Source organism: Nocardia jejuensis NBRC 103114 (assembly GCF_001613145.1).
Lineage (GTDB): Bacteria > Actinomycetota > Actinomycetes > Mycobacteriales > Mycobacteriaceae > Nocardia > Nocardia jejuensis.
In genome coordinates this window covers 1-47139 of the sequence record NZ_BDBU01000026.1, presented here as the reverse complement: position 1 = coordinate 47139, position 47139 = coordinate 1, and the positions used below count along the sequence as shown (strand labels likewise).

Here is a 47139-nt window from a genome sequence, read left to right as displayed (position 1 = left end):
GGTGGCGGAGGCCACGGCGGCGGTGGCGGCGGTGGCGGTGGCGGTGGCGGCGGCCACCGCTGACCCACTCGGCCCGCCCGAGAACGACGACGCGGACGGCTGGTGGAGGGTCCACCACCACCGCCCCGACGTCGAATCGACCAGCCCACCCACGCGTGATCGAGTGCCCGGCGCGGGGGTGGGCTCGGTCGCGTCCGGACCGGTCGGCACGAGTTCGAGGCAGCGGCTGTCCCGAGCAGGGTCTGTCGAAACCCCGGGAATCCCGTGGGAGTCGGACCCGGGCATCACAGCACTCGCCTACTCTCGGAGGGCATGAGCTCAACCGCCGATACGACCGCCGTGCTGAACCTGATCGCGAGGTACGCCGAACTCGTCGACGACGGAGATTTCGCCGGAGTGGGCGCATTGTTCGCGGACGGCGTGTTCACGAGCGGCGGCGCCTCCGTCGAGGGCGCCGAGGGGGTCGAGAAGATGTTGCGCGCCATGGTGATCCGCTACGAGGACGGCACTCCTCGCACACACCACGTCACGACCAACACCGCCGTCGAATTCGATGGAACCACCGCCACCGCGCGTTCCTATTTCACCGTCCTGCAAGCGCTTCCGGACCTACCCCTGCAGCCCATCGTGACCGGGCGCTATCGCGATCGTTTCCACCGGCAGGGCGACCGATGGCAATTCGCCGAGCGCGAAGTCCACATCCGGTTGACCGGCGACCTGTCCGGCCACCTGCGCACGAAGCTGCCCCGGACACCCTGAGCGGAACACCTCCGGTCGATGGCGGTACACCGGTCGTGATCGACACGGTGACGTCGAGCGTCGGCGTGGTCGTTGACGATGGGCTTCGTGGCGAATTAGGTTCGGTTGATGCCGGTCGACGAGGACAGTAGTGAGTACCGCTGGAGTGACGTGTCCGCTGACCAGCTACGACGCGAGATCGCCGAAGCCCTGGAGGTGTTCCCGCGACGAGTCGTCGACCTGGATGGTCGCAAAGCCGCCGCCGTCCTGATAGCGGTAGCCGATCACCATGGGGAACAGGGCATCTGGCTTACCGAGCGCTCCTCGAGCCTGCGAGCCCACGCCGGCCAATTCGCCCTGCCGGGCGGCAAGCTGGACCCGGGTGAGGACGCGCAGACCGCCGCACTACGAGAACTGCACGAGGAGTTGGGAATCGCCGCCCCCCGCTCGGCGATCCTCGGTCTGCTCGATGACTACCCGACCCGCTCCGGGTACGTCATGACTCCCGTCGTGGCCTGGCTGCAAGACTCTCCACTCCCTACCCCCAACCCCGCCGAAGTGGCTGTGGTGCACTGGATCCCACTCTCGGACCTGGACGTCGACCCGCACTTCATCACCCTTCCGGGCGCCGATCACGAGGCCATCCAACTCCCGCTCTTGGGCAGCTTTCTGCACGCCCCCACCGCCGCGATCCTGCACCAGTTCCGCGAGGTGGCGCTGCGTCACCGCCCCACCCGGGTAGCCCACATAGACCAACCCCGCTTCGCCTGGGAATGAGCTACCCGGCCTCGCGCATCGGTCCGTCGCGACGATCTCAGCGGTACCCCGGATGATCGTAAGCCGCGTCGATTCCGCGCGTCGCGATCTCGATCGTCACGTCCAGTCCGATCTCGTAGACGATCACGCCGATCACGATGGCCCACAGGAAATTTCGCCCACGCGCCACCGCACGGCCGCCGAGGATCATGCAGGTCATCCCCGCGATGAACCACGACATCCACAAACACGCCTGTGCCGGTATCGATTTCGACGCACCCGTGCTGATCCGATGCCAGTCGCCGCCGCCGAAGATGTAGTTCGAGTAGCTCGCCAACACGATCCACGAGATCAGCGCGGTGAAGAGGGTCACCAGCAGGCCGACCATCACCGAGACGACCACGAAGGTGTTGGCCTGAGGACGGTTGTACGCGCGGGTGAGATCGAGGCTCATACTCCACAACCCCCGACCCGCACCAGCACGAGAAGCATCCCGGCGCTCTGCGCCGAGGCCAGGCTCGCCCGTACTTTCTGCTTGCCCGAGGTGTACGTCCACGGGCTGGGGTTGAGATACACCGAGGCATGGCAATAGTCAGGGCGCGACCCGCGTGCGGTCAGGATGTCCTGTGTCGCGCCGGGCTCGAGTCGGTCCACGGGCCTCAGCGGAATCGAAGGCACCGATATGCCGGAGGCGGGATCCGGATAGGGTTGTGGCCCAGCGAAATACGCCAACGCGTCAGGCAGATCATCACCCGGTGAAGAAACAATGAGCGCAACTCGCTCGAACCCGGCCACGGTCACCTCCTCGGCGATCCGAACCGATTCGACGGGGCGATTCAGCCACTCCTGGTACCGATGTATCCCGAACATCGGAACCCCCACCACGGCCACCACCGCAACCGCGATGCGCCCCAGTCGAACCGCTCGCCCGCGACGTCCCCGAATATCCGTATCCGCCATCGATTCCCTCCCGCCCACACTATCGGACGTCACATTCCCCGCCGAGTGCCGGTGGCACCACTTTTCGGGGCTGTTTCGTTCCGGCGCATCCGAATACGTTCGGCCTCGCGGTGGGATTCGGCCCGTCGCTCGAAAGGACTTCCGTATGCGAACTCGTCTCGGCGCCGTGATGCTCATCGGCTCAATTGTTCTCGCTCCCGCACTCGCGACCGTACCGGCGTCGGCCGCGCCGGAGAGCCCGGCCGCCGACAGCGGTCAGATCGCCGACAGCGGCAGCGCGAGCGCGCCCGTGCAGTTTCTGTGTTTCCTGAAGGATCTGTCGGAGACGTTCTCGGCGAAGGCAGGCAGCAACTGCCTGCCGCTTCACCCATAGGCGACGCGTCCGACGCGCGGCTGAACATCTCGCCGCGCGAACGCGTTCCGGCTGATTTCTCGGTCCGGTCGCGCCGAGTCGGCGAGCCGGGGCTATGTGTCACCGAGCGACATGGACTCCACCGTGCGCGTCGCGCGAACCCTCATGCCCGGCGGTAGCGACGGCAGGAATCCGGAGAGCGGGCCGCCATCGAGGGTCCGGAGGTGGGGCCGATGGGTGCGGTCCAGTTTCTGGAACTGTCACCGGACGCGGGGCATCGTGCGACCGGGACCGCGCGGTGTGACCGGGATCGCACGGGATGAATTCGAGATCGGCGATTCAGTCGCGTCTGGGCGGGCATGTCGTAGTTGTCCGTGTGACGCAACATATTTCGGAGGTTAGCGATGTCGGAGCACAAGAGCGGTCCCCTCGAAGGTGTTGAAGGGGTCGTCGAGGGAGTCAAGGGCAAGGCCAAAGAGGTCATCGGCGCGGTCGTGGGGAACGACGAACTGCGCCGCGAAGGCAGCGCTCAGCAGGACAAGGCCGAGTCGCAGCGCGAGGTGGCCGTGAAGGAAGCTGAGGCGGAGAAGGCACGCGCCGAGGCCGAGGTCGACGAGCAGCGCCAGCGCGCGTATCAGCAGGGTCAGTAACTCACTGCAGGATAAATCCGCTGCAGAACAAACCCACTGCATGACCGAAGGACCGGGTGCCCGCCTCGCGGGCACCCGGTCCTTTCTCGCTATACCTCGACCTGTGCGCCCATGATCACCGTCCGCTGACCCGGCAGCCCGAAATAGGCGGCGGCGTCGGTGGTGATGTACGACGTCGCGATGAACAGGCTCTTGCGCCAGCGGGCCATCGTGCGCGCCTTGCCCTTCCGCAGTTCGATCTTCGACAGGAAGTAGGAGGCGCCGTCGATATCGAGACGACCTTCGGTGCGGGCCGGATCGAGCAGGCGCAGCGCGTGCGGAACCTTCGGCCGCTCCATGTACCCGTAGTGCGCGACCACGTGGATGATCCCGTCGTCGGCATAGCCGAGCGCGTCGATCTCGGTGCGATGCTCGTCCGGCACCCGCGGAACCGGCAGTGTATCGATCGACAGCACCACCACGTGCTGGTGCAGCACCTGGTTGTGCTCGACGTTGGCGCGCATGGCCAGCGGCGTGGTCTCGCTGCCGCGATTGAGGAACACCGCGGTGCCGGGCACCCGCACCAGCGGCGGCTCCCGCTGCTGCAATTCGTCGACGAACGCGCGCAGCGATCCCTCGACCTCTTCCCGTGCGGCGGTGACGATCACGCGCCCGCGCGCCCAGGTGATCATGACGGTGAACGCGGTGAGACCGATCAGCAACGGCAGCCACGCCCCGTGGACCAGTTTGGTGAGATTCGCCGCCACGAACAGCGCGTCGATCCCCAGCAGCGGAACCGCGCCGAGCAGGACCAGCCACAGCGGTGTGTGCCACTTGACCCGGGTGACGTAGAAGAACAGCAGCGTCGTGATCGAAATCGTCGCTGTCACAGCCATACCGAACGCGAACGCCAGCGCCGCCGAACTCTGGAAGGTCACCACCAGCGTGAGCACCGCGACCATCAGGATCCGGTTGATCAGCGGAACGTAGATCTGCCCGATCGTCGATTCGGAGGTGTGCTCCACCCGCAGGCGCGGCAGGTAGCCCAATTGTGCGGCCTGGGACGCGACCGAGAACGCCCCGGTGATCACCGCTTGTGAGGCGATCACGGTTGCGGCGGTCGCCAGCAGGACCAGCGGCAGCCGAGCCCAACCGGGTGCGAGCAGGAAGAACGGGCTGCCCACCGTGGTCTCGTCACCGAGAATCAGCGCACCCTGCCCGAGGTAGCTCAGGGCACACGCCGGCAGCACCAAGCCGAGCCAGCCGCGGGTGATCGCCTTGCGGCCGAAGTGGCCCATATCGGCATACAGCGCCTCGGCGCCGGTGACCGCGAGCACGATCGCCGCCAGCGCGAAGAACGCGATACCGAAGTGCCCGAACATGAAACCCAGCGCATAGGTCGGCGAGAGCGCCTTCAGAATCTCCGGATGCCGGGCGATGCCGGACACCCCCAGCACCCCGATCGTGGTGAACCAGGCGATCATCACCGGCCCGAACAGCCGCCCGACCGCCGCGGTGCCCCGATGCTGCACCGAGAACAGCCCGAGGATGATCACCACCGTGATCGGAATGACCAGATCGTCGAAGCCCGGTGACACGATCTTCAGGCCCTCGACCGCGGACAGCACCGAGATCGCGGGGGTGATCATGCCGTCACCGAAGAACAGTGCGGCGCCGAAGATCCCGACCGCGGCGAGCACGCCCGCCGCTCGCAGATCCGTTTTGCCGGCCAGCCGCCGCAGCAGCGTGATCAGGGCCATGATCCCGCCCTCACCGTCATTGTCGGTGCGCATCACCAGCGTGATGTAGGTCAGCGTGACGATGATCATCACCGACCAGAAGATAAGCGACACAACGCCGTACACATTGTCGGCGCTGATCGGGACCGGGTGCGGGTCGCTCGGATTGAACACCGTCTGAATGGTGTAGATCGGGCTGGTCCCGATATCGCCGAACACCACCCCGAGCGCACCGACCACAACCGCGGCCCGGACGGGCCCGGCGGCGGGACGTCCCGCGTGGATCGGCGGGCTGACTTCGGGTACTGCGGACATGGACGGTCTCCTCGTGTGCGGATGCGCACCCTATCGCGCGTCGATGACCACAATGCCCGATGCGGGTGGCCCGGCAGCACCGGCAGCTCCCGACCGTCGTCAAGGTTGTCGCAGTGAGTGATTCGCTCGATCATCCACTCGGCCACTGAGCAGTTCGGGTGGTACGAGCTTCCCGGGACCTGGGTGCCGGGTCGGTAATGTCTGTTCGGTGACCGACGCCAGTGACCTGATGCGGATGTATCTGGTCGATCCAGATCAGCCGTTCCCACCCGTCGAGAGCGCGGATCCGTCCGGACTGGTCGCCCTCGGCGGGGATCTGTCGCCGGAGCGGCTGCTGAACGCCTACTCCGCGGGCATCTTTCCCTGGTACAACCCCGGCGAAACGATCCACTGGTACTGCCCTGATCCGCGCAGCATTCTGGTGCCGACGGACCTGCGGGTGAGCAGGTCCTACCGCCGATCCGTTGCCGCCGCTGATTACGCGGTCACCATGGATCGCGCCTTCGCCGCGGTGATGACACAGTGCGCCGGACCGCGGGCGAAGGAGGACGGAACCTGGATCGGCTCCGACATGCTGGCGGCCTACCTGCGCCTGCACCACCTCGGTCACGCGCATTCGGTCGAGGTGTGGCGTGAGGGTGAGCTCGTCGGCGGCCTCTACGGCGTCGCCCGCGGTCGCTCCTTCGCCGGTGAGTCGATGTTCTCCCGTGCCCGCGACACCTCCAAGGTGGCGCTGTATTGGCTCTGCGCCCAACTGGTCGCCTGGGATTTCGCCCTGATCGACTGTCAGGTCACGTCCAGTCACCTCGCGTCTCTCGGCGCCGTCGATCTGCCTCGTGCGGAGTACCTGCACCGGCACAGCGAGGCCGCCGCTCTCCCCGCTGTCCCCGGTCCCTGGGAATTCGAGATTCCGATTCCGAATTCCCTCGATCACCTACCGGCGTGAACGAGCACCGATGCGGGCGGTCGGCGGCCGTGGGTTATCCAGCGACGCAGGGGACCGGGCGTGGGTGTCGGGGATCGAGCGCGTTGAGCATGTAGGCGGCCGCGCGAGGATCGGCGATGATGCCCAGGTGATCGGGTGTGTCCTGCGGACAGCCGTCTTGCAGAAGGATATTCGTGACGCCGTCGCCGGGCAGCAGTCCGGAGGTGTAGGGCAGCACGACCTGGTCGTGGGTGGTGGCGATATTGGTGTAGGTGATGCTGGGGACGTACATGCCGTCCGACTGCAGGTCGACCATCATCGGTGAACCGGTCTGCGCTTCCTTGCCGGTCGGCTGGGCCTCCAGCAGCGCCTCGAGGGTGGAACTCACCCCCAACTGGGCGGCGTATGCACGGGCCGTGGCCAGCTGATCACCGAAGGTGCCGAGCCACAGCGGGGCGAATGAGACGTAGCGGTCGATGCGGGATGCTCCGCCGAGTCGTTTCGCGTAATAGTTCGGCAGCAGCGTGCCCAGGGAGTGGCCGACGATGTCGACCTGCCGGGCGCCGGTCGCGGCCAGGACCCGTTCGATGAATGCGCCGACGACGGCCGCGTTCTGCTGGGAGGTGCCGGTCATCCCGCCCAGGGCCGAGATCGGCCAGGGCAGATCGAGGGCGCCGTAGGTCAGGGCGAAGACGCAGTAGCCCTCATTGGCCAGCAGTGGAACGATTGTGCCCCAATTGGTTTGAGCACCGGCTCCGGCCCCGCCGTGCACCAGCACCACGGGATTCGGGTGTGCCGCGCTGGGTGCGCAGTCCCAGTTGTTGCTACCCGGCAGTGATCCGCCGGGATTGGTCAGCTCGGCGCGTATTCCGCTGAACGTGCTGTATTCCACCGGCAGTTCCGCCTGCGCGGGCCCGGCACCCGCGCCGACCGCCACCGCGGCCGCGCACAGCAATGATCCGATTCGCCATTTCGGCATGATGAAGCCCCTCCCATTGGAACGTGTTCCAGTTCCCTCCGGGTGCCGACTGTAATGTAGAAGCGACTGTCCTGGAAGAGCTTTCGGTATACCGCACTCGGCTTCGTCTGCTCACTCTCCCTGCCTCAACAGTCCGGTCGAAGTAGCTGATCGCAGTGCGCGACGGTGAATCCATCGCCCGCCCGAGTCCTGGCGATGTGATCGGCACCGCCGATCTTCACCGGCGGCACTCGACCGGGGGTGGGCAGATGCCGCCGTAGCGGCGCGAGCTTGGGATTTCGACATCGAAAGACGTTGCGGATAAAGGTATTACGACGCTGCGCGACTCAACTGCTCCACGATGATGCGGGCGAAGTTCGTCTCGCCCAGACCGGTCGGATGCAGCGGGACCACGCCGTCCTGGGGGCGGCGGGCGACGATGCCGTTGACCCAGTTGTCGGCGGTGTCGCAGCCGTCGTGCCCCGCACCCGGGCCGATGAGATCGACGAACTCGGCGTGGTTCTCGGCGGCCGCCGTGCGGGTGAGGGCGGCCAAACGGTCGACGAGACCCTGGAGGTAGGTGGCGTCCCGGGGCCAGACCGGTTGGGACGGGCAGCCGCCGTCACGGGTGTAGAGGCCGTAGCTGGTGATCAGAACGCGGGCGTGTGGCGCTTCGCGATGAATTGCGTTCAGCACGTCGGCGATCGGCGGCCCGACCGCATCGACCGCTTGCGCACCGCGATCGATACCGTTCGCGGTCAACCGGTCTCGGCAGGACTCGCCGTCCGGCTCGGGTCGCTGATTGACGCACTGGTTCGCGATGGTGAGCAGGCCGGCGTCGTTCCCGCCGATGGTGAGGGTGACCAGACTCGTGTCCGCGGTGAGGGCGTCGAGCTGGATCGGCACCGTCGCCTCGGCGGTCCTGCCGGTCTGCGGCGTGGTCAGAATGTTCTCGGTCCGGGCGCCGCTGCACGTCACATCGCGAAATGTCTTGACGCCCAAGTTCTTCGCTACCAGGTGCGGATAGTTGACGGCGGCGCGGAAGCATGGATCGCCCATACTCGCCGGAGCGATCCCCGGCCCGGCCGCGAACGAATCACCGAGTGCCACATACTCGGCAAGGAGTGCGCTGTTCGTTTCCGGTTCCTCGCCCGCGGGTGACCCCGAGGAACACCCGCCCAGGACCGTCAGCGCCGCGATTGCGGCGAACGTCCGGGTCCACGAGAAAATCGGCAGCCGCATGCCGACCACACTAAGCGCGATGGCGCCTGTTCTCCTGGACCGTCTGGTCCGTGGACCGACGGTGAGCTACCTACCGAGTCTCCGTGGTGCGGTTCCGTGGTCGGCACGGATGTGACCTGCGCGCGCCCTCCATATCGTTATGGGCATGGAAAACAACACGATGACCAGCACCGACATCAACGTTCAGCTCGAGGTGGCCGATATCGAGGCCGCCGCCGCGATCTACGAGGCCGCGTTCGGCCTCGGCGACCGGATCGGGTTCCGGGCCTCGCAGACCCCCTCGACCGGCTTCCGCGGATTCCTGCTCTCCCTCGTGGTATCGCAGCCCTCCACCGTCGACAGCCTGATCGGCACCGCGGTCGAGGCCGGGTTCACGATCATCAAGCCCGCCAAGAAGAGCCTGTGGGGCTACGGCGCGGTGCTGCAGGCGCCGGAGGGCACGATCTGGAAGGTCGACACCTCGAAGAAGAAGGATGTCGGCCCGTTCACCCGCGAGATCGACGACCTGGTGTTGCTGCTGGGTGTGGCGGATGTGAAGGCCAGCAAGCAGTTCTACGCCGATCGCGGCTTGACGGTCGCGAAGAGCTTCGGTGGCAAGTACGCCGAGTTCGAGGGCAAGGGCTCGCCGGTGACCCTGGCGATGTACCCGCACAAGTCCGCCGCCAAGGACGCCGGGATGTCGCCGGAGGGCAGCGGTTCGCATCGCATCGTCATGGACAGCGGCATCGGTTCGTTCGTCGACCCGGACGGCTTCGTGTGGGAGGCGACGGCCTGAGCCGGATGAGCGGGCCCTGCCCTCGGAGAGGGGGCAGACTGCGGGTGTAGCGACGGTGGGCACATTCGAATTCCGCCACGAGGCGGGCGACAACAGGAGGAAGACCATGAAGTTCAGGGCCCACGTCGAGCCACCCGAGCCCATGCGGGGCCTGGAGGTTCCGCCCGAGGTGGTGGCGGCGCTCGGCGAGGGCGCACGGCCGCCGGTGACGATCACGATCAACGGGCATTCCTGGAAGAGCCGGATCGCCCTCATGCGCGGCCGCAATCTGATCGGCCTCAGTCACGCCAACCGCGAGGCCGCGCAGGTCGAGATCGGTGAAGAGGTCGAGGTCGAGGTGGAACTCGACACCGAGCCGCGCGTCGTCGTCGAGCCTGCGGACTTCACGCAAGCCTTGGACGCGGACCCCGTCGCCCGCGCCGCCTACGACAAGCTCGCGTACAGCCGCAAGCGTGAGCACGTGCACGCCATCGAGAGTGCGAAGAAGGCCGACACGCGCCAACGGCGCATCGAGAAGGCCATCGCCACCCTGCGGGGTTGAACGCGAGACCGCGCCGGGTGCGAAGGTCGCCGCGCGGTCGGGCGGTGGGTGTAACGGTCAGGAGGGGCAGCCCGGGGAGACGTACCAGATGCCGGTGGCGAGGCTCAGGATCAACGCGACCGTGCTGGCGAGGATGGAGTTCTGGTGGGGGTTGTCGAAGTCCAGGCAGGGCTTGAAGTCCAGGGCCTTCAGGATGGCGGGTGCGACCGCGGCACTGCCCGCCCCGGATCCGGTGCTGCTGCCGCTGTTCGAACCGCTGCCGCCTCCGGTGGTGCCGTCTTCCCGGTGGGCGCTTCCGGTCTCGGGGCTCGAGCCGCCGCCTCCGGCGTTCGAATCGGCGATCGTGGTCGAGGTGGTGGGCGAGTCGAGGGGGATGTCGGCGTAGGCGGGAGCGGCGACGGTGAGGGCGGCGGCGAGCGTCAGAGCGGCGAGTCCGGTTCGGACCGAACGGTTTTCGAGGGTCATGCCCGCAGACAGTATGCGAAATCAATCTATTTCAGAATTGAATCGATGCCCCCGATTTCAGGGGCGTCACGCGCGGCCCGCGGTCATGCCGCCGTCCACGACGAATTCCGCACCGTTGCAGTAGCTCGATTCCTCACTGGCGAGGAAGACGACCATCGGGGTCACCTCCGCGGGTGAGCCGAGGCGGGCAAGGGGATTCGCGGCGCGGTCGACGATGGCGTCCTGTGGCGCGCCGAGCATGGGGGTGAGGATGCCGCCGGGGTGGACGGAATTGACCCGGACGCCGTGTGGGGCCAGTTCCAGGGCGGCGGATTTACTGAGGCCGCGCAGGCCGAACTTCGAGGCGGTGTAGCCGTGGACACCGGGGACGCCCTGGATGCCGGCGGCCGAGGAAATGTTCACGATCGATGCGGGACGGGCGGCGACGAGCGCGTCGCGAGCGGCGGTCATGCCGAGGAACGGGCCGGTGAGATTGATGGAAATAATGGTGTCCCACTGCTTTTCGGTGTACGTGCCGAGCGGGCCGCCGTCGAGGATGCCCGCATTGTTGACCAGCACGTTGAGGGCTCCGAAGCGCGCGACGGTCGCGGCGACCGCCGCCTCCCACTCCTCGAGCCGGGTGACGTCCAGGCGGACGGAGGCGGCCTGGGTGCCGAGTTCGGCGGCCACGCGCGCGGCGGCGTCCTCGGCGATATCGCCGATCATCACCGATGCCCCCTCCTCGATGAAGGCCCGGGCATGGGATGCGCCCATGCCCGATGCCGCACCGCTGATCAGGGCCACGCGTCCGGTCAATCGTCCGGTCATAGTCGGTTCTCCTTCGGGTCGAGATGCCCACGGTGGCTTCGGGACCGGACAGAAGTAGAACATGTTTCAATCGACAGTTCAATCAGTGATTGAAAGTATCGAGTGGGCGTTCAGTCGGTGGCCGTGTCCGTGCGCGGGCAGGATCTCGTTCGCACCGATGAATTTTCCGTGGAGGCGTCGTCCATACGTCTGAATACACCGGCGGCGGTGTGCCCGGGCCGGGATCTTCGGTGCGGGACGAGACATAGGGAGTCATGCGATGAGCGGTACGAGAGTGTTGATAGCCGGGGCCAGCATCGCGGGTCCCGCGCTGGCTCACTGGCTGACTCGGCGGGGCGCCGAGGTGACCGTGGTGGAGCGGGCTCCGGAGTTGCGGCCCGGCGGGCAGGCGGTGGATGCGCGCGGGGTGACCAAGGAGGTCATCCGGCGGATGGGTTTGGACTCGGCGGTGCGCGCGGCGCGCACCGAGACCGCCGGCGCGTACACCGTGGACGCGGACGGGAAGGTGCTCGAGACCTTCAGTGCCGAGGACGACGGCGGCGACGGCTACATCTCGGAGATCGAGATTCTGCGCGGGGACCTGTCCCGGGTGCTCTACGACGACACCCGGAACGACGTCGAGTACATCTTCGGTGATCGGATCGCCGAGCTCACCCAGGACGCCGACGGGGTCGACGTGGTCCTGCAGGGCGGCGAGCGGCGACGCTTCGACCTGGTGATCGGCGCCGACGGGCTGCACTCGTCGCTGCGGGCGATGGTCTTCGGGCCGCACGAGCGGTTCGTCCGCCACCTCGGGCTCGCGCTGGCCTTCTACACCGTGCCCAACGAATTCGGCCTGGGCCGTTGGCTGATGGACTTCCAGGAGCCCGAGACCGGGCGCACCGCGGGGCTGCGGCCCATCCCGGATGCCACCCGGGCGATGGCCATGTTCTCCTTCCCCGCCGCCGATCTCGACGTCGACTACCGCGACGTCGAGGCCCAGAAGCGCCTGCTGCGCGAGCGGATGACCGGCATGGGCTGGTCGGCCGCGCAGATCCTCACGCACCTGGACGACACCCCGGACTTCTACCTCGACCAGGTCGCCCAGGTGGTGATGGACCGCTGGTCGAGCGGGCGCGTCGGGCTGCTCGGGGACGCGGCGTTCAGCTCGTCTCCGATGTCCGGTCAGGGCACCGGGCTCGCGCTGGTCGGCGCGTACCTCCTGGCCGGCGAACTGGCCGCCGCGGACTGGGATCCGGAGGCCGGGTTCGCCGCCTACGAGAAGCGCATGCGTTCGTTCGTCGAGGCCAATCAGGAGATCGGCCGGATGCACGCGAGCATGCTCATCCCCGGATCCGATTCCGAGCCACCGGATTACGCCGGTGAATGGTTCACCGGCCTGATCGATCGCGCGATCAACGGCGCCGAACTGCCCGACTACGCCGGGGTTCCCGACTCCGGGGCCCAGGGCTGACCCCCGAACGTCGTCTCCTGCGTGGGTGATTCGGAGGCGACGTCCGAGGCGGTGGGTCAGCGGGCGGTGAAGCCACCGTCGACGGCCAGGGCCGCGCCGGTGATGAAGGAGGCTTCCTCGCTGAGGAGGAAGGCGCAGAAGGCCGCGATCTCCTCGGGGCGCGAGATGCGTCCGATGGGGTGCAGGGCGGCGATGGCGGCCTCGCCTTCGGGGGTGGCGCCCATGGAGTTTCGGAAGGCCGGGGTGTCCACCGCTCCGGAGGCGATGGCATTGACCCGGATGGACCGATCGGCGTTTTCCAGGGCCACGGCGCGGGTCAGGCCGACGACGGCGTGCTTGGCCGCGGTGTAGGGAGCCACCTGCGCCATGCCGACCACGCCGAGGTTGGAGGCGTTGTTGAGGATCGCGCCGCCTCCGCACGCGAGCAGTGCCGGAACCTGATGGCGCAGGCCGTAGTACACCGAGTCGAGGTTGAGGGCGAGTTCGGTGCGCCACGCCGCGGCATCGAGGGAGTGCACCGGGCCGTACGCGGTGACCGCGCCCGCATTGTTGAAAGCCCCGTCCAGGCGGCCGAATTCGGTGACGGCCACCGCGGTCAAGCGCTCCACATCGGCCTCGACCGTGACGTCGGTGGGCACGAATACCGCGCGCCCTCCCGCCTGGCGAATCTCCTCGGCCAGCCGGTCGCCCGCCTCCTTGCCGCGTGCTCCGAGCACGACCGCGCCGCCCTCCGCGGCGATCCTGCGCGCCACCGCCTCACCGATGCCCGAGGTGGCGCCCGTGATCAGAACAACCTTCGAATCGAACCGAGATCCCATGGCCGACTTCCCCTTACGCGAGAACGTGTTTTCGTTGACATGTCATATTCAACGCGGTGCGGAAGGGTGCGGCTGGCGGGAAATCGCCGTCGAGATTGACGTGTCATGTATTGGGGGCGGTGTGCTCCGGTCGGAACGTTCGCGTCGCGTCATGACCCGTGCTCGTCCGGCGGTGCACCCGCGAAGGCCGCACCACGGGTCGAGGCCGAATGTCTTGTCGCCGAACGGAACCGCGCCGACCGCGCCGACCCCTCAGGCCGAGAGCTCCAAGGGGAGGGTTGCTGCCGCGGCATAGCGGGCCAGGACCACCTCGGCCAGCAGGGGGTGCGCGCCGATGGTGTCGGCGTGGACGACGTCCGGGGCCGCGGTGAGGAGCCGGTCGGTGAGGAGGCCGGGGGCCAGGAACCAGGGGGCCAGCAGGATTCGGTCCGCGCCGCGCGCGTGCAACCGGGCGATGGCCTCGGTCACCGTCGGTTCGGTGGTGGCGAAGCAGATTTCGGTGGGCCGGCCGGTGAGCGTGCCCAGGCGGTCGGCGATCCGGGCGGTCTGTTCGTTCGCCGCGGCGGAGGAGGAACCGACGGCCGCGACGGCGATGCCGATCCGCTCGGGCAGTGCGTGCGGGTCGTTCGAACCCGCCGATCGAGTTGCGAGGGCCGCAGGCCGATTCATCGCTCCGGCAGGGTATTCGGCGGGTTCGGGACGCAGGGCGGAAGCTTGCGCACCGGAGCCGATGCGCGGCCGATCGACCGGCGCGTCGGTGAGCTGCTCGATCACGCGATCACGCAACGCCAGCAGCAGGCGTGGATCGGGGCCGAGGACGTCGGACTGGGTGAGCGTCAGGCGCGGGTGCCGCTGACGGGCGGCCGCGAGCAGGCCGGGTAGATCCCTGCGGGCGTGGAATGCGCTGCCCAGCAGCAGCGGAACCACTATCGCGTGCGAATGCCCCTCGGCGGCAACCGCATCCACGACCAAATCCACCGAGGGTGTGCTCAGGTCCAGGAACGCCAGCCGCACATCCAGATCCGGACGGGCCGCGGCGATCCGCTCGACGACGCTGTACATGGTCGCCGCCGAACGCGGATCCCGGCTGCCGTGCGCCACCGCGATCAGCACCGGGCGGTGGCCTGTGAAACCGGGGACGCGCCGACCACCCGGCCGGGCGGCCGGAACCGCTCCCGTGCCGGGTGATCGCATGTCAGGCCCCGACCTCGACGGCGGTCAGCGGGTCGCCGACCAGGCCCGCGGCCAGGGTATTGCCGCCGGCCGGGTCGATCAGCAGGAAGCTGCCGGTGTGCCGGTTGACGCTGTAGTCGTCGGCCACGATCGGGTCGGCCACGCGCACCGAGACCCGGCCGATGTCGTTGAGCGCCAGCGACTCCGGGTTGGGGTCCGCCGCCAGGTTCTGCTCGTCGAACCGCTCGATGAGCGCGCCGACGATGGCCTGCGTGGTGCGGGTGCCGTGCTTGAGCAGCAGGCGCGCGCCAGGCTTGAGCGGTTTGTCGCCCAGCCAGCACAGGGTCGCGTCGAACGAGTCGATCGGCTCGGGCGCGTCCACGGCGGCGGTGATGGTGTCCCCGCGCGAGACGTCCACATCATCGGCCAGGATCAGCGTGACGCTGCGGCCCGGCTGCGCGGAGAGCAGTTCACCGTTCGGAGTGTCGATGCGCTCGACGGTGGTGCGGGTGCCAGACGGCAGCACCACGACCTCGTCGCCCTTCTTGACCACACCGGCCGCGACCTGACCCGCGTACCCGCGGTAGTCCGGGTATTCGGCGGTGCGGGGGCGGATCACGTACTGCACCGGGAAGCGCAGACCGACCTCGTGACGGCGCGCGTCCGCGTCCGCGGGCACGGACTCCAGGTGCTCGATCAGCGACGGGCCGGTGTAGTACGGCGTGTTCGCCGAGCGCGAGGCGACATTGTCACCGTGCAGCGCCGACACCGGAATCTCCACGACGTCCTCGGCAGCCCAGCCGAGTTTCGTTGCCAGCTCCCCGAATTCGGTGCGAATGCGCTCGAACACCCCGGCCGGATCATCGACCAGGTCGATCTTGTTCACGGCCAGCACCAGCTTCGGCACGCCGAGCAGCGCCATCACCGCGGCGTGGCGGCGGGTCTGCTCGATGACGCCCTTGCGCGCGTCCACCAGCAGGATCACCAGCTGCGCGGTGGACGCACCGGACACCGTGTTGCGGGTGTACTGCACGTGTCCCGGGGTGTCGGCGAGCACGAAGGACCGCTGCGGCGTGGCGAAGTAGCGGTACGCCACGTCGATCGTGATGCCCTGCTCGCGCTCGGCGCGCAGGCCGTCCACCAGCAGCGACAGATCCGGAGTGGCCAGACCCTTGTCGACCGAGGCGCGGGTGACCGCGTCGATCTGGTCCGCCAGAACGGATTTCGTGTCGTACAGCAGGCGTCCCACCAGGGTGGACTTACCGTCGTCGACCGATCCGGCAGTGGCTAGTCGGAGTAGGTCGGACATCAGAAGTAGCCCTCTCGCTTACGGTCTTCCATGGCCGCCTCGGAGACGCGGTCGTCTCCGCGGGTCGCGCCACGCTCGGTCAGTCGCGACGCCGCCACCTCGGCGAGAATCGCCTCGTTGTCGGCCGCGTCGGAAAGGATTGCGCCGGTGGTGGATCCGTCGCCGACGGTGCGGTAGCGCACCGACTTGGTCAGCAGTTCTTCGCCATCGGCGGGACCGCCCCAGGAACCGGGCGTCATCCACATGCCGTCACGCTGGTACACCGGGCGCTGGTGGGAGTAGTAGATGCTCGCCAGCTCGATGTCCTCGCGGGCGATGTAGCGCCAGATATCCAGCTCGGTCCAGTTGGAGATCGGGAACACCCGCACGTGCTCGCCCGGAGCGTGCTTGCCGTTGTACAGGTTCCACAGCTCGGGGCGCTGCCGCTTGGGATCCCAGCGGCCGAACGCGTCACGCAACGAGAAGATGCGCTCCTTGGCGCGCGAACGCTCCTCGTCGCGGCGACCGCCACCGAAGACCGCGTCGAAACGGTTGTCGTTGATGGAGTCCAGCAGCGGCACGGTCTGCAGCGGATTGCGGATCCCGTCCGGGCGCTCGGTCAGGCGGCCGTCGGCCAGGTACTCCTCGACCGAGGCGACATGCAGTCGCAGACCGTACTTTTCGACGATCTTGTCGCGGAACTCGAGCACCTCGGAGAGGTTGTGCCCGGTGTCCACGTGCAGCAGCGTGAACGGCAGCGGCGCGGGCCAGAAGGCCTTGAGCGCCAGGTGCAGCAGCACCGTGGAGTCCTTGCCGCCGGAGAACAGGATCACCGGCCGCTCGAACTCGCCCGCCACCTCGCGGAAGATGTGGATCGATTCGCTCTCCAGCGCGGAGAGCGTGTCGAATTCGTCGAGTGAGGCGAGCGCATCGAGCTCGGCACCGGTTTCGAATGTCGTCATGATGCGTGCAACCCGCATTCGGTCTTGGCGAGGCCGGCCCAGCGGCCGCTTCGCGGATCGGATCCCGGTTCCGGCTTCCGTGTGCACGGAGCGCAACCGATGGACGGATATCCCTCCTCCACAAGGGGATTGACGAGGATGCCATTGGCCTCGATGTACTCGGCCATCTCCTCGTCGGACCAGGCGGCGATCGGATTGATCTTCACCAGGCCGAAGCCCTCGTCGAACGAGATGAGGGGAGCGTTGGCGCGCGTCGGCGATTCGACGCGGCGGATGCCGGTCACCCAGGCGTTGTAGCCCGCGAGCGACTTCTGCAGCGGAACCACCTTGCGCAGCCGGCAGCATTCGGCGGCGTCACGGGCGAACAGATCCTTGCCCAGCAGCTGATCCTGTTCGGCCACACTGGCTTCCGGCTGCACGTTCACGACGTTCACGCCGTACACCAGCTCGACCGCGTCACGCGTGCCGATGGTCTCGGCGAAGTGGTAGCCGGTATCGAGGAACAGCACGTCGACCCCGGCGTGCACCTGCGCGGCCAGCTGCACCAGCACCGCGTCCTGCATGTTCGAGGCGACGATGTAGTTGGTCCCGAAGTTGTCCTCGGTCCACTGCAGCAGTTCCTGCGCGGTGGCGTTCGGGCCCAAGTCGGCGGCGCCCTTCTCGGCCAGCGCGCGTAGGTCGGTTTCAGCGAGTTTCGTCGTGGTCATTGCTATCTCCCAACTACCGCAGGTCTGCCTCGTCGGCGCGGACCGCCCACTGCGCGAACCGCTCGCCCTCATCGCGGCTCTTCACGAAATTGCGAGTCACACGCTCGATGTAGTCGCCGAGCTCGACACTGGTCACCTTGTGCTGACGCAGCTTGCGACCGAAGCCGCTGTCCAGCCCGAGACTGCCTCCGAGATGAACCTGGAAGCCCTCGATCTGATTCCCCTCGCCGTCGTCGACGAGCATGCCCTTGAAGCCGATATCCGCGATCTGCGAGCGACCGCAGGAGTTCGGGCAACCGTTGATGTTCACGGTGATGGGCACGTCTATATCGGTGGCGATATCCGCCATCCGCTCGTCCAGCTCGGGGGCGAGCACCTGCGAGCGCTTGCGCGTCTCGGTGAACGAGAGCTTGCAGAACTCGATACCGCTGCACGCCAGCAGATTTCGCCGCCACTGGGTGGGACGCCCGTGCAGGCCGAGCGGCTGCAGCTCGTCGATCAGCCAGTCGACCTTGTCGTCGGGCACGTCGAGCACGATCAGCTTCTGGTACGGGGTGAAACGGATCCGGTCCGACCCGACGGCCTCGACGGCGTCGGCGACCTTGGTCAGGATGGTGCCCGAGACGCGACCGGCGATGGGGGAGAATCCGATGGCATTGAGGCCGTTGCGCAGCTTCTGCACGCCGATGTGGTCGATCGGGCGGTCCGGCTTGGCCGGGGCGGGTCCGTCGATCAGCTTGCGCTTCAGGTACTCGGTCTCGAGCACCTCGCGGAACTTCTCGACGCCCCAGTCCTTGACCAGGAACTTGATGCGGGCCTTGGTGCGCAGGCGGCGGTAGCCGTAATCGCGGTACAGCGAGACCACGGCCTCCCACACGTCCGGGACCTCGTCCAGCGGCACCCATGCGCCGAGTCGCTGGGCGAGCATCGGATTGGTGGAGAGCCCGCCGCCGACCCACAGGTCCAGGCCGGGTCCGTGCTCGGGATGCTCGACGCCGACGAACGCGACGTCGTTGATCTCGTGCACCACGTCCTGCTGACCGGAGATGGCGGTCTTGAACTTGCGCGGCAGGTTGGAGTATTCCTTCTTGCCGATGTAGCGCTTGACGATCTCGTCGATGGCCGGGGTCGGGTCGAGCACCTCGCCGAACGATTCGCCCGCGAGCGGGGAACCGAGCACCACGCGCGGGCAGTCGCCGCACGCCTCGGTGGTGTGCAGGCCGACCGATTCGAGCCGCCGCCAGATCTCCGGCACGTCCTCGATCCGGATCCAGTGGTACTGCACGTTCTCGCGGTCCGAGAGGTCCGCGGTGTCGCGGCCGAACTCGGTGGAGATGCCGCCCAGGACTCGCAGCTGGTTCAGGTTCAGGGCGCCCGCGTCGCAGCGCACCCGCATCATGAAGTACTCGGCCTCGAGCAGGTCGATGTTCTCGTCGCCGGTGAAGGTGCCGTCGTAGCCCTGCTCACGCTGGGTGTACAGACCCCACCAGCGCATGCGGCCACGCAGATCGCTCTTGTCGATCGAGGCGAAACCCTGCTTGGAGTAGATGTTCTCGATGCGCGCGCGGACGTTGAGCGGGTTGTCGTCCTTCTTGCTCTGCTCGTTCGCGTTGAGCGGCTCGCGGTAGCCGAGCGCCCACTGGCCCTCGGACTTGCGGCGTACCGGCTTGCCGGTGCGTTCGCGCGGAGCGACGGGCGCTTCCGAACGCGGACGGTCCGAACGCACACGACGTTCCACGGCAGGCCGGACAGGCTTTGCGGGAGTGGCGGATTCGGAACTATTGGCGTCGGTGCTCGACGTCATAGGGGTCGCTCCTGAAGGTCTTGCGGGCAGGCGGGAGGGGCTGACTCACGCCTCCGATAACAGCGAAATCGGCTCGTACAGCGTCAGAAAGGACGCGGAACCCGGTACGGGGGAGGCCGATCTACCGGAGGCTTTCCGGCAGACAGCTCGCGCTGCAGACACGCTTGAAGTCGACGTGGCGGCGTGCCACGAGTCGTACTCCGAGTGCAGTCATGGAGCTTATTGTGCCACGTCAACGGGGTCGTTCCGACCGCCGGACGATATTTTCCGGACTTTCGAGGGAAATCCCCTGGATAGAAGACCCCATTTGTGACAGGTGTCATAGATCGGGCGAAGTTGATCTCTGGACGCTTGACCTGAACGCCTGTCGAGGTTCCACGATTGTGTCATGACAACAGCAGACATCGACACCGGCGCCGAACTCGACGCCATTCACGCCGTCGTCGCGGCGGTGGCGAAGGCGCAGCGCGCCGAGGACGCCGACGCCTTCCTCGCGCTCTTCCATCCCGACGCCATCTGGACCACCGGCGGCGGTCGATTCCTCGACGGGCTCGACGAGATCTCGGAGTTCACCCGCAAGGTGATCGTCGGCGCGACCGAGGACGGGTACGCCACCTACGAACCGTTCTTCGTCCGCTTCATTCGGCCCGACGTCGCCGTGGTGAAGGTCCGGCAGCGGTACTTCGGCCACGACGGGGACCTCCGGGCCGAGGGTTCGCCGCTCTACGGCATGACCAAGGAGGGCGGACGCTGGTTGCTCACCTTCTGCCAGAACACCCCTGTCGTGGATCACTGATCGGGCTCGCGGCGGTTCGCCGACCGGGTTCGCTCGCCTCGGTCAATCGTGGTGCGCGGGCGGGCTCGGCGGGGTGGTGTTCGCGGTGACGCGCTGCACCTCCGCCAGCTCGGGGGAGTGCAGCCAATCCGGCCGGTACACGAATCCCAAAGGCAGATACTCGGATTCGACATCGATCGACATGCCCAGGTCGTGAGCCCAGCAGGCCAGGCCGAGCAGTGGCAGCGACATCGTCGCCTCCGGGTCGTGCCGCCAGGTGTCGGTGTCGAAGAACGTCCGATGGGCGCGCAGCCCGTTCGCCAGTTCCCAGGAGAACCCGTTCTGATCGCGCGCGGCCAATCGGGCGAACACCTCGATCGACGGCCGCAGCAACTGGCTCACCGGGGATTGTGCGCCCAGCCGGCTGGTCGTGTCGATGCCCCACGCCTGCTCGGTCACCGCGTCCGGGCCGTAGCGCCACGCGTCCTGCAGGATCCGGGCCCATTCGTAATGGCACTCGTCGAAGGCTGTGCCGCCGTATTCGCGGAGGCGTTCGATCGGATAGGACGCCAGTTCGCGCAGGGCGTCCTCGTCCCGGGCGATGACGGCCCACCAGAACGCGGCTCGCCAGCCCGCGACGCGGTCGTGCCGGTCGAAGCCGGATTCGATGCCGGCGGCGCGGAAGCGATCGGTCACGGTGCGGGACGCCATCTCCGCGTAGAACCACGACTGCGGATTGACCGCGTGCGCATCCCAGATGAGCGCTCGTGCCAGCAGTTCCCCGCCGAAGGACCGGGCGAAGTTGGGGCCGTCGGCTCGCACCGGGGGCATCGGGATCCGATAGACGGTCGGGGCCACCGATCCCGCCTCCACCGCCTCGATCGCGAACGCGTCCATGTCGTGCCGGGGAACGGTCTCGACCACCCGATCGTCGTCATCCCACATGGCCTGCCCCCGTTGTCGCTCCCCGAATGAACTCGCTGGGAATGTTGCCGGATTCGGCTCCGGTCCGCATGCCTGGAATATCCGGGCTTGTCGCGGCGGAGCGAACTCGCTACTGTCGGCGACGGACAAGTCGTTACATTCTGTAACTGCTTTCGAGGAGGATCCATGTCCGCTGATCGAACCGATCGGGAGTCGACCGCGGCACGATTCGCCGAGGCGAACCAGCGGGAGTTCGACCGCTGCCAGGACGCCGTGGATGCCGGGGAATACCCGCGAGCGCGGGCGCGGCTCGCCGATCTGCACTGGTTCGCGCACGACGACCCGCGTATCCACACGCTGATCCATCGGCTCGAACGCGACGTGGCCCGGCGCACCGGCGACGCCCGAACCGCTCGAAATCGAATCCTGCCTGTGCTTTTCGCGAGTGTGGTCGCCCGGCTCGAACGCCTGGCTCCCCGCTATCACGCCGAGGCGCTCATCGACGCGCCGCCGTCCGTGGCGTACGCCGTCCTGACCGATTTCGCCCGCTACCCGGAGTGGAATCCATGGCTGACCTCGGTCACCGGTTCGCCGAGTCCGGGCTCCGAGGTCTCGGCCGAGGTCCGGCTCGGCGGCAAGCTCGAGCGGGTCGCCCACGAGGTCACCGTCGCCCTGCCCGATCACCGATTCGCTTGGCGCGACAGGGGATTGATCACCCTGCTCGCCGGCGGCAACCGCCTGCGCATCCTGCTCCCCGAGGGCGAGGGCACCCGCCTGATCGTCCGCCTCGCGCTCACCGGGCCACTCTCCTTCCTCGCCCACACGCTGTACGGCGCCTCCCTCGCCCGTGACTTGACCGCGGAAACCCGAGCCCTCGCCGACCGCGCCCGGGCGATCCACGCGGGCGCGGTGTCCGTCTGAACCCTGTCGGGCCAGGGTGGGTGGGGTGTGATGGGGGCGACTCGTCACACTGGGGGGATGACGAAGATCGCCGATCCGGCCACCGTGGATCAGCCTGAGCTGGTGCTGCGCGATTTCGGTGGCGGGCCGTTCGGGATCTACATTCACGTGCCGTTCTGCGCGACTCGGTGCGGATACTGCGATTTCAACACCTATACGGCGGGGGAGTTGGGGACCTCGGCGTCGCCGCAGTCCTGGTTCGAGGCGCTGCGGGGGGAATTGGCCACGGCCGCTGCGCGATTCGAGGAGTTTCCGAGCGCGGTGCCGCCGGTACACACGGTGTTCGTCGGGGGCGGGACGCCGTCGCTGCTGGGCGGTGACGGGCTCGCGGACGTGCTCACCGCGATTCGCGACAACTTCACGCTGGCTCCCGGAGCCGAGGTGACCACCGAATCGAATCCGGAGTCGACCTCACCCGCGTTCTTCGAGCGGCTGCTCGAGGGTGGATTCACCCGGGTGTCGCTGGGAATGCAGTCCGCGGCGCCGCACGTGCTGAAGGTGCTCGATCGCACGCACACGCCGGGGCGGGCGGTCGCGGCGGCGCGGGAGGCGCGAGCCGCCGGATTCGGGCACGTCAATCTGGACCTGATCTACGGGACGCCGGGGGAGCGGGACGCGGACCTCGACGCCAGCCTGGACGCGGTGCTCGCGGCGGGAGTCGATCATGTGTCGGCGTATTCACTGATCGTCGAGGACGGGACGGCGCTGGCGCGCCGGGTACGCCGCGGTGAACTGCCCGCGCCCGACGACGATGTGCTCGCCGCGCGATACGAGCGCATCGACTCCCGGCTCGAGGCGGCGGGCCTGCGCTGGTACGAGGTCTCGAACTGGGCCGCCGACGAGGACGCGCGGTGCCGCCACAACCTCGGATACTGGGACGGAGGGGACTGGCTCGGAGCCGGCCCCGGCGCGCACAGCCATGTGGGTGGGGTGCGCTGGTGGAACGTGAAACACCCTGCGCGGTACGCGGATCGGGTCGCGCTCGGCGGATTGCCCGCGGCCGGATGGGAGACGCTCACCGAGCAGGAGCAGTACACCGAGCGTGTGATGCTCAAGGTGCGGCTGCGGACGGGGCTGCTCGTGCAGGAGCTGGACGCGTCGGGTCGTGCCGCGGCGGAAGGCGTCATCGCCGACGGGTTGGCCGAACGGATCCAGGGTCGGCTGCATCTCACCGATCGGGGACGGTTGCTGGCGGATGGGGTCGTGCGGACACTGCTCACCTAGGCGAATCCGGCCTCCTGCTCCACGAACGGCACGGAATCGACGGTTTTCCGCCGGATTTCGCCGCCCGGCGGAGCTACAGGCCGACGAACCGATCGCCCCCATCCGCCGCACCGGGTAGCTACGCTCGGTACGACACCCACCCCCAGCGTTGGCGAGGAAGTCGTCATGTTCGACGATGACATAGTTCCCTTCACCATCGAGGTCCCCGCCTCGCAACTGCGGGATCTGCGCCGCCGCCTCGACGAGACCCGCTGGCCGGAACAGATTTCGGGCGTGGGATGGAGTCGCGGCGCGCCGGTGGACCAGCTGCGGGAACTGGCGACGTATTGGGCGGAACGATTCGACTGGCGGCGCTGGGAGAAGCGGCTCAATGCCTATCCGCAGTACACGACGGTCATCGACGGTGCGCGGATTCACTTCCTGCACATCAGATCCCGCGCCGAGTCCACCCCACTGCTGCTGTTGCACGGCTGGCCGGGATCGGTGGTGGAATTCCTCGAGGTCATCGAACCGCTCACCGATCCGGAGGACGGCGGTCCCGCCTTCCACCTGATCATCCCGTCCCACCCCAACTTCGGATTCTCCGGTCCGGCACCGGATTCGGGCTGGGACAGCATCCGCACCGCGCGCGCGTACGCCGAACTCATGCACCGCCTGGGCTATCCCCGCTACGGGGTGCAGGGCGGCGATTACGGTGCGTATATCGGGCCGGACGTGGGACGCATCGACCCGGACCGGGTGATCGGCGTGCACGTGAACGCGGCTACCGGCGGTTTCATCCCCTACGGCCCGGTCCCCGAGGACGTCGTGGCCACTCTCACCGAGGCCGAGCAGCAGCGCCTCGCGATCCTGGCCGGATTCCTCGCCGACGGCAGCGGTTATTTCCGCATCCAGGGCACCCGCCCGCACACGCTCGGCTTCGGACTCGCCGATTCCCCTGCCGGACAGCTGGCGTGGATCGTGGAGAAGTTCCACGCGTGGAGCGGGCTCACCGGCACACTCGAGGAGCGGGTCGACCGGGATCAGATGCTCGCCAACATCGCCGTCTACTGGTTCACCAACACCGGCGGTTCCTCCGCCCAGATGTACTACGAGACACTGCATTCCGGAATTCGACCGACCTTCTCCCGAACCCCGACGGCGGTAGCGAATTTCGCGGGCGATCCGGCCATCCGCCGCTTCGCCGAACAGCTCAACACGATCGTGCGCTGGACCGACTTCGACTCCGGCGGGCATTTCGCCGCCATGCAGTCCCCGGAACTGTTGGTCGCGGACATTCGGTCCTTCTTCACGGGCCTGGCGTGACCGCCGAGCGACTGCCCGCCTCGCGCTGAGCCGGGTCGGCTCAGGTTCGCAGGCAGTCGCGCGGGCAATGTCCGGGCGGGCCACTAAACTGGATTTCGGATATCCCGGGAATCAGCGTGGTAAGTCATGCCGATGCGGCTGTGCGAGCAGCCGGACATTCGGTGATGCGCACGCGATCCGAAGGCGAAGCGAGGAGGTGGGGATGTCGAGCACCGAGCAGCGACGGCTGGAAGTCCTGCGGGCGATCGTCGCGGACTACATTTCGACCAAGGAGCCGATCGGCTCCAAGACGCTGGTGGAACGCCACAATCTGGGCGTCTCGAGCGCGACCGTCCGCAACGATATGGCGGTGCTCGAGGCGGAGGGCTACATCGCCCAGCCGCACACCAGCTCGGGACGTATCCCCACCGACAAGGGGTACCGGCAGTTCGTCGATCACATCTCCGAGGTGAAACCGCTCTCCAACGCCGAGCGCCGGGCCATCACCGACTTCCTGGAGAGCGGCGTCGATCTCGACGACGTGCTGCGCCGCGGCGTGCGCCTGCTCGCTCAGCTGACCCGGCAGGTCGCCATGGTGCAGTACCCGACCGTGTCGGCCTCGACCGTGCGGCACATCGAGGTGGTGGCGCTCAATCCCGCGCGACTGCTGCTGGTCGTGATCACCGACACCGGGCGCGTGGAACAGCGGCTGGTGGATCTGGGCAATGTGATCAAGGAAGAGGATCTGACCGCACTGCGCGCCATGCTCGGCAAGGCCATGGACGGCAAGCGCCTGGCCATCGCCTCCGCGGCGGTCGCGGAACTGCCCGAACATTCGCCCGCGCGACTACGGGACGTGCTCGTGCGGGTCTCGACCACTCTCGTGGAGACGCTCGTCGAACACCCGGAGGAGCGATTGGTGCTCGGCGGCACCGCCAACCTCACCCGCAATGCGGGCGATTTCGCGGGCAACGGTTTTCCCGGTTCGCTCCGCAATGTCCTCGAAGCGCTGGAAGAGCAGGTCATCGTGCTCAAGCTGCTGGCCGCGGCCCAGTATCCGGGTACCGTGACCGTGCAGATCGGGGAGGAAACCAAGGTCGAACAGATGCGTGGGACGGCCGTGGTGTCCACCGGTTACGGCATGCCCGGTACGGTGCTGGGAGGTATGGGGGTGCTTGGGCCGACCCGCATGGACTACCCGGGCACCATTGCCTCGGTGGCCGCGGTGGCCCGATACATCGGTGAGGTGCTCGCCGAACGGTGAGCAAGCGGCGAGACGAAACAGGACTAGAGAGCGCAAGTGGCACGGGACTATTACGGACTGCTCGGCGTCGCACAGAACGCGACCGACCAGGAGATCAAGCGCGCCTATCGCAAGCTGGCACGCGAACTTCATCCCGACGTCAACCCGGAAACGGAGGCGCAGGAGAAGTTCCGCGAGGTGTCCGCGGCGTACGAGGTCCTGTCGGACCCCGAGAAGCGTCGCGTCGTCGACCTCGGCGGTGACCCGCTCGAATCCGGCGGTGGTGGCCAAGGCTTCTCCGGAGCCGGCTTCGGCGGACTCGGCGACGTGTTCGAGGCCTTCTTCGGCGGTATGAACTCCTCCGGCGGCGCGCGCAAGCCGCGCGGTCGGGTGCAGCCCGGCGCGGATTCGCTGCTGCGAACCCGACTCTCGCTGCAGGAGTGCGCGGTCGGCGTCACCAAGCATCTGACCGTCGACACCGCGATCATCTGCGACCTGTGCACGGGCTCGGGCACCAACGGCAACTCCAAGCCGGTGCGCTGCGAAACCTGTGGCGGTGCAGGCGAAGTGCAGACCATCCAGCGTTCCTTCCTGGGCCAGGTCATGACCTCGCGGCCCTGCCCCACCTGCCGTGGCGCGGGCGAGACCATCCCCGATCCCTGCCGCAAGTGCGGCGGCGACGGACGAGTGCGCTCGCGTCGCGAGATCGCCGCGCCGATTCCGGCCGGTGTGGCCAGCGGCATGCGGGTGCGGCTCGCGGCTCAGGGCGAGGTCGGCCCCGGCGGCGGTCCCGCCGGTGATCTGTACGTCGAGATCGTGGAGCAGCCGCACGACACCTACGTGCGCGACGGCGACGACCTGCACTGCACCATCCGGGTGCCGATCGTGGACGCCGCCCTCGGCACCACCGTCGTCGTGGACACCATCCTGGACGGGCCGGTCGAACTCACCATCCCCGCGGGCACCCAGCCCGGCGAGGTCTCGGTGCTGCGCGGGCACGGCATGCCGAAGTTGCGCGCCAACTCGCGTGGTGACCTCATCGCGCACCTGGACATCGTGATCCCGACGAAGCTCGACTCCAAGCAGACGGACCTGCTGCGCAAGTACAAGGAAATGCGCGGCACCGAACGCACCGAAGTTCTCTCGGCCCAGTCCGAGCACAACAGCGGCCTGTTCGCTCGTCTGCGCGCGTCGTTCAGCGGTCGCTGATCCGTTGGCCGCCACCGTCTTCTACCTCGACGAGATTCCCGAACCGGGTGCGACCGCGGTCCTGGACGGCCCCGAGGGCCGCCATGCCGCGACGGTGCGTCGCATCCGGGTGGGAGAACCCATCACCCTGTCCGACGGACACGGTGTGCTCGCCGACTCGGAAGTGATTGGGGCCCAGAAGGACCGGCTGGAGCTGAAGGTCCTCTCCCGCCGGATCGCCGAACCGGTGACCCCGCAGGTCACCGTGGTGCAGGCGCTGCCCAAGTCCGACCGCTCCGAACTCGCGGTCGAGCTCATGACCGAGGCCGGCGCGGACGCGATCGTGCCCTGGCAGGCCGCGCGCTGCGTCGCCAACTGGGAAGGCAAGGCCCGCAAGGGCGTCGAGAAGTGGACGGCCGCCGCCCGCCAGGCCGCGCGCCAATCCCGGCGCCCCTACATTCCGGACGTCTCCGATCTGCACTCCACCCGCGAGGTGCTGACGCTGATCGACACCGCCAAGGCCGGCGGTGCGGTCATCGCGGCGCTGCACGAATCCGGCGCCTCGCGCTTCACCGAACTCCCGCTGGCCCAGGCCCCCGAGGTGATCCTCATCGTCGGACCCGAAGGCGGCCTGGACGATTCGGAACTCACGGCCCTCGCCGCGGCCGGCGCCGACATAGTCCTGCTCGGCCCCACCGTCCTGCGTACCTCCACCGCCGCGGCGGTGGCCCTCGGCGCGCTGGGAGCATTGACCTCCCGCTGGTGAGCATGCCGCGCCGAGCAAGCCCCGCGGCCGAGCAAGCACCGCGGCGCCCCGAGTCCTGGTGGCGTGGTTCAGGGCTGGTCTGTGATGGTGTACCAGAGCGGCGCGAGGGTGCGCGAGCGTCGAGGCCGCTGCCGAGTCGGCTGCAGCGCGGTTCGATGCATCCGGCAGCGCCGAGTGGTAGTAGCACCGACTGCCTGCCCTCGAGTACCACGACGCCCTGCCCCACGCGCACCGCCCGGTCGTCGACGGACCCGGCGGTCCCGATCACCGGCCTACGCGAACAAACATCTCTACGGTCGGGTCCTGGGCGATGTGTGTCGTAGGCGGGCGGTCAAGGTCGCTGCCAGCAGTATGAGGGCGGCGACGTAGACGCTGAGACCGGCCCAGCCGTGTGCGGTGTAGGCCAGGCCCGCCGCCGCGCCGATGACCGAGCTGCCGAGGTAGTAGGCGAACAGGTAGAGGGACGAGGCGGCGGCTCGGTTCCCGGTGGCGGCCGCGCCGACCCAGGAGCTGGCTACGGAATGAGCGGCGAAAAAGCCTGCGGTCCAGAGGAAGACGCCGAACAGCAGGGTGGGCAGGCGGTCCGGGAGGGTGCAGGCCAGGCCGAGAGCCATGGTGAGAATGGCGACGGTGAGGATGCGGGGGCGTCCGAGGCGGTCGGCCAGGCGGCCCGCGATCGTCGAGGACGCGGTGCCCGCCAGATACAGGACGAAGACCGAACCGGCTGCGGCGGCGGACAATCCGAAGGGCGAGGCGATCAGGCGGTACCCCAGGAAGTTGTAGACCGAGACGAAGCCGCCCATCAGGACGAAGGCCAGGGCGAAGAGGGGGAGCAGGGTGCGGTTGCGGAGATGACCCGCCAGATCGGCCGCGACCGAGCGGATGTCGACCGGAACGGGGGTGAATCGTCTGGACGGCGGAAGGGCGCGCACGAACCAGACGGTGCAGAGCGCGGCGGCGGTCGCGACCACGGCCTCGCCCCAGCGCCACGAGCCCAGCTCGAGGGTGAAGGCCGGAAGCAGCCGTCCCGCAAGACCTCCGATGCTGGTGCCCGACACATAGACGCCCATCGCCGCGCCCAGATTCGCCGCACCGATCTCCTCGGCCAGATACGCCATGGCCACGGCCGGTACGCCCGCCAGCGCGATCCCCTGCACCGCGCGACCGAGCAGCAGCACGTCGAGGGTGGGGCTGAACGGCAGCAGCAGTCCGATCACGGCCGCGGTCACCGCCGAGGTGAACATGACCCTGGTACGCCCGAATCGTCCCGAGAGCACGCTCACGGGCACGATCGCCAGCGCCAGCAGGCCGGTGGTCAGTGAAACAGCCAGTGCCGCATGGGCGGGCGTCGCCCCGAACGCTGTCGACAAACTCGGCAGCAGCGCCTGAGCGCTGTACATCGACGTGAAGGTGGTGAGCCCCGCCGCGAACAACGCGATCCTGATCCGCCGCTCATGGCCGGACCGATTGCCCTGCGCCGCGGCGGAATCGCCGTGTCGCCGAATCTCGTGTCGACGTCCTGCGCGGGCCGCGGAAGCCGCTGTGCGTGCGGCGGCGGTGTGTCCGGTGGTGTGTGCGGCGGCAGTGCGTCCGTCGGTGCTCGTTGTGTGCGCGGTGACGATCGCGTGTCCCGGGGCGGCCGCTGTGCGCGCGGCGGCCGTGTCTCCCGTGGCAATGGCGATGGGTGCGGTGGCTGCCGCATCCGCGACGGCAGCCCTGCGTCCGTTGGCGGCCGGTGTATGTGTGGCGGCGAGTGCGTGTCCGGCGCCTACCGGTTGGCGTGCGGGGATGGGGCCGACCCCCCGATCCTGCCGGTCACGGGCGATGTCACCGCCGAACTCGGTACGGGTGGCGGTCGCGGAGTCGGCGGGAGTCTCGGTCACCGGCTCAGAATGTGCTCATGATCCTTCCGAAAGGAAATGCATAATGAACGGGATGCTTATTCCGCAGGCGCATTAGCGGTGGTCAGGTAGGGGAGGCCGATGGTGGCGAGTGACGACTTGCACTGGTTCACGATGCTCGCGGAGTTGGAGCGGGTGGGGGCCGCGGCCGAACGGTTGCACCTGACCCAGCCGACCCTGTCGCGGATGCTGGCCCGGCTGGAGCGGCAGCTCGGGGTGCGATTGTTCGACCGGCACGGGAAACGGTTGGCTCTCAACGATTTCGGGCGGGTCTACTACGAGCACGCGCGTCGCGCGCAGGCCGAGCTCGATGCCGCCGCCCGGGAACTGGCGGATCTGGCCAATCCCGCGCAGGGCGTCGTGCGGCTCTCGTTCCTGCACTCGTTCGGGGCGCGGCTGGTTCCAGAGTTGATCTCTGGTTTTCGCCGGGGCTCGGCCCGGATCACCTTCACCCTCAACCAGGACGCGGTCGAATCGGTGACCGAGCGCGTGCTGGACGGCACCGCCGACCTGGGCCTGGTGTCTCCGAGGCCCGGGGTTCCCGGCCTGGGCTGGCGCACTCTGCAACATCAGCTGCTGGCGCTCGCGGTCCCGGCCGATCATCGGCTGGCCGCACGCCGCCAGGTCCGCCTGGCCGAGGCCGCCGACGCCGACTTCATCACCATGCACCTCGGTTTCGGTATGCGCCGTATCCTCGACGACCTCTGTGCCGCAGCCGATTTCCGCCCGCGCATCACCTTCGAGTCCAGCGATCTGGTGACGGTGTCGGGTCTGGTGGCGGCGGGCCTGGGGGTCTCGATACTTCCGCTCGAGGAACCTCCCGTGCGAGGACCGCTGCCCGCCCCGGTATTGATTCCGCTGACAGATCCGGGCGCGAGCAGGGCCGTCGGACTCATCTGGTCCGCCTCGGCGGTACCGTCGGAGGCCGTTCGCCGCTTCCGCGAGTTCGTCCTGGCGCGGTCGCAATCAGCCCCCTGAGCGTGCGATCGGCAAGTAACGCCCCGGCCGCGAGGACGCGGCGGTCTCGCGTCGCCCCTGCTGGTAGCGGTCTATTCACTGGGCGCTGTCGGTCCTCAGCGCTAAACTTTCATCAGGAAGTGCGGCTCGAGACCGGAAAGCAGGCTATAGCCACTTTTGAGAACACCAGGCGAGATCGGTGACCAGAACACACCCATTGCCAGCATCGGGGCTGGTGGCGACGGGTCCGGACCGGCGGGGCGAACAGTTCGCTCCAGCATCGAATTGGCCCCCGAGTCGGTGTTCGGATTCCTGGGTTCGGCTGATGAGAACCTGCGTGAACTCGAGCGTCTGCTCGACGCCGACATTCACGTGCGCGGCAACTCCATCACCCTTACCGGCAAGCCCGGCGACGTGGCCCTCGCGGAACGCGTCATCGCCCAGCTGGTGGCCTTGACCGCCCGCAACCGGGTCGTCACCGCGGAGGCCGTGCGGCACACCTACTCCATGCTCACCGAGGGTTCTTCGGACTCGCCGGCCGAGGTGCTGAGTCTGGACATCCTGTCCCGGCGCGGCAAGACCATCCGGCCCAAGACCCTCAACCAGAAGCGCTATGTCGACGCCATCGACTCGAACACCATCGTGTTCGGCGTCGGCCCGGCCGGTACCGGCAAGACGTATCTGGCCATGGCCAAGGCCGTGCAGGCGTTGCAGAGCAAGCAGGTCACCCGCATCATCCTGACTCGGCCGGCGGTCGAGGCGGGTGAGCGGCTGGGCTTCCTGCCGGGCACGCTCAACGAGAAGATCGATCCGTATCTGCGCCCGCTCTACGACGCCCTGCACGACATGATGGACCCGGAAGCCATTCCCAAGCTCATGGCGGCCGGTGTCATCGAGGTCGCGCCGCTGGCGTACATGCGCGGTCGCTCGCTGAACGATTCGTTCATCATTCTCGACGAGGCGCAGAACACCACGGCCGAGCAGATGAAGATGTTCCTCACCCGTCTGGGCTTCGGCTCGAAGATGGTGGTGACCGGCGACACCAGCCAGGTCGACCTCCCGCACGGCGCGCGCTCCGGCCTGCGCACGGCGACGGAGGTGCTGGCGGATGTCGACGATATCCATATCGCCACGCTCACCAGCAGCGATGTGGTTCGTCACCGGCTCGTCGGCGAGATCGTCGACGCGTACGACCGCTACGAGGCCGACACACGCGCGCCGGTCGCGGCGCACTACCCGGGCAACCGCGCCGAACGGCGTGCCGCGAGCCGATCGGAGCGACGCTGACCTCGGCCATTAGGCTGAGCCGGTGAGTATCGAGATCGCCAACGAATCGGGTATCGAGGTATCCGAAGAAGAACTGGTCAGCGTCGCGCGCTTCGCGATCGGTCAGATGGATGTGCATCCGGCCGCGGAGCTGTCGATGGTGTTGGTCGATCTCGACACCATGGCGGACCTGCACGTGCGCTGGATGGACCTACCGGGTCCGACCGACGTCATGTCGTTCCCCATGGACGAGTTGGAGCCGGGCGGGCGGCCCGATGCCGCCGAGCCCGGCCCCTCCATGCTCGGCGACATCGTGCTGTGCCCCGAATTCGCGGCGCAGCAGGCCGAGAAGGCCGGTCACTCCATGGACCACGAGCTGGCCCTGCTGACCGTGCACGGCGTTCTGCACCTCCTCGGCTACGACCATGCCGAGCCGGAGGAGGAGAAGGAGATGTTCGCCCTGCAGGCGTCGCTGCTGGAGGGCTGGTACGAGAGCCTGCGCGAGGCGCAGCACCGTGCCGAGTTGGCCGAACGGGATCGGCGACTGCTGGGCAAGACGGGTTTCACCGCACCCGGTGATCCCCTGGATCCGGCGTGAATTCGATAGTTCTCCTGGTTCTTGCGATCGTTCTGGTGCCCGCGGGCGGTATGTTCGCGGCGCTGGATTCGGCTTTGAACACCATTTCCCCGGCCCGCGTGGACGATATGGTGCGCGCGGATCGCACCGGTGCGGCGCGCCTGGCGCGCATCATCGCCGATCGGCCCCGCTACGTGAATCTCATGGTGCTGCTGCGCCTTACGTGCGAGATCACCGCGACGGTCCTGCTCGCCGCGGTGCTGATGGACTGGCTCAGCGAGTTCCAGGCCCTGGTCATCACGGCAGCGGTCATGGTGCTGGTGGACTATCTGGTGATCGGTGTCGGCCCGCGTACGCTCGGCCGCCAGCACGCCTATTCGCTGGCGCTGGGCGCCTCGCTGCCCCTGCAGGCGATCGGTTCGCTGCTGGGCCCGATCAGCCGGCTGCTGATCCTGGTCGGTAACGCGATCACACCCGGTAAGGGATTTCGCAACGGCCCCTTCGCTTCCGAGATCGAACTGCGCGAGGTCGTCGACCTGGCCGGTGAGCGCGGCGTGGTGGACGACGAGGAACGCCGGATGATCCAGTCGGTCTTCGAGCTCGGTGAGACCGCCGCCCGCGCGGTGATGGTGCCGCGCACCGAGATGGTGTGGATCGAGGCCGAGAAGACCGCGGCGCAGGCGATGTCGCTCGCGGTGCGGTCGGGGCATTCCCGAATTCCGGTGGTGGGCGAGAACGTCGATGACATCGTCGGCGTCGTCTACCTGAAAGACCTTGTGCCGTACGCGGACCGGAGCAGGAAGGTGCATGTGCGCGACGCCATGCGCCCGGCCATGTTCATGCCCGACTCCAAACCGCTGGACGCGCTGCTGGACGAGATGCAGCGGCGCCGCAATCACATGGCCATCCTGGTCGACGAGTACGGCGGCATCGCCGGGCTGGTGACCATCGAGGATGTGCTGGAGGAGATCGTCGGTGAGATCGCCGACGAGTACGACACCGACGAGACCGCGCCCGTCGAGGACATCGGGCACGGCAAATACCGTGTCTCGGCGCGACTTCCGGTCCAGGACCTGCTCGATCTGTTCGGCATGGAGGTCGAGGAAGAGGACGTCGACACCGTCGGCGGCTTGCTCGCCCATGCGCTCGGCCGCGTGCCGCTGCCGGGTTCCAAGGCGGTCGTGCACGGCCTGCAGTTGAAGGGTGAGGGCGGCTCGGACGCTCGCGGCCGGGTGCGGGTGCACACGGTGGTGGTGCGCAGGGCGTCCGACAAGACCAAAACCGAACCGGCGGAACTCGAGTCGGCCGACGGTGCACACGAGGATGGAGAATCCGATGACTGAACTGGACGCCGAGGACGGCAAGCTGCTGGTCCTGGCCCGGGGGGCGATGGGCCGCACGGGCGGCAACGGCGGTGCGGCGGTGCGCGATACGGACGGGCGTACCTACGCCGCCGGTGAGGTGGGGCTCGCCGCGCTGGAGCTGACCGCGTTGCAGGCGGCGGTCGCGGCCGCGATCTCCAGTGGGGCAGAGGGTTTCGAGGCCGCCGTGGTGGTCGCGGGCCGGTTCTCCGACCCCGGCGTGTCGGCGGTGCGGGAGGTATCGCATTCGGCGCGAATCGTTTTCGCCGACGCGAAGGGTGCGGTGTTCGAGGTGCTGGATCCGCGGCTGGAGGTGGAGGCCGGGGCGGCCTCGCACATCGAGGGCGATCCGGCGCGGCGGTCCGGGATTCCCGAAGGGTTCGATCTGGAGACCGAGTCGGAGGTATTCGAGTGAGCAAGAACAAGGACGAATTCCGTTCGGGCTTCGTATGTTTCGTGGGCCGCCCGAACACCGGCAAGTCCACTCTCACCAATGCCCTGGTGGGGCAGAAGATCGCGATCACGTCCTCGCGTCCGCAAACCACGCGGCACACCATTCGCGGCATCGTGCATCGAGATCACGCGCAGCTGATCCTGGTGGACACCCCCGGCCTGCACCGGCCCCGCACGCTGCTGGGCCAGCGGCTCAACGATCTGGTGCGCGATACCTATTCCGAGGTCGACGTCATCGCGATCTGCATTCCGGCGGACGAGAAGATCGGTCCCGGCGATCGGTGGATCGTGCAGCAGATTCGGCAGATGGCGCCCAAGACCACGCTGCTGGGCGTGGTCACCAAGATCGACAAGGTGAGCCGGGACGCCATCGCGCATCAGCTGATGGCGGTGTCGGAGCTGCTGGGCCCGGACGCGGACATCGTGCCGGTGTCGGCGGTCAAGGGCGAGCAGGTCGAGGTCCTGATCGACGTCATCGCCTCGAAGATGCCCGAGGGTCCGGCGCTCTACCCCGACGGTGAGCTGACCGACGAGCCCGAGGAAACCCTCATGGCCGAGCTCATTCGCGAGGCCGCGCTGGAGGGTGTGCGTGATGAGCTCCCGCATTCGCTCGCGGTGGTCATCGAGGAGGTGCTCGAGCGGGACGAGGACGAGGAGCTCGAGGAAGGGCTCAACAATCCGAAGGCCGCGCGCGACATGCTCGACGTGCACGCGCTGCTGTATGTCGAGCGGCCGAGTCAGAAGGCCATCATCATCGGTAAGGGCGGCGCGCGCCTGAAGGAAGTCGGCACCAATGCGCGCAAGCAGATCGAGAGCATCCTGGGTGTACGGATCTATCTGCACCTGCACGTGAAGGTTGCCAAGGATTGGCAGCGCGATCCGAAGCAGCTCGGCAAGCTCGGGTTCTGATAGTCGGCCAAGAAAAGTACAAACCGGACACTTCTTCTCGTTCCAGCACGTTGAGATCGGTGAGACGGCCATGGCGGCCGCTACGAAGGAGTTGGACATGAGCCTGATCGGAACATTGCTCGGGTATGCCCTGACGGTATTGATCGTGGTGCTGCTCGCCCGCATGGTGCTGGACTGGATCGCGACACTGAGCACCGATCCGGCGCCCTGGGTGGGACGCGGCCGCGCGCTCACCTACAAGTGGACCGAGCCGATCCTGGCGCCGGTCCGCAAGGTGCTGCCGCCGATCCGCGCGGGCGGGCTCTCGATCGACCTCGCGTTCACGATCGTGTTCATCCTCGCCCTGGTCCTGCGCGGCATCGCCTTCAGCCTGTAGCGAGCACTTCAGGCGGGCTGATTCCACCATTCGGCCGGCCGGTGTTCGTACCACTTCAGTTCGGATTCGAGTTGGGCGGCGACCGAGACCAGGAGGGGTTCGGTGCTCTCCGGGCCCATGAGCTGAGCGCCGACCGGGAGGCCGGTGGCGGTGAAGCCTGCGGGGACGTTGACCGCGGGCCAGCCCAGCACATTCCAGGGCCAGGTGTACGGGCAACTGGCGGTGATCAATTCGTCCGTCGCCCAGGAGCCGATGCCGTCGATCTCGTGCACGCCGGGCGGGGGAGTGGCGGTGGTGGGGGCGAGCACCAGGTCGAACTCGTCGAAGATCTGGCCGGTTCGCTTGCGCAGCAACGGTTCCGCCTTGCGCGCGGCGAACAGGGCGGGCGCGAGGATGCGGCCGACGAGGGCGTTGTGATCGGTACGCGGATCCACGGTGGGGTCGGGCAGTCGCTTCAGCGCCTCGTTGATGCCGACCATCGAGCGGGGCAGGAAGGACGCGCCCATCAGCACGCCGTAGTGCACGTCGGCGATGGTCACCTCGTGACCGAGGCGGCGCAGCGTCCCGGCCACGGCGTGCACGCGCGCCTCCACCTCGCGATCGAGCGCGGTCTTGGTGGCGGTGAACGGGATTCGCAGTGACAGCGCGATCCGCAACCGGCCGGGATCCCGGCCGACCGCGTCCGAGACGCGCAGCGCGGGCGGGGTGTGCAGATCACCGGCATGCGGTCCGGACGCCGCGTCCAGCAGCAGCGCCGCATCTGCGACGGTGCGCGCGAGCGGGCCGTTCACGGTGAGACCGTAGAAGGCCTCCGGCAGTGGCCAGGTGGAGATCCGGCCGCGCTGGGGTTTGATGCCCACCAGGTTGTTCCAGGCCGAGGGGATGCGCACCGACCCGGCGCCGTCCGAACCCAGTGCGGCGGGGACCAATCCGGCCGCGACCGCGGCGGCGGACCCGCCCGAGGAACCACCCGGCGTGCGGTCCGCGTTCCACGGATTTCTGGTGTGCCCGAACGCGTCTCCGCTGGTGAACGGCAGCTGCCCGAGCTCGCAGGTATTGGTCTTGCCGACGATCACCGCACCGGCCGCGCGCAGTCGCCGCACCGATTCGGCATCCTCGGTCTTCGCGGGAAAGTCGCCACCGCAGCCGAAAGCCGTCGGCGCGCCGACGATATCGGTGTCGTCCTTGATGGCAAGCGGTACGCCGAGCAGGGGTGTGCGCTCACCGGCGGCGAGTTTGCGGTCGGCCTCGGCCGCCTCGGCCAGGGCTTGCGCGCGCCGCACGATCCGAAACGCGTTGAGTCCGGCCTGACTGGCCTCGATCCGATCGAGCACCGCCCCCGTGGCCTCCGTCGAGGTCACCGTGCCCGCGGCCAGTGCCGCCGCCAGCTCCGCCAGCCCGAGTTCGTTTACCGACGCCATCGTCATTGTGGTTCCCGTCTCTCCGCCATCCGGAGAAAAAGTATCGCGATTCTGGTCACACGTCCAGCAAGCATGGTGCGGCCGACCCGGTATCCCGGCCACTGCTGTGGCACGGCACAGACGGCCAGGTCGGTTGCCCGAGCACCGCGAGCGCCCGGAAACCGCGCCCGTGAGACGCCGGACGGTCATACGTGAGGGCACGGCACGCGGTTCGGTTCGGATGCCCGGCACGGCATCTCCGATCCCGGGGGGTGATCGCGCGGGATTCCGCTCCCGATCAGGGTGGTAGCTCGAGCTCTGGGCCGGTGAGGCTCGGGAGCGGTCGCCGGGCGTCGCACAGCAGACGCCACACATAAGCAACTCAGGCGCCGCACAGCAGCACAGCAGGCACGGCACAGCAGGCGCGGCGTCGGGTGCCGACCTGTTCCGCACACGCCCGGCGACTCGTCGCCGCGGGGTCGGTCGCGCATGCGAGACTGTTGCGGTGCGGTTGTATCGGGATCATGCGGTGGTGCTGCGCCAGCACAAGCTGGGTGAGGCCGACCGCATCGTCACCCTGCTGACTCGTCAGCACGGATTGGTGCGCGCGGTCGCCAGGGGAGTGCGGCGTACCCGCTCCAAGTTCGGTGCGCGGCTCGAGCCGTTCGCGTACATCGACGTGCAGCTGCATCCCGGCCGCAACCTCGACACCGTCACCCAGGTGCACACCGTCGAGACCTTCGCCGCCGATATCGTCGCCGACTACGGCCGCTACACCACCGCCTGCGCCGTGCTGGAAACCGCCGAGCGCCTGGCCGGTGAGGAGCGCGCCCCCGCGCCCCGCCTGCACACCCTCACCGCCGGAGCCCTGCGCGCCATCGCCCTCGGGCAGCGCCCGCACGAACTCATCCTCGACGCATTCCTGCTGCGCGCCATGGGCTTCGCGGGGTGGGCCCCGGCCCTGGACGACTGCGCCCGCTGCGCCACCCCCGGCCCGCACCGCGCCTTCCACGTGGCCGCCGGCGGCGCGGTCTGCGTCCACTGCCGTCCGCCGGGCGCGGCCACCCCGGTCCTGGGCGTCCTGGAACACATGAGCGCCCTGCACCGCGGCGACTGGTCCGGCATGCACGCCGTCCCCGATTCCATGCGCCGCCAGGGCAGCGGCCTCATCGCCGCCCACCTGCAGTGGCACCTCGAGCGCCAACTCCGCACCCTCCCGCTCATCGAACGCTCCCGCCCCCACGAGTCGATCCCGCACACCGCCACCGTCGGCTGAGCCGAACGCTCGCCGTAGGAGCGCACGCCCGGCGCTGCCGGTCGGCTCGATCGCCCGGCTTCGGTGCTTCGGCCCGAGCCGACCTTCGCTCGTCCATCGGGCGTACGCCGAGCATCCGTTGCCGCCGTACGGTTCGACTGCCCGGCTTGCGCGACGTACCGGAACTCCAGCCCACTCCGAGCCGGCTCGGGTGGGCTGGATGGTCGTGGTGTGGCCGCGTCGAGCGGCGGCAGGCTCGGATGGATCGCACCCGCGAGGGGGTGTCCCCACGGACGGCGCTCTAAGTCCGGCTGCACTCCGACCGCCGACTCGACTGTCAGGGATCGGCGGTCGGCCGGAAAGTGCCCGAGTTCGCTGGTCGGAATGTGTTGGCGCTGCTCGTTTTCCGGGGCTCGAGCATTCACAGGAAGTACGTCTATAGTCCCCCGGGTGTCCGATTCGTCTGTTCGCCGCCGTACCTCGGGTGGCCGGTTTCCTGTGTCGCTGGCCGTTGCCTCCGTGGTCGTGATCGCCGGTGCGGGACCGGCGGGCGCGAGTCCGTTCGTGCCCAATTCGCTGTACGGCGGGCCGTCGTACGAGGTCAATGTGGAGCGTTCGGAGGAGAGCGCGGGGTATCTCTTCTACACGAGCGGCGTGAGCGCGGCGGCGCTGGTGCCCGAACTCGGGGATGTGCTCGAGGCGCTGCCGGGCGGGCGGCCCGCGAACATCGTGGCGGACCGTTCCGGCCACGAATTGCGCAGGTACACACCGCCGGCGGGGCAGGGCGTGGCCAACTTCCGCAGTCAGACCTATCGCGGGAACAAGGTGCTGACCTGGTGGCAGGGCAGCACGGAGGCCGGGCACGGGACCGGCGTCGGGTACATCGCCGACGAGGACTTCCACGTGATCGCCACCGTCGATCCGGGTGCGGCGGGCGCGGATGTGCACGAATTCCGGCTCACCCCGGACGGGCACGCCCTGCTGACCTCCTACCCGCAGGTCCCGGCCGACCTCAGCGCGATCGGCGGACCCGAGAACGGCAAGGTCTTCGACTCCGTCGCCATCGTGATGGATGTGGAGTCGGGCCGCGAGCTGTTCCGTTGGAGCGCACTGGATCACATCCTGCTGACCGACACCGAAGCGCCGGGCCTACTACCCGGCGGCAAGGTCTACGACCCGTTCCACATGAACTCGGTGAGCCTGGATCCCGCGGGCAATCTGGTGCTGTCGCTGCGCAATACCTCGGCCGTCTACAACGTCGACCCGCGCACCGGCGCGATCAACTGGCAGCTCGGCGGCAAGCATCCGACGCTGACCGCCGGCCCGGGCGTGCGGTTCGCCTTCCAGCACGATGCCGAATTCACCGACGACACCACGCTGCGCCTGTTCAACAACAACTCCAGTGGCACCGAGACCCGCGGTCGTTCCAGCGTGCAGTGGATCAGCATCGACCCGGTCGCCGGGCAGGCCACCCTGGTGCGCAATCAGGAGCATCCGGACGGCCTGGTCGCCGCCGCCATGGGCAGCGCGCAATCCCTGCCGAACGGCAACACCCTGGTCGGCTGGGGCATCGTTCCGCGCATCTCGGAATTCACGCCGACGGGCGAGCTGGTCTACGACGCGACCCTGCCGTTCGGCACCTACCGCGCGTACCTGGACGCCTGGCCACTCGGCTCCTGACCGGGCGGATGTGCCGGATTCGTGGAGAGGATGCGCGAATCCCGTGGGCGCGTTCGACGCCTCGCGGGCGTCGGGCAGGATGGTGTGCGTGATCGGTAACCGCAAGCCCTCCGCAGCCCAGCGCACGGTGCGTCCCCCGTCGCCGCACCCGTCCGGGGCGACCCCGCCCGCCATCCCCGCCGAGTTCGTGCCCCGGCACGTCGCGCTGGTGATGGACGGCAACGGCCGGTGGGCGCAGGAGCAGGGTTTGCCGCGCACCGCCGGGCACGAGCGCGGCGAGGCGGTGCTCATGGACACCGTCGAGGGCTGCATCGAGATGGGCGTGAAGTGGCTCTCGGCGTACGCGTTCTCCACCGAGAACTGGCGGCGCAGCCCCGACGAGGTGCGCTTCCTGATGGGCTTCAATCGCGATGTGATCCGCCGCCGCCGCGACGAGATGCACGAAATGGGTGTGCGGGTGCGCTGGGCCGGTCGGCGACCGCGCCTGTGGCGCAGCGTGATCAAGGAGCTCGAGGTCGCGCAGGAGCTCACCCAGGACAACGACGTGATGACGCTGACCATGTGCGTCAACTACGGCGGTCGTGCCGAAATCGCCGATGCCGCAAGAGAAATCGCCCGCAGAGTGGCGACCGGCGAGATCGATCCGGAGAAGGTCACCGAGGACACCCTCGCTCAGTTCATGGACGAGCCCGATATGCCGGACGTGGATCTGTTCCTGCGTCCGTCCGGTGAGTTCCGCTCCTCCAACTTCCTGATCTGGCAGTCCGCGTACGCCGAGTACGTCTTCCAGGAAACGCTCTTTCCCGATTTCGACCGGCGCAACCTGTGGGCCGCCTGCCTCGAATACGCCCAGCGCGACCGCCGATTCGGAGGCGTCAAATGACCGAGGTTCCCGCGTCCGCTCAGGAACTGCAGGCGCGCGCGGGTGCGTGCCTGCTCAACTACGACGTGAACGTCCGCGTCGAGGACACCGGTCTGGGTTTCGAATTCGACGGAGCGCTGTGCTCGCTGCGCGGGGTCAATCTCGCTCCCGGTCTGGACGTGCTCACCCTCACCGCGGTCCTGGCCTGGGATCGCCCGCTGAAACCGCAGCTGCACAAGCGCGTCGCCGAACGCAATGCCGCCCTGCAGTTCGGTTCCATCACGGTGATCAACCAGACCAAACTGGCCGACATCCTGCTGCGCTACACCTTCCCGGCCGCCGGGCTCGACGACGAGGCGCTCACCACCATGCTGCTGCTGGTGCTCTCGGGTGTCGGGCGTTCCCGCGAGGGCCTGCTGCTGCCCTAGCGCCGAGGGGTTCGCTGCCGAAATCGCAAGGGGCCGACCGTGAGCGGCGGTGTTCACGCGTTGTGTCCACCTGGCCGCACGACTACGGCTGCACCGGCTACCGGATCGGGCGGTCGCTGTTCGGCTCGGCGACGAGCGGTCCGGCCCGCACCGGGCCGGGTAGTGGTCGGCCCTCGCGGGCAGGGAGTTCCTGCCCGGCGTGCCCGCCGAATCGCGCCCGACCTCGAATCACGTTCGAACAGGCGCGATTTCGGGTAGCGCCGCGTGCCGGTACTCCGGGAGCAGTAGTTCCACCCCGCGGGCGAAGGTGTCCGGATCGGTGTCGCCGAGGATGAGGTGCTGCAGGATGAAGCCCGGTAGCAGACCCAGTAGCGCCTTGGCGACCGCGTCGGTGTCGGCATCGGCCGGGAGCCAGCCGATCTCGCGCATGCGTTCGGCGTAGTCGAGCCAGAGTCGGCGGATGCCACCGATATTGGTGCGGACGTAATCGGCGATATTGGCGTCGGTCAGCGCCAGCGCCCACGCCTGGGGGATGAGTGGCACCGGCCCGCCGGGTTTGCTGAGCCGCACGATGGTCTCGGCGATGACGCGGACCAGTTCCGGGGGAGTGGGGAGCGGGTCGCTGTAGACGGCCTCGCTCAGGGCCGCGCGCAGATCGACGGCGGCCTCGGTGGTGAGGGCCGCGATGATGTCGTCCTTGCTCTTGAAATAGCGGTACACCGCACCGGCGGACAGGCCGGATTCGGCGAACACGTCCTGCATGGTGGTGGTGTGAAGGCCCTTTCGGGCGAAGCACGTTTGCGCGGCGTCGAGGATCTGCTGCCTGCGGCGTTCCAGGTGTTCTTCGCTTACTCGGGGCATGTCTCCAAAAGTAAAACGAATATCCGTTCTTGACAAGGTGACAGCTCGATGTCAGGGTTGTCCCATCAAAAAGAACGAACCTTCGCTTTTCTTGGGGACACCTATGACTACCGCTCAGCGCGCAGTGGCACTCGGACTCGCCGCCGCGCTCATCCAAGCCGTCATGCTGATCGCGTTCGCCTGGCCCGCCGCCCGGATCGCACCGCGCGATCTACCGGTGGCCGTGGCCGGACCGCAGGCGGCGGCCGTCGCGCAGCAGCTCGCGGCCCGGGACTCGGACGCCTTCGACATCCGCACCGTCGCGGACGAATCCGCCGCCCGCGCGGCCATCGACGATCGAGAGGTGTACGGCGCCATCGTGACCGGTGGGCAGACTCGGGTCCTGGTCGCCTCGGCCGCGAGCCCGATGGTGGCGCAACAGCTTTCGGCCGTCGCGCAGCAGCTCTCGGGGGCATCGGCCGCACCCGTTCAGGACGTGGTGGCCGCCGATCCCGACGATCCGCGCGGGGCCGGATTCGGCGCGATGGTGCTGCCGCTGGTCATGTCGGGCATCGCCGCCGGTGTGCTGCTGACGCTGCTCATCACCTCGGTCGCGGCTCGCGGTCTGGGGCTGATCACCTTCGCGGTTGCCGGTGGCCTGCTCAGCATGGTGATCGTGCAGGGTTGGCTGTCGCTGCTGCCGGGCTCGTACCCGGCCCTCGCGGCCATCGCGGGACTGGTGTCCTTCGCCGTGGCCGGAACCGTGGTCGGTGTCGCCGCCGTCGTCGGCCGCGCGGGCATCGGAATCGCGGCGCTGACCATGCTGCTCATCGGAAACCCGTTCTCCGCGGCCACTTCCGCACCCGAACTGCTCCCGCGGCCCTGGGGAACGATCGGTCAGTTCCTGCCGCCGGGCGCCGCCGCCACGCTGCTGCGCGCGCAAGCGTTCTTCGGTGGCGCGGGAGCGGGTACGCCGCTGGCGGTCCTGCTGGTGTGGGCGGTCGCCGCCGCCGGGCTCCTGGGCCTGGGCGTACTGCGCGCCCGCCGAGCCGATCCGGTCCCGGCGGGCACTGGGGAATTGGTCACGGCCTGATTCGCGTCGGGGTCCGAGTCGGCTTCCCGCCCGTGATGCTCAGGCTTTGGCGCACGCGCGGCAGGTGCCGAAGATCTCCATGGTGTGGCTGATCTCGGTGAACCCGTGCTCGGCGGCGATGGAGTCGGCCCACGCCTCGACGGTCGGTCCCTCGACCTCGACCGTGCGCCCGCAATGCCGGCACACCAGGTGGTGGTGGTGCCCGGTCGAGCACTGCCGGTACACCGACTCGCCGGAATCGGTGCGCAGCATGTCGACCAATCCGGCCTCGGCCAGCGACTGCAGGGTCCGGTAGACCGTGGTCAGCCCGATGCCCTCACCGCGCTTGCGCAGCTCGTCGTGCAACTCCTGCGCGGAGCGGAATTCGTCGATGTCGGCGAGCAGTGCCGCGATGGCGCTGCGCTGGCGGGTGCTGCGCACACCCACGGTCTTCTCGGTGGTTCCCACCTCACCCCTCCTCGGCGTGTGCGACGGCATCGATGACGATATGCGCCAGGTGCTCGTCCACCAGTTCGTAGATCACTTCGCGTCCGGTGCGCTCACCGCGCACCACGCCCGCGGACTTGAGGATCCGCAGGTGCTGGCTGATCAGCGGCTGGGTGACCCCGAGGGTGTCGACCAGTTCGTGCACGCAGCGCGGCGATTCGCGCAGCTGCAGCACGATGGCGATGCGCACCGGCGCCGCGAGCGCGCGCAGCAGTTCCCCAGCGGAATCGAGGATGGTGCGGGGCGGCACCGCGGGCGGTTGAGGCGACCGGTACGGGTACGGGTCGTGTGGAATCGCGGTCGGGGCCTCCGTCGCGACGTGTGATCGCCGCAGCGGTGCACCACTGTCCGTGGTCATCGAACCAACTCCTTATTGGAAACCGATGCCATTTTTGTATGCATGGGTGCGCATGTCAAATAGGCGCGCGGCACAGCCGGTCAGGGCGTCGGCGGGCGTTCCGGGTGTGGGGGCATCGGGTGTAAACGCGATTGACCCCGACCGATAGGCTGGAGGTCAATCCTTTGCAATCTTCCGGACCGGATGGAGAAATCTTCAGTGGCACCCAAGTCGAAGGTGGACACCGTCGCCAACCTCGCAAAACGCCGGGGTCTGGTGTACCCGAGCGGCGAGATCTACGGCGGCACCAAGTCGGCGTGGGATTACGGCCCGCTCGGAGTCGAGCTCAAGGAGAACATCAAGCGGCAGTGGTGGCGGTCCATGGTCACCAGCCGTGACGATGTGGTCGGCCTGGATTCCTCGATCATCCTGCCGCGTCAGGTGTGGGTGGCCTCCGGTCACGTCTCGGTCTTCAACGATCCGCTGGTCGAATGCCTGAACTGCCACAAGCGGCACCGGCAGGACCACCTGCAGGAGGCGTACGCGGAGAAGCACAAGATCGAGGACCCGGACAGCGTGTCCATGGAACTCGTCGGCTGCCCCGATTGCGGCACCGTCGGCAAGTGGACCGAGCCGCGCGACTTCAACATGATGCTCAAGACCTACCTGGGCCCGGTCGAATCCGAAGACGGCATGCACTACCTACGGCCCGAGACCGCGCAGGGCATCTTCGTCAATTACAAGAACGTCGAGACCACCGCGCGCAAGAAGCCGCCGTTCGGCATCGCCCAGATCGGCAAGAGCTTCCGCAACGAGATCACGCCGGGCAACTTCATCTTCCGCACGCGTGAGTTCGAGCAGATGGAGATGGAGTTCTTCGTCAAGCCGGGCGAGGACGAGCAGTGGCACCAGTACTGGATCGACACCCGGCTGGCCTGGTACACGGATCTGGGCATCGACCCGGAGAACCTGCGCCTGTTCGAGCACCCGAAGGAGAAGCTCTCGCACTACTCCACCCGCACGGTGGACATCGAGTACCGCTTCCGCTTCCAGGGCAGCGAGTGGGGCGAGCTCGAGGGCTTGGCCAACCGCACCGACTTCGACCTCAAGACCCACTCGGAGCATTCGGGCCAGGATCTGAGCTTCTTCGATCAGACCACCGGTGAGCGCTTCACGCCGTACGTGATCGAGCCGGCCGCCGGTCTGACCCGCTCGCTGATGGCCTTCCTGGTGGACGCCTACAGCGAGGACGAGGCGCCCAACGCCAAGGGCGTGCTGGAGAAGCGCACGGTGCTGAAGCTGGATCGCCGCCTGGCGCCGGTCAAGGCCGCGGTGCTGCCGCTCTCGCGCAATGCGGATCTGTCGCCGAAGGCGAAGGATCTGGCCGCGCAGCTGCGTCGCAACTGGAACGTCGAGTTCGACGATTCGGGTGCGATCGGCCGTCGGTACCGCCGTCAGGACGAGATCGGCACCCCGTTCTGCATCACGGTCGACTTCGACACGCTCGAGGACCACGCGGTCACCGTGCGTGAGCGCGACTCCATGGCGCAGGAGCGCATCGCTCTCGATCAAGTGGAGGGCTACCTGGCCGCGCGCCTCATCGGCGCCTGATCTCGGTAGTCGATACATTCGAGACCGGCTGCTGCCCAGTAGCGGAAAGCGCTGGGCAGCAGCCGGTCTCGTTTCTACTCGTACTCCGTGCCGCCCGCGCGCAGCAGGTAGCCCGGGGAGACGAGCTTGCCGATGGCTCGTCCGCCGAGCACCTCGGAGTACCGCTCGGCAGCGGGGCGCACCACCAGCCCCTCGCGGATGTTCGCGCCGGTGCCGGTCACCGTCTCGGCGCCGTCCGCGAGCCGCAGCAGGGTGTCGATGTCGTACGGCCCGTCGTAGAGCACCGGTACGCGCGGCACGTCCGCCGCGAGATCCGCTAGCGCGGAATCGATCTCGGCCGGACTCAGCCAGCGCCTCGGGTTCGCCTGCGAACCGACGGCGATGTCGAACAGCGCGTACCCGATCGAGTCGTCCTGGCTCGCGTTCGCACCGTAGTGCAGATCCTGCACACCCGCGCCGTACACCTCACCGAACAGCGCGACGCGATCGACCTCGAGGCTCGCGGCCAGCTTCCGGGCCACGTCCGGAAGCTGGAATCGGCGCACCGCCCGCCAGTACAGATTGGTGTCGCTGACGGTCAGCGCGAGGTTCTGCGCGCCGATTCCCTTGGAGGACACCAATGCCCGGTCACTCGGGCGATCGTAGGTGAACAGGCAGGCGCTGCCGTGGATCTTCTCGGTCGCCACCACGGGCTCACCCGCGGTGAAGATGTCCGGGTAGCGCGCGATGTTCTCCACGTCGATCCAGCGAATCAGATCCGGCGCGGGCTCGACCTGCCCGGACATCGAAACCGGCACGGGTGGAACCCATTTGACGATGCCGAGCAGTTCGGCGAAATCGGTGCCCGCCGCCGCGGCGGCGGGCAGATCGACGCCATCGACCTGTGCGGGCAGGCAGACGATGCCCTGCGACACCTCACCGCGCAACCGGACGATCTTCACCCGATTGCGCGCGCCGCCCGCGAGTTTGCCCGTGAGCCCGAGTTCCTCGATCAGCGGATCCGGCAGTAGCGCCTGCTCCGGAATGTAGAGGGCATGGTCACCGGTCGAGAACTGTCCCTTGGCCACCACCGCGCGATAGAGTCCGACTTGCGCCAGCTCCAGCCGGTCCGCGTTCGGGTGCGGATGCACGGTCAGCTGTTCCACGGTCACCTTCAGTGTCGACATGACAATCTCCCCTTTCGACCGTGCGAGCGTAGGTTCGGTGCGGGAGCCCGTCCATCGGATTTCGGCGGCGGCGTACGCAGGGGCCCGGCGTCTCGTGCGTCGGGGCGAATCCCGCTGGGCCACACCCGGGCTAGGGAACAATGGGCCCTGACAACCCGGGTATCGAGGAAAGGTTGTGCCGTGTCGGAAAACGGTAGGGGTCGGCTGCTGAGCGCGGCGGCGGTAGGGCTGGGTGCGCTCGGCGTCGGAGAGCTGCTCGCCGCGGCGCGCGGCGGGTCCGTGCTCGACGGCATCGGGCGACTGGCGGCCGACACCGCACCGCTGCAGGTGGTCGAGACCACCGTGGCCCTGGCGGGCAGACACGACAAAGAGCTGACCCGGCTCGGCGCGGCGGCGGCCGCGGTCGCCTC

Annotated in this window: 51 protein-coding genes; 29 read left to right on the top strand and 22 right to left on the bottom strand. The window is 68.1% G+C overall.

Features of this window, described 5'->3' with window-relative positions; all coding sequences use genetic code 11:
• Positions 1 to 210: hypothetical protein (locus tag NJ1_RS40230; protein WP_218025240.1), on the bottom strand; the 210-nt coding region annotated here is incomplete at its 3' end.
• A gap of 102 nt (positions 211 to 312) precedes the next feature.
• On the opposite strand from NJ1_RS40230, the gene NJ1_RS21550 reads away from it, so the two are divergent.
• Positions 313 to 759 (top strand): nuclear transport factor 2 family protein, encoded by a 447-nt coding sequence (locus NJ1_RS21550; RefSeq protein ID WP_067697274.1) that lies wholly within the window; start codon positions 313 to 315, stop codon positions 757 to 759.
• Between the two features lie 108 nt (positions 760 to 867).
• Positions 868 to 1515, top strand: coding sequence for an NUDIX hydrolase (locus NJ1_RS21545; protein ID WP_067697273.1), 648 nt, complete (start codon positions 868 to 870; stop codon positions 1513 to 1515).
• Between the two features lie 37 nt (positions 1516 to 1552).
• On the opposite strand, the gene NJ1_RS21540 is transcribed toward NJ1_RS21545, so the two are convergent.
• Together NJ1_RS21540 and NJ1_RS39310 are read right to left on the bottom strand one after the other, a co-directional pair.
• Positions 1553 to 1948, bottom strand: coding sequence for a hypothetical protein (locus tag NJ1_RS21540; RefSeq protein WP_067697272.1), 396 nt, complete (start codon positions 1946 to 1948; stop codon positions 1553 to 1555).
• A complete protein-coding gene (locus NJ1_RS39310) occupies positions 1945 to 2148 on the bottom strand; it encodes a hypothetical protein (protein WP_157574138.1) in 204 nt (67 codons plus the stop codon). Before NJ1_RS39310 ends, NJ1_RS21540 begins: the two co-directional genes overlap by 4 nt.
• Positions 2149 to 2599: 451 nt before the next feature.
• Between NJ1_RS39310 and NJ1_RS21530 the strand changes: the two genes are divergently transcribed.
• Entirely contained in the window at positions 2600 to 2827 is a 228-nt protein-coding gene (locus NJ1_RS21530) for a hypothetical protein (RefSeq protein ID WP_067697268.1), read from the top strand.
• Between the two features lie 383 nt (positions 2828 to 3210).
• The gene (gene mbp1 / locus NJ1_RS21525) at positions 3211 to 3456 is read left to right on the top strand and encodes a microaggregate-binding protein 1 (RefSeq protein ID WP_067697266.1); all 246 of its coding nucleotides are present in this window, start codon (positions 3211 to 3213) and stop codon (positions 3454 to 3456) included.
• An 89-nt stretch (positions 3457 to 3545) separates the two neighbouring features.
• Here mbp1 and NJ1_RS21520 read toward each other — a convergent pair whose 3' ends face one another.
• On the bottom strand, positions 3546 to 5489 hold the full coding sequence (locus NJ1_RS21520; RefSeq protein ID WP_067697264.1) for a potassium transporter Kup: 1944 nt from the start codon (positions 5487 to 5489) through the stop codon (positions 3546 to 3548).
• A 208-nt stretch (positions 5490 to 5697) separates the two neighbouring features.
• Here NJ1_RS21520 and aat point away from each other — a divergent pair, with 208 nt between their 5' ends.
• A complete protein-coding gene (aat, locus tag NJ1_RS21515) occupies positions 5698 to 6435 on the top strand; it encodes a leucyl/phenylalanyl-tRNA--protein transferase (protein WP_245717511.1) in 738 nt (245 codons plus the stop codon).
• Positions 6436 to 6469: 34 nt separating this feature from the next.
• Here aat and NJ1_RS21510 read toward each other — a convergent pair whose 3' ends face one another.
• On the bottom strand, positions 6470 to 7393 hold the full coding sequence (locus NJ1_RS21510) for an esterase/lipase family protein (protein WP_067697262.1): 924 nt from the start codon (positions 7391 to 7393) through the stop codon (positions 6470 to 6472).
• A 309-nt stretch (positions 7394 to 7702) separates the two neighbouring features.
• On the bottom strand, positions 7703 to 8614 hold the full coding sequence (locus NJ1_RS21505; protein ID WP_067697260.1) for an SGNH/GDSL hydrolase family protein: 912 nt from the start codon (positions 8612 to 8614) through the stop codon (positions 7703 to 7705).
• Positions 8615 to 8759: 145 nt separating this feature from the next.
• On the opposite strand from NJ1_RS21505, the gene NJ1_RS21500 reads away from it, so the two are divergent.
• Both NJ1_RS21500 and NJ1_RS21495 read left to right on the top strand, forming a co-directional pair.
• Complete coding sequence (locus NJ1_RS21500; RefSeq protein ID WP_218025239.1) at positions 8760 to 9389, top strand: VOC family protein; 630 nt, start codon at positions 8760 to 8762, stop codon at positions 9387 to 9389.
• A gap of 106 nt (positions 9390 to 9495) precedes the next feature.
• Positions 9496 to 9930 carry a YdeI/OmpD-associated family protein gene (locus NJ1_RS21495; protein WP_067697287.1) on the top strand — a complete coding sequence of 145 codons (435 nt, stop codon included), beginning with the start codon at positions 9496 to 9498 and terminating at the stop codon, positions 9928 to 9930.
• Between the two features lie 57 nt (positions 9931 to 9987).
• Here NJ1_RS21495 and NJ1_RS21490 read toward each other — a convergent pair whose 3' ends face one another.
• Together NJ1_RS21490 and NJ1_RS21485 are read right to left on the bottom strand one after the other, a co-directional pair.
• Complete coding sequence (locus NJ1_RS21490; RefSeq protein ID WP_067697257.1) at positions 9988 to 10395, bottom strand: hypothetical protein; 408 nt, start codon at positions 10393 to 10395, stop codon at positions 9988 to 9990.
• A gap of 66 nt (positions 10396 to 10461) precedes the next feature.
• A complete protein-coding gene (locus tag NJ1_RS21485; RefSeq protein ID WP_067697256.1) occupies positions 10462 to 11202 on the bottom strand; it encodes an SDR family oxidoreductase in 741 nt (246 codons plus the stop codon).
• 259 nt (positions 11203 to 11461) lie between these two features.
• Between NJ1_RS21485 and NJ1_RS21480 the strand changes: the two genes are divergently transcribed.
• Positions 11462 to 12655, top strand: a complete 1194-nt coding sequence (locus NJ1_RS21480; protein WP_067697255.1) for an FAD-dependent monooxygenase — start codon at positions 11462 to 11464, stop codon at positions 12653 to 12655.
• Positions 12656 to 12711: 56 nt separating this feature from the next.
• Here NJ1_RS21480 and NJ1_RS21475 read toward each other — a convergent pair whose 3' ends face one another.
• The 7 genes from NJ1_RS21475 to NJ1_RS41040 all read right to left on the bottom strand — a co-directional run bounded on the left by NJ1_RS21475 (position 12712) and on the right by NJ1_RS41040 (position 19621).
• Complete coding sequence (locus NJ1_RS21475; protein ID WP_067697253.1) at positions 12712 to 13473, bottom strand: SDR family NAD(P)-dependent oxidoreductase; 762 nt, start codon at positions 13471 to 13473, stop codon at positions 12712 to 12714.
• A gap of 252 nt (positions 13474 to 13725) precedes the next feature.
• A complete protein-coding gene (locus NJ1_RS21470) occupies positions 13726 to 14667 on the bottom strand; it encodes a sirohydrochlorin chelatase (RefSeq protein ID WP_084478597.1) in 942 nt (313 codons plus the stop codon).
• A gap of 1 nt (position 14668) precedes the next feature.
• The gene (locus NJ1_RS21465) at positions 14669 to 15955 is read right to left on the bottom strand and encodes a sulfate adenylyltransferase subunit 1 (RefSeq protein WP_067697250.1); all 1287 of its coding nucleotides are present in this window, start codon (positions 15953 to 15955) and stop codon (positions 14669 to 14671) included.
• Positions 15955 to 16896: a sulfate adenylyltransferase subunit CysD gene (gene cysD, locus NJ1_RS21460; protein WP_067697248.1), complete on the bottom strand. Its 942-nt coding sequence runs from the start codon at positions 16894 to 16896 to the stop codon at positions 15955 to 15957. Before cysD ends, NJ1_RS21465 begins: the two co-directional genes overlap by 1 nt.
• Entirely contained in the window at positions 16893 to 17603 is a 711-nt protein-coding gene (locus tag NJ1_RS21455) for a phosphoadenylyl-sulfate reductase (RefSeq protein WP_067697246.1), read from the bottom strand. Before NJ1_RS21455 ends, cysD begins: the two co-directional genes overlap by 4 nt.
• A 13-nt stretch (positions 17604 to 17616) precedes the next feature.
• A complete protein-coding gene (locus NJ1_RS21450; protein WP_067697244.1) occupies positions 17617 to 19407 on the bottom strand; it encodes a nitrite/sulfite reductase in 1791 nt (596 codons plus the stop codon).
• A gap of 121 nt (positions 19408 to 19528) precedes the next feature.
• Positions 19529 to 19621: an Ms4527A family Cys-rich leader peptide gene (locus NJ1_RS41040; RefSeq protein ID WP_369690862.1), complete on the bottom strand. Its 93-nt coding sequence runs from the start codon at positions 19619 to 19621 to the stop codon at positions 19529 to 19531.
• A 174-nt stretch (positions 19622 to 19795) separates the two neighbouring features.
• Between NJ1_RS41040 and NJ1_RS21445 the strand changes: the two genes are divergently transcribed.
• Positions 19796 to 20203 (top strand): SgcJ/EcaC family oxidoreductase, encoded by a 408-nt coding sequence (locus NJ1_RS21445; protein ID WP_067697242.1) that lies wholly within the window; start codon positions 19796 to 19798, stop codon positions 20201 to 20203.
• 42 nt (positions 20204 to 20245) lie between these two features.
• On the opposite strand, the gene NJ1_RS21440 is transcribed toward NJ1_RS21445, so the two are convergent.
• On the bottom strand, positions 20246 to 21127 hold the full coding sequence (locus NJ1_RS21440; RefSeq protein WP_067697240.1) for an immunity 49 family protein: 882 nt from the start codon (positions 21125 to 21127) through the stop codon (positions 20246 to 20248).
• 165 nt (positions 21128 to 21292) lie between these two features.
• Between NJ1_RS21440 and NJ1_RS21435 the strand changes: the two genes are divergently transcribed.
• The 6 genes from NJ1_RS21435 (at position 21293) to NJ1_RS21410 (ending at position 27771) form a co-directional block, all read left to right on the top strand.
• Complete coding sequence (locus NJ1_RS21435; RefSeq protein WP_067697238.1) at positions 21293 to 22027, top strand: SRPBCC domain-containing protein; 735 nt, start codon at positions 21293 to 21295, stop codon at positions 22025 to 22027.
• 57 nt (positions 22028 to 22084) lie between these two features.
• Entirely contained in the window at positions 22085 to 23290 is a 1206-nt protein-coding gene (hemW, locus tag NJ1_RS21430) for a radical SAM family heme chaperone HemW (RefSeq protein WP_067697236.1), read from the top strand.
• 165 nt (positions 23291 to 23455) lie between these two features.
• Positions 23456 to 24595: an epoxide hydrolase family protein gene (locus NJ1_RS21425; protein WP_067697234.1), complete on the top strand. Its 1140-nt coding sequence runs from the start codon at positions 23456 to 23458 to the stop codon at positions 24593 to 24595.
• Between the two features lie 202 nt (positions 24596 to 24797).
• On the top strand, positions 24798 to 25838 hold the full coding sequence (gene hrcA / locus NJ1_RS21420) for a heat-inducible transcriptional repressor HrcA (RefSeq protein WP_067697232.1): 1041 nt from the start codon (positions 24798 to 24800) through the stop codon (positions 25836 to 25838).
• Positions 25839 to 25874: 36 nt separating this feature from the next.
• A complete protein-coding gene (dnaJ, locus tag NJ1_RS21415; RefSeq protein WP_067697230.1) occupies positions 25875 to 27026 on the top strand; it encodes a molecular chaperone DnaJ in 1152 nt (383 codons plus the stop codon).
• Between the two features lie 4 nt (positions 27027 to 27030).
• Entirely contained in the window at positions 27031 to 27771 is a 741-nt protein-coding gene (locus NJ1_RS21410; protein WP_067697227.1) for a 16S rRNA (uracil(1498)-N(3))-methyltransferase, read from the top strand.
• Between the two features lie 290 nt (positions 27772 to 28061).
• Here NJ1_RS21410 and NJ1_RS21405 read toward each other — a convergent pair whose 3' ends face one another.
• Complete coding sequence (locus tag NJ1_RS21405; protein WP_067697283.1) at positions 28062 to 29276, bottom strand: MFS transporter; 1215 nt, start codon at positions 29274 to 29276, stop codon at positions 28062 to 28064.
• 480 nt (positions 29277 to 29756) lie between these two features.
• On the opposite strand from NJ1_RS21405, the gene NJ1_RS21400 reads away from it, so the two are divergent.
• From NJ1_RS21400 to NJ1_RS21370, 7 genes are all read left to right on the top strand, one after another.
• Positions 29757 to 30650: a LysR family transcriptional regulator gene (locus NJ1_RS21400; RefSeq protein WP_084478598.1), complete on the top strand. Its 894-nt coding sequence runs from the start codon at positions 29757 to 29759 to the stop codon at positions 30648 to 30650.
• A gap of 195 nt (positions 30651 to 30845) precedes the next feature.
• The gene (locus NJ1_RS21395; protein WP_157574139.1) at positions 30846 to 31916 is read left to right on the top strand and encodes a PhoH family protein; all 1071 of its coding nucleotides are present in this window, start codon (positions 30846 to 30848) and stop codon (positions 31914 to 31916) included.
• Positions 31917 to 31938: 22 nt separating this feature from the next.
• Positions 31939 to 32493: an rRNA maturation RNase YbeY gene (gene ybeY / locus NJ1_RS21390; protein WP_067697223.1), complete on the top strand. Its 555-nt coding sequence runs from the start codon at positions 31939 to 31941 to the stop codon at positions 32491 to 32493.
• Positions 32490 to 33815, top strand: coding sequence for a hemolysin family protein (locus tag NJ1_RS21385; protein WP_084478595.1), 1326 nt, complete (start codon positions 32490 to 32492; stop codon positions 33813 to 33815). The genes ybeY and NJ1_RS21385 overlap by 4 nt, the downstream gene beginning before the upstream one ends.
• Complete coding sequence (locus tag NJ1_RS40860) at positions 33808 to 34248, top strand: cytidine deaminase-like protein (RefSeq protein ID WP_067697280.1); 441 nt, start codon at positions 33808 to 33810, stop codon at positions 34246 to 34248. Before NJ1_RS21385 ends, NJ1_RS40860 begins: the two co-directional genes overlap by 8 nt.
• Positions 34245 to 35195 (top strand): GTPase Era, encoded by a 951-nt coding sequence (era, locus tag NJ1_RS21375; RefSeq protein WP_067697221.1) that lies wholly within the window; start codon positions 34245 to 34247, stop codon positions 35193 to 35195. Before NJ1_RS40860 ends, era begins: the two co-directional genes overlap by 4 nt.
• A 97-nt stretch (positions 35196 to 35292) precedes the next feature.
• Positions 35293 to 35571 (top strand): YggT family protein, encoded by a 279-nt coding sequence (locus tag NJ1_RS21370; protein ID WP_067697276.1) that lies wholly within the window; start codon positions 35293 to 35295, stop codon positions 35569 to 35571.
• Positions 35572 to 35579: 8 nt separating this feature from the next.
• On the opposite strand, the gene NJ1_RS21365 is transcribed toward NJ1_RS21370, so the two are convergent.
• On the bottom strand, positions 35580 to 36992 hold the full coding sequence (locus tag NJ1_RS21365; protein WP_245717510.1) for an amidase: 1413 nt from the start codon (positions 36990 to 36992) through the stop codon (positions 35580 to 35582).
• Positions 36993 to 37476: 484 nt separating this feature from the next.
• On the opposite strand from NJ1_RS21365, the gene recO reads away from it, so the two are divergent.
• The 4 genes from recO to NJ1_RS21345 all read left to right on the top strand — a co-directional run bounded on the left by recO (position 37477) and on the right by NJ1_RS21345 (position 41196).
• Positions 37477 to 38247, top strand: coding sequence for a DNA repair protein RecO (gene recO / locus NJ1_RS21360; protein ID WP_067697217.1), 771 nt, complete (start codon positions 37477 to 37479; stop codon positions 38245 to 38247).
• A gap of 429 nt (positions 38248 to 38676) precedes the next feature.
• Entirely contained in the window at positions 38677 to 39906 is a 1230-nt protein-coding gene (locus tag NJ1_RS21355) for an arylsulfotransferase family protein (protein WP_067697215.1), read from the top strand.
• Positions 39907 to 39985: 79 nt separating this feature from the next.
• Entirely contained in the window at positions 39986 to 40789 is an 804-nt protein-coding gene (locus tag NJ1_RS21350; protein WP_067697213.1) for an isoprenyl transferase, read from the top strand.
• Complete coding sequence (locus NJ1_RS21345; protein WP_067697211.1) at positions 40786 to 41196, top strand: hypothetical protein; 411 nt, start codon at positions 40786 to 40788, stop codon at positions 41194 to 41196. Before NJ1_RS21350 ends, NJ1_RS21345 begins: the two co-directional genes overlap by 4 nt.
• A 228-nt stretch (positions 41197 to 41424) precedes the next feature.
• Here the strand turns inward: NJ1_RS21345 and NJ1_RS21340 are convergent, their stop codons facing one another.
• On the bottom strand, positions 41425 to 42057 hold the full coding sequence (locus NJ1_RS21340) for a TetR/AcrR family transcriptional regulator (RefSeq protein WP_067697210.1): 633 nt from the start codon (positions 42055 to 42057) through the stop codon (positions 41425 to 41427).
• 103 nt (positions 42058 to 42160) lie between these two features.
• Here NJ1_RS21340 and NJ1_RS21335 point away from each other — a divergent pair, with 103 nt between their 5' ends.
• Positions 42161 to 43129 (top strand): preprotein translocase subunit SecD family protein, encoded by a 969-nt coding sequence (locus tag NJ1_RS21335; RefSeq protein ID WP_067697208.1) that lies wholly within the window; start codon positions 42161 to 42163, stop codon positions 43127 to 43129.
• A gap of 39 nt (positions 43130 to 43168) precedes the next feature.
• On the opposite strand, the gene NJ1_RS21330 is transcribed toward NJ1_RS21335, so the two are convergent.
• Together NJ1_RS21330 and NJ1_RS21325 are read right to left on the bottom strand one after the other, a co-directional pair.
• Positions 43169 to 43606: a Fur family transcriptional regulator gene (locus NJ1_RS21330; protein WP_067697205.1), complete on the bottom strand. Its 438-nt coding sequence runs from the start codon at positions 43604 to 43606 to the stop codon at positions 43169 to 43171.
• Complete coding sequence (locus NJ1_RS21325; RefSeq protein WP_084478593.1) at positions 43578 to 43973, bottom strand: ArsR/SmtB family transcription factor; 396 nt, start codon at positions 43971 to 43973, stop codon at positions 43578 to 43580. Before NJ1_RS21325 ends, NJ1_RS21330 begins: the two co-directional genes overlap by 29 nt.
• Positions 43974 to 44171: 198 nt before the next feature.
• Here NJ1_RS21325 and NJ1_RS21320 point away from each other — a divergent pair, with 198 nt between their 5' ends.
• Complete coding sequence (locus tag NJ1_RS21320) at positions 44172 to 45563, top strand: glycine--tRNA ligase (protein WP_067697203.1); 1392 nt, start codon at positions 44172 to 44174, stop codon at positions 45561 to 45563.
• 74 nt (positions 45564 to 45637) lie between these two features.
• Here the strand turns inward: NJ1_RS21320 and NJ1_RS21315 are convergent, their stop codons facing one another.
• Positions 45638 to 46729, bottom strand: a complete 1092-nt coding sequence (locus NJ1_RS21315) for an RNA ligase (ATP) (RefSeq protein WP_067697201.1) — start codon at positions 46727 to 46729, stop codon at positions 45638 to 45640.
• Positions 46730 to 46909: 180 nt separating this feature from the next.
• On the opposite strand from NJ1_RS21315, the gene NJ1_RS21310 reads away from it, so the two are divergent.
• A partial coding sequence (locus NJ1_RS21310) for a hypothetical protein (RefSeq protein ID WP_157574136.1) occupies positions 46910 to 47139 on the top strand: 230 nt, incomplete at its 3' end.

Excerpts from the sequence above, each read along its gene's own strand:
- hrcA (WP_067697232.1), top strand. The coding sequence starts at position 24,798 with ATGTCGAGCACCGAGCAGCGACGGCTGGAAGTCCTGCGGGCGATCGTC.
- NJ1_RS21530 (WP_067697268.1), top strand. The coding sequence starts at position 2,600 with ATGCGAACTCGTCTCGGCGCCGTGATGCTCATCGGCTCAATTGTTCTC.
- NJ1_RS21370 (WP_067697276.1), top strand. The coding sequence starts at position 35,293 with ATGAGCCTGATCGGAACATTGCTCGGGTATGCCCTGACGGTATTGATC.
- NJ1_RS21365 (WP_245717510.1), bottom strand. The coding sequence starts at position 36,992 with ATGGCGTCGGTAAACGAACTCGGGCTGGCGGAGCTGGCGGCGGCACTG.
- NJ1_RS21330 (WP_067697205.1), bottom strand. The coding sequence starts at position 43,606 with ATGCCGTCGCACACGCCGAGGAGGGGTGAGGTGGGAACCACCGAGAAG.
- NJ1_RS21540 (WP_067697272.1), bottom strand. The coding sequence starts at position 1,948 with ATGAGCCTCGATCTCACCCGCGCGTACAACCGTCCTCAGGCCAACACC.
- NJ1_RS21505 (WP_067697260.1), bottom strand. The coding sequence starts at position 8,614 with ATGCGGCTGCCGATTTTCTCGTGGACCCGGACGTTCGCCGCAATCGCG.
- NJ1_RS21335 (WP_067697208.1), top strand. The coding sequence starts at position 42,161 with ATGACTACCGCTCAGCGCGCAGTGGCACTCGGACTCGCCGCCGCGCTC.
- NJ1_RS21475 (WP_067697253.1), bottom strand. The coding sequence starts at position 13,473 with ATGGGATCTCGGTTCGATTCGAAGGTTGTTCTGATCACGGGCGCCACC.
- NJ1_RS21510 (WP_067697262.1), bottom strand. The coding sequence starts at position 7,393 with ATGCCGAAATGGCGAATCGGATCATTGCTGTGCGCGGCCGCGGTGGCG.
- NJ1_RS21470 (WP_084478597.1), bottom strand. The coding sequence starts at position 14,667 with ATGCGATCACCCGGCACGGGAGCGGTTCCGGCCGCCCGGCCGGGTGGT.
- cysD (WP_067697248.1), bottom strand. The coding sequence starts at position 16,896 with ATGACGACATTCGAAACCGGTGCCGAGCTCGATGCGCTCGCCTCACTC.
- NJ1_RS21450 (WP_067697244.1), bottom strand. The coding sequence starts at position 19,407 with ATGACGTCGAGCACCGACGCCAATAGTTCCGAATCCGCCACTCCCGCA.
- NJ1_RS21340 (WP_067697210.1), bottom strand. The coding sequence starts at position 42,057 with ATGCCCCGAGTAAGCGAAGAACACCTGGAACGCCGCAGGCAGCAGATC.
- NJ1_RS21550 (WP_067697274.1), top strand. The coding sequence starts at position 313 with ATGAGCTCAACCGCCGATACGACCGCCGTGCTGAACCTGATCGCGAGG.
- NJ1_RS21520 (WP_067697264.1), bottom strand. The coding sequence starts at position 5,489 with ATGTCCGCAGTACCCGAAGTCAGCCCGCCGATCCACGCGGGACGTCCC.
- NJ1_RS21495 (WP_067697287.1), top strand. The coding sequence starts at position 9,496 with ATGAAGTTCAGGGCCCACGTCGAGCCACCCGAGCCCATGCGGGGCCTG.
- NJ1_RS21485 (WP_067697256.1), bottom strand. The coding sequence starts at position 11,202 with ATGACCGGACGATTGACCGGACGCGTGGCCCTGATCAGCGGTGCGGCA.
- NJ1_RS40860 (WP_067697280.1), top strand. The coding sequence starts at position 33,808 with ATGACTGAACTGGACGCCGAGGACGGCAAGCTGCTGGTCCTGGCCCGG.
- NJ1_RS21465 (WP_067697250.1), bottom strand. The coding sequence starts at position 15,955 with ATGTCCGACCTACTCCGACTAGCCACTGCCGGATCGGTCGACGACGGT.
- NJ1_RS21455 (WP_067697246.1), bottom strand. The coding sequence starts at position 17,603 with ATGACCACGACGAAACTCGCTGAAACCGACCTACGCGCGCTGGCCGAG.
- NJ1_RS21325 (WP_084478593.1), bottom strand. The coding sequence starts at position 43,973 with ATGACCACGGACAGTGGTGCACCGCTGCGGCGATCACACGTCGCGACG.
- mbp1 (WP_067697266.1), top strand. The coding sequence starts at position 3,211 with ATGTCGGAGCACAAGAGCGGTCCCCTCGAAGGTGTTGAAGGGGTCGTC.
- NJ1_RS21435 (WP_067697238.1), top strand. The coding sequence starts at position 21,293 with ATGTCCGCTGATCGAACCGATCGGGAGTCGACCGCGGCACGATTCGCC.
- NJ1_RS21440 (WP_067697240.1), bottom strand. The coding sequence starts at position 21,127 with ATGTGGGATGACGACGATCGGGTGGTCGAGACCGTTCCCCGGCACGAC.
- NJ1_RS41040 (WP_369690862.1), bottom strand. The coding sequence starts at position 19,621 with ATGACTGCACTCGGAGTACGACTCGTGGCACGCCGCCACGTCGACTTC.
- NJ1_RS21350 (WP_067697213.1), top strand. The coding sequence starts at position 39,986 with ATGGTGTGCGTGATCGGTAACCGCAAGCCCTCCGCAGCCCAGCGCACG.
- hemW (WP_067697236.1), top strand. The coding sequence starts at position 22,085 with ATGACGAAGATCGCCGATCCGGCCACCGTGGATCAGCCTGAGCTGGTG.
- NJ1_RS21315 (WP_067697201.1), bottom strand. The coding sequence starts at position 46,729 with ATGTCGACACTGAAGGTGACCGTGGAACAGCTGACCGTGCATCCGCAC.
- NJ1_RS21545 (WP_067697273.1), top strand. The coding sequence starts at position 868 with ATGCCGGTCGACGAGGACAGTAGTGAGTACCGCTGGAGTGACGTGTCC.
- NJ1_RS21490 (WP_067697257.1), bottom strand. The coding sequence starts at position 10,395 with ATGACCCTCGAAAACCGTTCGGTCCGAACCGGACTCGCCGCTCTGACG.
- NJ1_RS21425 (WP_067697234.1), top strand. The coding sequence starts at position 23,456 with ATGTTCGACGATGACATAGTTCCCTTCACCATCGAGGTCCCCGCCTCG.
- NJ1_RS21445 (WP_067697242.1), top strand. The coding sequence starts at position 19,796 with ATGACAACAGCAGACATCGACACCGGCGCCGAACTCGACGCCATTCAC.
- NJ1_RS21480 (WP_067697255.1), top strand. The coding sequence starts at position 11,462 with ATGAGCGGTACGAGAGTGTTGATAGCCGGGGCCAGCATCGCGGGTCCC.
- NJ1_RS21500 (WP_218025239.1), top strand. The coding sequence starts at position 8,760 with ATGGAAAACAACACGATGACCAGCACCGACATCAACGTTCAGCTCGAG.
- NJ1_RS21345 (WP_067697211.1), top strand. The coding sequence starts at position 40,786 with ATGACCGAGGTTCCCGCGTCCGCTCAGGAACTGCAGGCGCGCGCGGGT.